This is a genomic window from Ruminococcus sp. RTP21484sp1_RTP21277st1_D2_RTP21277_210401 (genome assembly GCF_040924225.1).
GTDB classification, from domain to species: Bacteria; Bacillota; Clostridia; order Lachnospirales; family Lachnospiraceae; genus Blautia_A; species Blautia_A faecis.
Map to the genome: position 1 here is coordinate 156,663 of NZ_JBCOMJ010000003.1, position 57,671 is coordinate 214,333.

The following is a 57,671-nucleotide window of genomic DNA, read 5'->3' on the forward strand; positions in this document are numbered from 1 at the left end:
TTTTAAATTAAAAAATCCACAAAAATATGCTAGAAAAATCTTAAACACAGTATATCAATATAATCATGAAAAATTTTTAAGCAACTTTGTTATTTGCAAATGAAACAAGAACTTTTGCAATAATGTTCGTTTTCCCCTTTATTTATATGGTTTTTTTTAATGTCGAATATCTTCCCATATATGGAGAGAGATGAATGGCATCCACAACCATTCGTACTGTTTAAAGTGGAAACAGTTTTTAGATGAAATTGGAGAGTTCCGAAATTAAGCTCCCGTGTCCAAGAGCCGAGACACGTATGTATACGGCCAGAAATTTCTGATTCATATATTGTAGAGGGATTGGATATATATTCGGTCCCTTTGCAATATGAATGTCGCAGGATAGAGAAGTTTGGTATCTCGTCAGATTCATGCTCTGAAGATCGGCAGTTCAAATCTGTCTCCTGCAATTATTATCCTCTCTTACGAGGAAATTTAGAACGAAAGGTGTGTATTGTTATTAAAACAATTACAAAAGAGGGTATCCAGTCCCTTATTGATAAAAAAATCTTAAAGCCATACTCAGGAGGGTATATGAATTCCAGAGGGTACCATGTGGGGTATTATAAAACCTGTGGAAATAAGAGGTACATTGAAGATTGGTACGCTGATAAGGCGGAAAAATTAAAATAACTTGAAAGGCTGAAAGGCTTATGGCTAAAAAGAAAAAAGGTGATGGTATCACTTTTGCTGGCATGTCCTCAAATGAAGTCACAGGATCATGCTACCATATTCAATTTGCCGGTAAACAAATTCTATTAGAATGTGGATTATATCAGGCATCTTCTAATGATTATCTTGATTCTTATAAAATTAATTCCAAGAAATTCCCATTTAAACCAAGCGAAATATCATATATTTTCGTAGAACATTGTCACATTGACCATATTGGACTGCTTCCACGTCTTATAAAAGAAGGTTTTAAGGGTAAAATAATCCTCACAGATAAAGCAGCACGAATTGCCGAAGCATTATTAAGAAACTGTGCATTTATTGTAGCAGATGAAGCACGTATATTATCCAAAAGATATAATCGTGATTACTCTCCACTTTATACAATGGATGATGTAGAAAGAACATTGGGTTTCTTTTATGTTTATGATCAATACAATACAGTTTTTAGATTAGATGATAACGTAAGTTTCCAATGGTTCAAAAATTCTCATTGTCTTGGTGCTGCACAATTACAGCTTATTCTTAAAGACGAGCAACGATGTAAGAAAATCTTATACACTTCTGATATTGGAGCAATAAATCCAGTAAATCATTATCTTTCTCAAACAGAAATTCCGGATTGTTTCAACGACTATACAATTATGGAATCAACTTATGGTTCAAAACAAAGAACCAGTAAAAAGACACGTAAATTTGATAAAGAACATTTAAAAACTGCTGTTGAGACTGTGTTTGAAAGAAATGGTAGTGTTATTATTCCATGCTTCTCATTTTCACGTACACAGGAAATTCTTACTGTTTTATATGAGATTTTTGGTAGTGATACTAAATTTAAAGCACCAGTAGTTGTAGATTCTATGCTCAGTTGTGAAATTTCTAATATTTATTCTGAAATTCTATCTGGAGATAATTTAAAGCTTTGGAATAAAGTAACAGAATGGGAAAATGTACGATTTATCTCTGATAAAGCAGAATCAGATACTTGTGTAGCTGATGATCAGCCTAAGATTGTAATTTCAAGCAGCGGTTTTTGTACTAACGGTAGAATTTTAAAATACCTGGAAAAATATATTGCCGATGAAAACAGTATGATTTGTTTATGTGGTTATTGTGGTGATAATCCAAGTTATCTGGCATATAGAATCAAGAATTATAAAGACTTCAAACAATTAAAAATTAACCATACTGTGGTTGAAAATAAAGCAGACTGTATTTCACTCTATACTTTTTCAAGTCATGCAAATCATGATGATTTAGTTAAGTTTGGATCAAGTCTAAAAACTGAAAAATTAATATTGGTCCACGGCTCTGAGGAATCAAAGTTAGAGCTTAAGGAAGATTTACAAAAATCAATCTCAAAAAATGACAAGAGTTATAAAGTATTATGTAGCTCTAAAGATATGTTTTTGAGATTATAAAAATAAAAGACTAAAAGGAAAGCAGGTAATGCTTATGAATGAAAAAAAGGATAAAAAGAAATTGGAAATGGCATATTTAGATATTGCTATTCCGCAGAATGCTGAAAATTTACAGTTACCAGATCCATCACTTCTACAGTTTTATAAAAACTATGAGAATAGAATTATTTGGATTGATGATGAAATTACTTCAATGACGCTTGAATATGCAAAAATGATTATGCAGTGGAATTTTGAAGATAAGAAAAATAATATCCCTGTTGATCAGCGTACTCCTATTAAAGTGATTTTCTTCAGTCCAGGTGGTGAATTAGAAGTAAACAACTGTCTTGTAGACACGATTCAGCTTAGTACAACAAAAGTTATTGGAATTAATGTTGGCGTTGCTGCATCAAGTGGATGTTTTATTTATCTCTCTTGTCACGAAAGATACACATTCCCAACAGCAGAATTCCTTGTTCACAAAGGTGGTGGATCATTCGCAGGTAATTATAATGAAGTAGTTGCTGCAATTATGAATTATCAGCGTCAGATTGAGGAATTAGGTAATTTTGTATTATCACGAACAAAAATTCCAGAAGATGTATTTTATGAAAATTTTGATAACGATTGGTACTTATCTGCAAGTGAAGCTATTAAATATGGTGTCGCAGAGAAAGTAATTAAAAGTTTGGATGAAATTATTTAAAAAAATTTTATGATTAAAAGGAGAAAATAAAAAATGGCTAAATCTTGTTTAAGCTTCAAACGTAATACAACCGATAAATTATCTATTAAAGGAACACTTTCTGATGATTGTTCCACAATTACATATACAGATGAAAATGGTGATGAAAAAGAAATATTTGTTGTAGATCTTCTCAACGCTATGAAAAATCAGTATATTGAGATGACTACTCAGATTAAAACTGAGGAAGAGTTAGATGTAATTCCTGCAGAGGATGCAGATAACGCAGAGTAGGTGATCGCCTATGGATTTCGAAAAAAGAATAAGTGATTATGGAATGACACCTGAACAATACGAGGCTTCGTTTGCTGAAATAACTGCAAAAGTACAGGGAAACTCAGATAAAGATTGGACTGAAATTATTGATCAATATTCTATTCCACTATCTCGCAATACTCTTCGGAACGCTTGTAGCAATGTGTATGGCAGCGTATTCGTAAAAGAATATTTTGATGAAAAAAGAAGAAAAGAAATGGAAGTAAATAGTGAACCAATTACAGATGAACCGGCTCCTCTCTCACTTCCAAGATATAAAGAACAGACAGACGTAAACAAAGATGGCTCTTTTACAAGTGATCGACTTATTGAGATTAATGAGGAAAACTTGAAAAATCCTGAATTTTTACTTAACGCACATGGTTATGATCCACTTGAATGGGAACTTGTCTCTGCAAGAAACTCTATTTGGAATCAAGGTGGAAAATCTGGTGTTAAAAATCTGTATGCAAGCAAAATCAATGTAAAACCTAGAACTGAAATTTCTCAGATTGAAATTGAAGAGTTTTACGAAGATTTAGTTAGAAATTATAATCCGAAAAATAGAGATTATTTTACAGAACCTAAAGTTGATGATGGAGTTTTATATGAAATCCCAATTATGGATTTGCATTATGGTAAGTTCGCATCAGGAAGCCTTACAAACGGAGCATATGATTATATTATAGCTGAAAAATGCTTTAATACGATTATAACCGAGGCTATTGAGGATATTAAATCAAGAAAAGTCGCAAAAATTCTTATGCCAATCGGCAACGACCTTCTCCATTTTGATAATGTACAAGGAACAACAACTCGTGGTACAGCACAGGACACAAATATGAGACATCAGGAGATGTTTAAAGGATGCGTTGAAATGCTTATTGATGGCATTACTGCATTATCTAAATTTGCTCCTGTTGAACTTATGTATGTCCCAGGAAACCATGATTTTTTAAGCTCTTGGCACGTAGTTATGACATTATTGGCTTATTTTCATGAAGATCCAAATGTGTTTGTTGATGTAGACATGCATCCAAGAAAATATTTTGAATGGGGCAATTCTCTTATTATGTACGCTCATGGAGATAAAGAAGGTAAACGTGTAGACAAAGTAATGCAGGTTGAAGCCAGAGAGGCATTTGGAAGAACAAAATACCATGAAGCACATCTCGCACACCTTCATTCGGAACAGGCAATTAAAGAACTTGGTGGTTTAATCATTCGTAATCTCCCATCTGTTACAGGCGAGGATAACTGGAGTCACGAATCCGGATTTGTTGGTGCTGTAAGAAAATGCATTTGTTTCATTTGGGACAAAGAAAAAGGTCTTAAAGGAACTACTAATATTGTTATTGACTGATGAAAATCAGTTCGAACATAGACAACTGAATAACATGCCGAGCGTGGCGGACCCACGTATAAATAAAAACAATAAAATTATAAAAATTTAAATGATCAAAGGAGTAACAAAATTATGACTAAAACTGAACTTATTAAAGCAACAGCAACTAAAGCAGAGAAGACAATTAAGGAGACTGGTGATATCGTAGCAGCTCTTCAGGAAGTTATCATGGAGACACTGAAAGCTGGTGAGGATATTAGAGTACCTGGATTTGGAAGCCTTGAGGTTAAGGATGTAGCTGGAAGAAAAGGCCGCAATCCGCTCACTGGGGAAGACCTGATGATTAAACCTCATAAAACTGTTAAGGCAAAACTGGCAAAAGCTGTAAAGGATGCTGCTAGATAAATAGAATTTTTCATTTTTTGATAAACCACAGGGCTGTGATAGTCCTGTGGGAATATAAACATTGTTTTCTTACGCGAGGTGATTAACCCTCTGTTTTGATATTTTTATCATAGCACTCTTTCATATTGGGATGGCTATTGCCGTAGTCATCTCACGTAAGGAAACAAGGTAAATGTTGCGGCAAACAACAAAATATATTTAGCATATAAATAGTGCAGAAAGAGTGAATATATGATTAAAAATGAATTAGTTTCTATTGAAAATGGACAAGTATTAACAACAAGTCGTGAAATTGCAGAACATTTTAATAAAGCTCATAAAGATGTTCTTGAATCAATACGAAATCTCACAGCGGAAAATTCCGCCGTGAAAAATATGTTTATTTATTCAGAATATAAGAATTCAAGAGGACGAACTTATACCGAATATCTCATTAATCGTGATGGTTTTTCTCTTCTGGCGATGGGGTTTACTGGGAAAGATGCTCTTGAATGGAAATTAAAATATATTGAAGCATTTAATGAAATGGAAAAACAGTTATCATCTCATTCTGAGCCAAAACTTCCAGTAAATTACAAAGAAGCTCTAGTGCAGCTTCTTGTAGAAGTTGAAAAGAATGAAGAACTTGAAAAAGAAAATGCAGTTTTAAAACCAAAAGCTACATATTATGATGATGTTCTTAAGAAAAATGGATTAATTAATACAAGTATTATTGCAAAAGATCTTGGATTACATGCAGCTAAATTAAATGAAATTATGCATGTGAATCGTATTTTATTTAAGAATGGTAATTGGTATCCTTATGAAGAATATAAATGGCTGATTACAGATGGATATGCAGATTATGAAAGTTATAAAGAAGAAAAATATAAACCGGTATTAAAATGGACTGAAAAAGGTCGCAAATGGATTATTGATAATTATAAAGATTGGATTGAAAAATACAATTCAGTTTCTAAAAAATAATAAAAAACTATTCCACAGGGCTGTAATAGTCCTGTGGTAAATATAAAATCGTTATTTTATGTGTGGTGATGGCTGATGCTGTCATCTTACATAAGATAATGAAGATATTTGATAAAGGAAGTGATTAAGGATGGCTAAAAGAGGCCGTGTTTATAACAAATTTTATACTGATGAATTATGGGAACAGGTCAACAAAGAAAATAAGCGTATTCTTGAAGACTTTCTATCTGAGTATAAACAACGAAAAAAAAGCAAAGGAACTATTAATGGGTATCGAAGTGATTTAAAAATTATACTAATTTATGTTCTTAAAAAATTAGATAATAGATGCATTCTTGAATTAAACAAAAAGGATTTTCGTAATTTAAGCTTATATTTTTCAGATGATTGTCAAATGTCTGCAGCTAGAGTTAATAGGCTTAAAAGCGCAGTAAACAGTATGCTTACATTTTGTGAAGAAGACGATGATTACGATTACGAAATTAACTATGCAAAGAAAGTAGCCGGTCTTCCGAAAGAACGTGTACGAGATAATGAAGATGATTTCTTCTTTACATTTGATGAATTTATTAAGGTTAGAGATATTCTTGTAGAAAAAGAAAAATGGCAATTGGCTGTTTTATGGTCCATTGGATTTGATTCTGCAGGAAGAAAAAATGAATTATTTCAGATTCAAAAGCATGGATTATTAAATGGTAATAAGACAAATGTTGTTGTTGGAAAACGTGGAAAGAAATTTCCATTAGTTTATCTGGATGACACAAAAGAAATCATTCGAAAATATTTGGAATGGCGTGGTGATGATGATATTGATTCACTTTGGATTAAAGGTCAAGGTAATCATAAAGAAGCAGTCAATGATCCGAATATTTTATATGATAGAATCGTTTCAATTTCTAAGATTCTTTCCGAAGTTCGTGGAGAAGAATGTAATATATTCCCACATAGTATGCGACATGCTAGATTAGAATGTTTGGCTCAAGGTACTGATACTAGATTAGTGGATGAAAATGGAAATATTAGAAAGTACTCTCTTGAGCAAATTCAAATATTTGCGCATCACAGTGACGTGAGTACAACCCAGGGGTACTTAAAGGATCATTCGGAAGATACTATTAATGAAATGTTTGGAATAACCGAATAGGTTATTTAGAAGTACATATTGGAGGTAAGTAATGTTCAATGGACAGCAAAGCCCTATTATGATTATAACAGGCAAAAAAGCAAAAGAAATGTATGAAAGATCACAGACTCCTATGGCAGATCATACGAAAGAAATTCGAGAAGCAAGAGAACGTCTGAGAAAAGCCGGAATGTTTAAGTAACTTCTCTTCTACTATATTTGTTCTGTGGTGGAACATTTTATTCCCAAGACGCTTGTGATATCAGGTAGGCAAGAAGAGTCCGAAAAGAGGGGATTTGTTCTGGAAGTCTGCACCAGTACCTGATAAATAACAAACGTAGTCTGAAAAAACAAAAAGGCAGTTACAAAAGTAACCACCTTAATGTCGATGAGATAGCCTTTTATTGACTATCGTCATCTGTTTCGCTTGCAAAGTTCACAGCAATTTCTGCATTGACCTTATCGGCACTAACAGAAACTGTAAGGCTTTGCGGATTATGATTAATGATTATCCACAGTGCAGCGATTGTAATTATAGTAAAACAAAGAAGTCGGATCGCTAACTTTGCAAGCTTAAGCTTGTTTCGCTCGTCTCTCATATTTCACCTCCTCCCTGGCTATAAAGTAGCCAACTAGTTCAGAGGGAAATATGTGAGCAGAACGCCCAGAATCATATAGACTTCTGATTTGAATGCACCGATCCTTTCCGGTCTTATCTTAAATGCCAGGTGCTGTGTCAATAAGTTACAGTGTATCGGAGTAGTTGAAGTACTCTTCTACACTTTTCTATTATGATTCATGGGTATTAAATAAACAAGTCAGAACTTATGTTTTATTGCCAAGAATAGAAATATTCTGTTACGCAGATAAGGAGCGTCTGCCATCGGAGAATGACATAGTTGACAAGTGCCTCAAAGTTATTCGCGCGTAGCCGATGTAAAATAATCCGTGATTCATCATACAGTGTTAGGACTGGAACCTTCCGACTGAGCGGAAGCAAATAATACCCTTCCTGATTTAGTCAGGATAGCTGGCGGACAGCGAAATAACTACGCATTACGCAAATACGATTCGCAATGTGCGGAAAAGAAACATTGCAATCTGGCAGGTATAGCTTAATTGGTAAAGCGTCATATTCAAATACTTATTATAATACAAATGAAGATTCCAGGTTCGAGTCCTGGTACACTGCCCTACAACTCAATTTTAATGAGTATAAAATTTTATTTGGATGGATAGCGAAGTGGTCAAACGCTCCTGACTGTAAATCAGGCGGTTCTGCCTTCGAAGGTTCGAATCCTTCTCCATCCACTAAATAGGACTACTGTCCTATTCTATTATTCTTCTCTTTTCTTTGTATTTTTCATTTTCATGATTATTTCTCCAAGCTGGGCTTCGGTCCAGCGTCTTGGGATGTAGCTCAGTTTGGTAGAGCGCCTGATTTGGGTTCAGGAGGTCCAGGGTTCAAGTCCCTGTATTCCAACTTTCCTATATACGACATAGTATTCCACAGGAGGCATGGTGTAGATTTTGCATACCTGTGACAGGAAAAAATAATGAACAAAAACAGTTAGAGGTTTTTACTTGAAATGGTGTTTACACCAAGTCTTGTTTTGTATGGCAAGTGCATTGAAGCTATCTGGATTGGTCCAGATCTGAAACAATTGTGAACCATGGATAACATGATTGTGAGTAGGTAATAAGAGAAATAGATGGTCGTACTATCCGCTTGCATTTAATAGAGGTAATTTTAGAAGAAACACCGTCAGGTACCTAGAATTGAGTAAGAAAAGAAAATCTTTATCAGAGAGATTCGATCCAGACTCAGGTGACAAATTTATTTCTTCCTATCGGTTAGGAAGACTGCGCCAGTGTTCATGAACAAACTCCCACCTAAAAAGACGGAAGCGCCAATATGCTCTGACGTGTACAGGCTTTAAAATTGTCGGTACAAATGCCATGTAGTTCACCTGCCTCTCGTGTTTATATTTCAAAACTGGAGAAACTGACGGTGCTTTGATGTGTATACCTACTAATGTAGATATAAATATTAGTTTATCACAGATTTATTGTTTTTGTAAATGAGTTTTTGTCTACTTGGTCTAAATGGTTATGACGGACGGACATTTTGTGCCATCAGATACAGGTTCAAAGCCTGTAGTAGATATTTAATAGGTAGGGATCTTATAACTGATCATTATAAGAAAAAGGTGGATACTCGCACCATTGCCCTATCTTTTTACGGTAAAGCTAGCGTTAAGTGCTAGTAGCCATGCATTTGGCATAAAAGCACCCACATTTCTGTGGATGCTTTTATTTGTTATATTGAATACTTAGAAAGCACTCTCTTCGATTTGAAGATGAATGCATAATTTATTTTTATGAACAAAAGGAGGCGACTGTTATAGCTGCTGTAAAAAAAATAGTTGCTCCAGCAAAAATGACAGTCTCTCAGGCACGAATAAAATTAAATGAATCGCAAGCCGAAATAGAAAGACTGACATCTGAAATTGAGGAGCTGAAAACAAATTATTTTACTTGTTGTTTATGTGGAAAATTACAACCTAGAGAAAAATTTTATAAAAGTACAGACCCACTAAATAAAAGTGGCGTAACTCCAATTTGTAAAAAGTGTGCACAAGATTTGGCAATCAAATATGATGATGATGGGAATAAATATTCTACAAAAAAAGACACACGTCTTGCAATGTTTTACCTAAATAAGCCATTTTTAAATTCATTATGGGATTCAAGTGTTCAGGAATCAGCAAATGAAAATTCTGGAAAAAAACGCGGAACACCATATGATTCATATATAAAAAACGTAAGTATGATCAATTATCAATGTCAAACATATATGTCTTCTGACTTTGATGATATACGAATAGAAAAAGAAACAGAAACTATATCAACTGATTTAACACCAAATTTAAATGATGAAGTTCTTGAATCTTTTGTACAGAATAAAAAAGATGTTGTTCGATTACTTGGTTATGACCCATTTGCAAAAGAAGCATATGCGGATCAGCCTTATTTATATTCAAGCTTAATAGGTTACCTTGATGCAAGTGAGGATGCAAACGAAGATAGATTAAAAACCTCTTCTTCTATCGAAATTGTAAAAAGTTTTAATCATATAGAAAAAATAAATGATGTTATTACAACTCTTATGTCTGATATAGAAAATATGGAAAAAAATATTTCTACTATAAAAAATCTTGAAGACACAAAAAACAAAATAACAAGTTCTGTTCTTAATCTTGCAAAAGATAATGGCATTAGTTTAAAACACTCTGTCAATTCTTCTAAGGGTGAAAATACTTGGACTGGAAAAGTTCGTAAATTAAAAGAAATGAACCTGGAAGAAATTGAAACTAATCTATATGATGTTGAATATTCGAAGGGATTACAGCAAGTTGCGGAAATTAGTGACGCTGCAATTATAAAACAGATTAGGCTTGACGAAAATGATTATAATGACATGATTGTTCAACAAAGAGATCTTATTAATAAATATAAGAAGAAGTCTGATGATAATGAAGAAAAGGCAAGACTCTTGTTAAAAGAAAATTGTGCAATAAAGGATTTTCTTAAAGATAAGGGTATTGAATTGGATGGTGATAAATTATGAAAACAAAATCAGGAATTATATTACCAGACAATTATCAGTTTTATGTTAAACCTACTGAATTAGAAATTTCGCAAAGAAAACTTGAGGGATATCAAAAACTTGCAAAAATAAGACAATGGGGAATTAAATATCCGACCAGGTTTATGTCTGAATTTATAGGTGTAGAACTTTTGGATTCACAAGAGTATACATTTATGATGAGCTGGATTACTCCGTTTGTTTTATGGCTTGAAAGTAGAAGTGCCGGAAAGACAACAAAACTTGCTTTATTTGCTATGGTAAGGGGATTGTTAGCAGATTTACCATACAGAATCTATATATGTTCTGGAACAGCTGACCAATCGCAAGAAACTTTTCGCAAGATAGAAGATATTGCATTAAAAAATATAGGTTCTATGACTGGTTTAACAGATGTTTTTAAAAATGAAGTAGAAATTGGACAGGCAAATTCAAATGGATTCATTCACAACCCAATGGGGTTTACATATAAACTCTATAATGGAAGTTTTGTAAAAACTTTAAATAGTAATATAAACGCAAAAAGAGGTAAAAGATGTGAAGCAGTCTATTTTGATGAGGGAGGTTGGCTTTCAGAAGAAGAATTTAATGTAATTGGCGCATTTACAGCTCAAGATGCGAACTTTAAATTAGGTGGTAATTTAAATGTATCTACTATTCCTAAAGAGTTTCCGCATCAACTACTATACGCTTCTTCCGCATCTTCTGTAGATACTGCTTTTTATCAAAAATATAGAGATTTTTCTAAAAAAATGTTATTAGGAGATCCGAGATATTTTGTTGCAGACCTTAATTGTGATATTGTTATTAACTCTACCTTTCATGGAAAAAAATACCCAGCTTCATTATTGAATAGAGAAACTATTGATAATGAAATTCGAAATAATCCTGAAAAAGCCAACAGAGAATATTATAACCAGTTTACGCAAGATGCTGGCGCAAATCAAATTATTAAAAGGGCTTTGATTGTTCGTAATTCATATAATCGCCCACCAGTTCTTTATAATGATACAAACATTAGAAAATTCGTCCTCGCATATGATCCAGCTCGCTCAACCGACTTATCAGTTATTGGTATTGGAGAGTTATTATACGATGAAGAAAATGGCTACACAATGGATATTGTTAATGTTGTATCTTTTGCAGACTTGGGGCTAAGAAAAAGAACTCCAATGATGACACAAGAACAAATTAAAGAAATTCATAAAATACTTCTTGACTATAATGGTGATGCTTTAGATTATGACAATATTGAGCTTTTTATGGCGGATGCAGGTTCAGGTGGTGGTGGTAATTCTTGGGTTCGAGATAGTCTTATTGAAGACTGGAAAGATAAATCCGGAAAAATTCATCGTGGATTGATTGATAAAGAATATACAAACGGTGACGTTTATTCTAAAAGATATCCAGATGCTGTACCAAAACTAAAATTGATTGAACCAGCGAAATACAAATCGGAAATGTATGAAGCTTTGATTAAAATGGTCGAGGCAGATAAGATACATTTTACTGAAAAATATGATAACAAAGGTTATCTTAATATTCTTGAAGTTGATAACGAACTTATGCAAAAATCAGAAGCTATGATTCGAAAAGAATTGGATAAGTTAGATTTAGATGTAAACGAATATGAAGAAATGCTTGAAGAAAGATTGTCTGAAATTGAGTCTGCAAAAACTAAAATTCGAAAACTATCTATTGACGAAGAAGCTGCATTAGTTCAAATTGATGTTATGAAAGAAGAAATCGTTAATATTTGCCGTATTAAACGTGATGGTGGAAAAGACGGATTTAGACTACCAGCTCATAAAGATGCAGACACAGGTGTTTCAGAGGCTACTATGCATGATGATCATGCGTATGTACTGGCAATGCTAGGCTGGTTTTTATCTGAAAAACGGCTTGAACATATAAAAAATAAAAAACGTAAAAAAAACATTACTAACCTCGCTGATCGCCTACCAATTCGTACAGCGAAGCGTCATTCTTATTTCGATTAATAATCAATCTATTATTCCAATCTATTCCAATACCCACTACTCTCCCACTTCTTACTTCTTAAAATAAATTCCAACCAATTCAAATTAAAAACAATAAATAGAAAGGCAGGTGTACCAATGGGTAGACCCAAAGGTAGTAAAAATAAGCCAAAGGTGCAGGACGGTACACCTATTTCAAATAAAACCGTTAATACAGCTGCCTCAACTTCTACTTCGAAGTCAAAGGTAGCTCCTAAAACAACTAAAACAGTCAATACAAAATCAACCACAACCAAAACTCCAACAAAGAAACTGGATAAAGTTGATAAATTACTATTAAACAAATCAGCCACTGTTCCAACTATTGATACACCAAAAGGGAAGAAAACTGTAGCTGAAATGTCAACAACACTTACAAAGCATGAACGTGTGCTTGAAATGGCAAAAACTACAAAGGCTATGATAGACGCATTGCAACTTACTGATTTGTCTAAAACTGAATCGCGTACTTTCCAGACTTACTCCAGGGAGACACTTCGTACTTATATGAAATCACCAAAATCATATGAGTCTCAGCTTCGTAATTTAAGTCGGTATCTGTACAGACTTTGCTATGAGTACAGACGTATTTGCTTACACTATGCGACTATGATTTGTGGAGATGCGTTCAATATTATCCCATTGGACGATCCTACACAGGAAATGACTTCAGAGGAACGTACTAATACTTGGTATGAAACTATGATTCGTTGGCAACGTATGGATTTTGCCAGTGAACTTGTAAAACTACTTCTTGTAGCTTGGCGTGAAGACTCTGTGTACGCATATGTTTATGATGATTCTGATCAGGAAGGTGGAACTTGTTTCTATCAGATTCTTGATGGAGATTATTGTAGAGTATCTTCTGTTGAAGCAGGTGTATTCAGATTTGCATTTGACTTTTCTTATTTCAGATCACATGAAGCATATCTTGAATATTGGGATTCTGAATTCAAATCTAAATATGAAGCATATCAGAAAGATTCTACATTAAGATGGCAGGAACTTGAACCTGAAAGACAAGTTTGTTTTAAGGTAAATAGTGATGATCCGACTATGGATTACAGTCCACTAGCGAGTTTATTTCAGACGATCATAAATAATATTGATCTGTTAGAGATTCAGGCCGTCAAGGACGAACTTAGTGCTTATAAACTTCTTGTAGCTAGACTAAAACCATTAAGTGGTACTTCTGATCCGGACGATTTTGAGATTGATCCGGATACCGCATTAAAATATTATAACAAACTTGCAGCTAATGTTCCGCCATGTGTTAATGTTGTGCTCTCTCCTATGGAAATTGACACAATTGAATTCAAAGATCTGAATAATACAGATGATACAGATATGGTTTCCAATTCAATATCTAATATTTTCAAACATATTGGTGGTGTAATTCTTGACTCAGATAAATCTGGAACAACAATTTATGAAGCACAGATTATTGCAGATATGAAATATGGTCAAAGTACATTATTACCTCAAGTGCAGAGATATCTAAATTTATATTTTAACTATGTTGTTGGAACTGGACATGGATACTTTAAGTACATAGATGGTGTTTGTCCTTATACAAGAAAAGCAAAACGTAAAGAACTTATTGAATCTGCCCAGAATGGATTACCAAGAATGTCAGTTGGTGTCCTTGATGGAAATACACTTCTTGAGCAAATGTCTATGCTTAAGCTTGAGCGTGATTTAGGACTTGTTGATTTGATGAGCAATCCACTTAGTACAAGTTATACGCAATCTGGTGATACTTCTACTACAGATACCGATCCTATTAATGGCGGTGCCCCAAGTAAAGATTCTGATGATCTAACCGACTCTGGTAGTAAATCAAAAGAACGTGGAAATGAGTGATAAATAATGAAAGATAAAAAATTTATTTTTACATATGATAAAGAAGTTCGTGAGCAGTTGATCACTCTAGGTTATATAGAGGTTCAGACACCTGCTCATTTTTATATGTTTGTAAATAATACTAAGATGAATTTTGCAGAAAATGACATTGATATGTCTAAAGTAAAATTCACAAATATTATGTGTGTTTAGTCCTCTTTTCTAAGGGCTATTATATAGAAATTTTTGGAAAGGAGGTAAATACCAAATATGCGAAACAAAACGCTACTCACCATTGATGATTTAGTCAAATTTTGTGAAGAGCAGAAATTTGCAAAATTCAGTTCAAATGAAACAGGATATAAACTTGCGGTAAAAGTTCCTACTACTTTTGAGTCAGAAGACTCTGTTGATGAAAATCATCGTGGTATGAAAAAAGTTAAAATTAAAATTTTCCATACTGGAGTAAATCGAAATAAATCTCGTGTTTCTAAAGAAGCTGCAGAACGTGCAATGAAAACAATCCCAGACAGACCGGTACTCGCAGCTATTCATCAGCTTGACGATGGTTCCTGGGATTTCGAAGGTCACGAAATGAAAACTGTCAGAAACGAAGAAACTGGTGAAGATGAAACAGTATATATTGAATCTCAAGTTGGATCATTCTCTTCTGAACCAGCATTTTGGGAACATGATGATAAATTAGATAAAGACTTTGTATGTGCTTATGCTTATATTGCTGAAGACTACACTCGCACTACTTCTATACTTGAAGAAAAAAACGGTACTAAAAATAGTTGTGAGCTTGTCATTGAAGAATTATCTTATGATGCAAAAGAAAAAGTTCTTGATTTAGATGATTTTTATTTAAATGCAAGCACCTTCTTGGGGTCTCGTGATGATGGTACTGAAATAGGAGAAGGAATGGAAGGTTCCAGAGCAGATATTGTTGATTTTAGTGAAGCACATAATTCAGTTTTGATTGATTTACAGACTAGACTTTCTAACGTTGAGTCTAAGTTAGAAAAGGTTTGTTTCAATAATAATACACAAATTAATCAGAAAGGAGGAAATGATCTGGTGAAATTTGAAGAATTACTTAAGAAATATAATGTAACAGCTGATGATATTACCTTTGATTATGAGGGGTTATCTGATGAAGAGCTGGAACAGAAATTTGCAGAAACATTTGATGATGACGGTGGCGCAGCTTCTGATGATGGAGCCGGTGATGCAGGTACAACTGATGGTAACTCTGATCCAGAACCTACTTCTGATGAAAATGCAGACGAAGGCAATGGTGAATCTGATCCTGTAGAAGAACCAGTAAATGAAGAGGGAGCTGGCGAAACTCAGGAAGAAAATCCGGTATCTGAAGAATCCGAAGATGAGCCTGTTGCAACATCCGATGATTCTAAAGAAAATCCAGTTGAGGAAGAGGCTTGTGGAGCAGATAATAAAAAGAAAAGGAAATACTCTATCACTACTGGTGAGAAATCTGCCAACTTCGAAGTTTCTCTCGATGAGAAAATTTGGGCACTATCTGATCTAGTAAATGCTCAGTATGGAGAGTCAGATAACTGCTGGTACTCTGTAAAGGTTTATGAAAACTATCTTATTATGTATGATTATTGGACATGCATTGCTTATAAGCAGACATATTCTCAGGATGGAGATAACTTCTCTCTCACCGGTGATCGTGTAGAAGTATATGCTACATATCTTACCAAAGAGGAATTAGATGAAGTTGAAGCGATGAGAAGCAATTATGCATCTCTTGTTGAATACAAAGAAAATGCAGAGTTTGCAAAACTTCATACACAGAGAGAAGAAATTCTTAATGCTGAGAAATACAACGATCTAAGAGATACAGATGAGTTCAAAGCTCTTGTTGAGAACATGGACCAATACAGTCTTGTTGATCTTGAAAAAGAGGCAAAAGTTATTTTTGCTGACTTTATCACATCTAATGCAGGTACTTTTTCTGCACACACTTCTGAAACAAAATCCAAGAAGAAATTTAACGGTGGAATGACATTCGGTGTTGGTTCTGAAAAACCAGAAGCGGATAATGAAAATTCACCTTATGGAGATTATTTTAAATCTCTTAAAAAATAATTTAGAAGTAAATTATAACAACTGAATATAGAAAAATTTTATAGTTGAACGAGGTATTTATTTATGAGTGATGTATTTTATTGCTATTCTCCTACTCTTAGAAAGGAACTTATGGAGAATGCACATCAAAGATATATTGCACGATCAGTCAATCCATCTACCAATAGGGAATTTTGGATGTTCTTATACACAGATGAGTTGATTGATTATCTTAACAAGCGTCCTAAAACGGAACATAAGTATGTTAAGAATAGGAAGAATCCTAAGTTCGAAAATATTGAGAATACTTCTTGTAAAAATACAGAAGTAAAAAAATAAAAAGAACTTTTAGGGTTCTTTTTTAATTGAAAGTGAGGTTTATTTATGGGTATTACATTAACTAATGAAGAATTTCAAGAAAAGTTTTATAATAAATTTGATAAAAACGAGTATACACTAATTTCTCAATATACTGGTGGATCTAATTTTATAAGAATTAGACACAAATGCGGATATGAATTTGAGAAAAAGCCTAAAAATATAATTACACCAAGAGAACATCTTAATTGTCCAAAATGTTTTGGAAAATTATATACTAAGGTAATTCCTGGAATAAATGATATGGCAACAACAAATCCAGAACTAATACCATTACTAAAAAATCCAGATGATGCTTATAAGTATAAAACTAATACAAATAAGAAAATATATTTTATATGCCCTGTTTGCGGTAATGAACTATATAAAACAGGGAATGAAGTATATATGCATGGATTACAATGTAAATATTGTAGTGATGGATTTAGTTACGCCGAAAAATTCATGAAATCTATATTAAGCCAACTTGGAATTAACTATATACATCAATATAATCCTGGTTGGGCACGACCATATAGATATGATTTTTATTTTGAATTAGATGATAAAAAATATATTATCGAAATGGATGGTGGAATTGGACATGGGAATTTTACTCGTGATGGTAAACAAGATGTTGTTGGAAAACAAATTGATGACAAGAAAGATGCACTTGCAAAATCACATAATATAAATGTAGTTCGAGTTGATTGTAATTATATTGATATAGAAAATAGGTATGATTATATAAAAGAACATATTTTAATTTCTGAATTATCTCAAGTCTTAGATTTATCAAAAATAAACTTTTCTTTATGCCATATCGTTGCAGAAAAATCAATATTTATTTCAGTTTGTGATTTAGTTAATCAAGGAATGCAAAGTTTTGTAGAAATAGCTGAGAAGCTTGAAATATCAAATACTACTGTAAGTAGATATTTAAAAACTGCTTGTGAATCTGGATATCTTGATATAGATTATAACGATCTCAAACAACAATCCCTTGATATTGGATACCAAAAGAACAAACAACGAAACGAGAACCGTCCAAACGGATTTAATCGAACACCTGTTAAATGTATTGAAACAGGTGAAATATTTAATTCTATGAATGCAGCGGATAAAAAATATGGCGGATGTGTAAGTAGTTATTTATCTGGACGAATTAAATATACTGGTCATTTAGATGACGGAACAGTTCTTCATTGGGAACGAATTTAAAATCATTCAGAACCTTCTATAACGAGGGTTCTTTTTTATTGCCTAAAAATATTAAAGGAGGAAACCGAAATGGCATCTAATTTCGAAAAATATTTATACGACAAACATGGCGTATTTCATGCCACATTAATGCACGCAACTGATATTCCAAGTGCATTTTACACAATGGTTAATGAAGATGCAGAGATGGAAAATGGTTCTGTATCTGTTCTGAAGCCAGAGAATTACGTAGAGGACGATGTATTTAAAGTAGAGGCACCAAAGATTACAGATAAAATCGTAATCCTTGCTAACGATGTAAAAATCTACGAAGAGTACACAAAGAGAATGCAGGAAGAGTCCCAGTATTTTATTGGTCAGGGAGAAAGAATTCGTGCATTTGAAACATTCGAAACAGACAGACTTAGCCTTTCTAAAGAAGCTTTCAAGGATGAAACAGAGGTTGAAGTTGGCAAATATGTTGTTGTTGATGGAACTGGTTTCAAATTAACAACTGTTGCTGAAGACCCAAACAAAACAGCTGTAACACATGGTTTTGTTGGCTATATCTACAAGCAGTGGCCAAACGGTGAATATGCAGTATTCGTTAAGAGAAATGCTGCAGTTGAAGCCTAATAGAAAGGAGGAAATATCATAATGAGAAAATTATTATTTGCTGAATATACTGATTTAAATCAGGCAAAATTTAAAGATGCAAAAGATATTAGAACTTTTACAAAAATTTGTATTGATACATATAATGGTACACTTCAGAACCAGTCTGTAGCAGATGCCAATACTGTAATTAGAACAAAATTTAGAGAAATTGCAGGACTTTCCGAGGACGCAACTGATAATCAGATTAAACGTGCATTAGGAAGAACTGCAGTAAGAGAAGCATTATTCGAGATTATTGAGGACACAATTGATGATACATTGGTAACAGGTTGGTCAGCAGATCCATTCTTCAGAAAATATGTTGATTTTAAGAATACAACAATCGGAGAGAAAAACAGTTTCTATATTAAAGATGATTGCATCCTTACTGTAGCAAAACTTTCTGGTGGACATCATGCAATTGAACGTCAGAGACTTGGTGCTGGACAGACTCGTACAGTTAGTACAAGCTACTTTGGATTAGGCGTATACATGAGTCTTCTTAGATTTATGCAAGGCGTTGAAGATTGGAATGAACTGATTAACAAAATTACAGAGGCATTTGATCGTTATGTAAATACAATGCTTCATGATGCCGTTATGTCTGCATCTCAGCAGCTCCCAGTTCCTACAAAATGGAATATCAAAGGTGAAGCTAAAGCTGAAAATAGAGCAAAACTGAAAAGACTTATCTCTGACGTGCAGCTTGCTACCGGTTCTAAGGCAGTAATTATGGGTACTGAAGTAGCTCTTGGAGAACTTCAGAACTTTGGTAATGTACAGTGGATTTCTAATGAAGCAAAATCTGATATTTATAGAATGGGTCGTCTTGGATCATTCGAGGGAACAGAGATTGTAGAGATTCCACAGGCATTTGCTTACAATGATGTTGAGCACTATCTGGAAGATGATAAGAAACTTCTGGTTATGCCTAATAATATTGATAAGTTCGTTAAGTTCGTTTATGAAGGTTCTGATGCAACATTTGAAAGAAACGAAATGGGCGAGACTGGCGATGAGACAAAAGATTACCGTATTAGAACTTGTATGGGTCTTGAGACAATGACTAATGTACGTTTTGGTACATGGACTCTTGAGGCGTAATTTCGTCTAATATAAAAATATTTAGGAGTGTGGTTGATTACTACACTCCTATTTTTATGAATGAAAGGAAAAATAACTATGAAAGTTTTTGAGCTTGCAAAAGAAATTGGTGTACCAAGTTCAGATGTTGTAGCGCTATTAAAGGAAAACGAAGTTCCTGTGAAAAATCATATGACTCCACTTTCTGATGAAGCAATTGAAATGGTAAGAGCCAATTATATTACGGTTCCGGACGAACCTGAAAAAGTAGAGGTAAAAGAACCTAAAAAAGTAGTAAAAACAGACGCAGATTACAGACCAGAGGAAATGATTCCATGTAGGTCACTTTTTGCTGGTGTGCTCTTGTTTACAGGTGATCATACACACATGACATATGCGTTTAATGGTGCTGGTGATAGACGAAATATTGAATATCAGGATTTAAAAGCCGCAATGCTTCAGCATAAAGGTTCTATATTTGATCCAGATATTATTATTGAGGATGAAAATCTTATAAATGACGAGCACTGGTTTGAAGTAAAGGAAGTTTATGAAAATATGTTTAACGAAAAAGATATTGAGAAAGTAATGAACCTTCCATATCGTGACTTTGAAAAAGCATTTATTCAGCTTCCAATTACAGCTAAAAATAGAATTATCACTACTTATGCTACACAGATGGAAAACGGTACATTTGAACAGTGGAACAAAGCGAAAATCATTGACAAAGTTTGTGGTACTCGTTTTGATCTGAAAATGTAATTAATAAGATCGGAGGTGCTATATGACCTACGATGAGATATTTAACAGATTTTATAATCTAATGGATGATCCAAACTTTTATAAATTACCACAGGATTTTGCGTATGATCGTATGCGTTCATGGTTACATGACGCTGCATCAAAGCCATATATTAGGAAGAAATTTTCTCAGCTAAAATTAGATGATAGATTGTTGGAGTTAACTTACTCTCTTAATAATCCATCAGATCAGGAGTCAGATGATGATTTTGTTATAAATATCTTCGCTCAATATATGGTGATTGGTTGGTTAAAACCACAGGTTGATAATGCGATTAATACAGCAAGGATTATTGGTAGTAAGGAAGAAAAGAACATCCAATCTAACTATAAGACGAATATAGAACGACTCGAATCTTTAGAGCGTAATCTTCGAAAATTTATCCGTGATGATGGATATATAAATAACAGTTATATCTCCGGAGGTGAAACGTCATGACGAAACACCGTTACGGAAAATTCAGTGATATGCAAATGTCGGAAATTAAGAAGACATTACGAGGTTCTATTTTTTTCTTATTACAATGTGCAGATCCTAATACTTCAAGTAAATACCCAGGTAAAGACGTAAATGAAATATTTCAGAATATTCAGTATGATTTAGATGGATTGAACAGCTTACTCTTCTACCCTGTCGAGTTAGTTCCTGTGATTGAATTATTGGAAGCTGCCAGAGTTACATACAATAAGCCGGATTCTAAATTTGAGGATTATAGAAAACTCATTTTGGATGCCGGTGTTGCAGTGCTTAAAATAAAGGAGGATTGATTATGCCTACCTTTAGAGAAATGCAACAATTATACGCGAATATTGGAACAGTTGGTCAGCAGATTAAAAAACAATCTGATGATGCTATGGAAGCAACATGGGATAATTCTATCGCATCAAGGGTTTGTTATATCTATGATTATTATCATGATGACTCTCCTACTTTGAATAGAAATATTACCTATGGACCACATACAACCAAAACTCGCATTGATGCAAAATTTATTGTCAAATCTTATAGCTCACTGGATAAAGACCAGGTTGAGTATTATCTACAATTTAAACCAAGCCAGAAAACACAATTCGAACCGACTGATGAACTCTATTATTTTGAGACAGATTACAGACGAAAATACTCGAATGACGATTTTGTAGGATTATATTGTGATTTGCCTGATGATCAAGGTATTTATCATAGATGGCTTATCTGTACAAAAGAAATAGCAAATCAGTTTGTCAAATATAATATTCTTCCATGTGATTATTGGTTTCATTTTATTGTAAAGAAAAACGGTAAACGGTATAAACGGAAAATTTGGGGAGTGACGAGGACACAATCCTCGTACAACTCAGGATCTGTTACATGGTCCTTCCTTTTAGAAATAAGGGGGAATCTATCCTTTGAATTGCTGGAAATTCCTAAAGACAATTAAACTACAACGCAAGTATGAAATATAACTAATCGTGAATGTGGCGAAAGCAGAAAAAATTAATTGTATGAGAACGAGGTTAAATCCCCTGTTCTCTTTTTTAATGGGAAATCAGCAGCGAAGCCTCGAATAGAGGAACGTTCAACGACTAAGTTACCTAAGTAGGTACTGTGGAGGACATCCGAAAGGATGAAGATATAGTCTGAACTTCTTTTGAAAGAAAGAGAAAACCGAAAGGTCTTATTTGAATTAACGAATCAAATAAGTAACACATTTGTATGGACTGATAAGTAATTGTCCACTGCATTTGGAAACTGTGCAGTGAAATTCTTCTAATTGCTGGAAACTCTTTAGAGATTTGTAAACTACAACGCAAGAATGAAATATAGCTAATCGTGAATGTTAAAAATTACAAATATTAGACAATCAGCAGCCAAAACTCGAACAGAGTAAGGTTCATCGACTATTATGTAGGACAAGTGTCCGAAATGGAGAACACCTAAACCGTAAGGCATGGTGAAGATATAGTCAGCACTTCATATGAAAATATGAGAAAAGCATTCGTGCTCTTTTGCAGCTTAACGAACTGTAAAAGTAACATAAGGTATTACTCTACTTCCACTGAGAGCCAGTTTAAGGCAATCGTTCCGTTGAATCCAATTACTGAAGACATTTACTATGTAGAAGAAGACAATAAAAATATGCGTATAATTATTTCTGCACCTGTAGAAAAACCAAATGTATTCCAGGTAAGTAAAGTTGAAACAGCTCCACTATTTGGACTGAAGAGACTTACTTTTGCACAGGATAAATTTGATCCTTATACAGATGGTAGAGATGATGTTGAAATTGCCAAAGGCGACATTTTTGCTATGTATGCAGATTTGTTTGATAATGAAGTACCTACTGATACTCCATTCCATACAGATACTGAGATAAAAATGGATACTATTCATTGTGATTTATCATGCAATGCTAATAAGATTAAGATTGGCGGTAGTTATAAGTTAATTACTGCAAAATTCTTTAATATACAGGGAAGTGAAATTACAGATGAATTTATTCCATATTTAGCAAAAAGCAGCTGGTCATGTTATGTAAAAAATAACAGACATGAAGATCCAGATGAAATCGAAGTCACGGATAATACTGATTTAATCACCTGGTTAGAGCAAAAAGAAAGCAACAAAATTAAAATTAAAATAGCAGACAATAAAGAGTATTTAACGAAAATTCTTGTAATTAAATGCTCTATAAATAAAGATGGAAGAAATATTGTTGGAGAGATTCAACTTCAAATTTCATCCGTATTATAAAGGAGGCTCATAAATGGATAAGCTTCAAACAAAGCAGGAACTTCTTGCAAAGCTTACAGCATTAACGAGCGTTCCTGATGATAATAATATTTATCTAAAAGAAAAGGTTAAAAAAGCCTTACTAAAATCTCCAGAACTCTTGTATGCATTTCATAATTTAGACTTAGAAAATACTGAACTTTTTAATCCAGACGGAACTATTAACTACACAGGTGATTGGTCTATGTATTATGGAGAAGAGGGGAATATCCACCCTCACTTTTATTTACCTAATACACAAGATAAAGTTCGGCACCATCTTTGTTTTAAAACTGAATTCACAGACATTCCAAAGTACAACCAAATCATGTGTTATATGAATGTTACTTTTTTAGTAATGGTAGATGTACGTGATGCAATTGATCCACTTACAGGAATTACACGGCATGATCTTATTGGCTCAATTCTTCGTGAAAGATTTAATTGGTCTAATATTTTTGGTGCACATTGCTATATTGTAAGTGATAAGGAATCTTTTACAGATTCAAATTATATTATTCGCACTATTGTTCTTGAGCAGGAAACCACAAATAATATCACCGGTATTCGAAATGGAAAGCGACAGGTTATTAATAAACAGCCATGGACAAGTTAGAGTTTGATGAATCAATCTTTAAATATGATGAGTGCAAACTTCTATTTAGAGAACCATATAGACTGAACAGTTATATAACGATTTCGCAACCGACTATGCAGGATATTATTAATTTTGGTGAACAGGAATATTATCAGATGATTGGACTGCTATGTGGTACACCATCTGATTTTAAAGTAATGCTTTGGGATAATGGGCAAGATTGGAATAAGATTAGTGAATTTGATTTTTTCTGTGTTTTTGCTACAAGCTTAACGCCAGACAAAACAGGAATTTTATTTGGAGATTTAGATTTTAGTAAATTCCGCTTAGCTACAAAAAATGAGACAGGCGAAACAGTTCTTTATAATGAAGAACTTGATTTTGCAATTGATTCTTTTATTTATCATCATATGATTTCTTATGTAAGACGTATTAATGGTATGACTTATACAGGGACTAAGATTATAAAAGGAGCAACTGCAAAGAAATTGGTCATTGAAAGAGACCGAAACAGAATGAAAGCTCAGGCAAATAAGCCGTATGAATCTCAATTAGTTAATTTGATTTCTGCCATGCTTGTTTATCCTGGCTTCAAATATAGTAAAGATCAGTTAAAAGAATGTGGAATATATGAATTTATGGATGCTGTTAAGCGTTCACAAATCTACACTTCTACTATTGCTCTTACACAAGGAGCTTATAGTGGATTTATGGATACAAAAAATATTAAGCAAGAATCATTTAACTGGTTACGTAGCACAGACCAAACTTAGGTCTGTTTTTTTTATGCAAAAATTTTAAAGGAGGATACACACATGTTTAATCTTGATGGTGTAATTTGGGACTCAGCCCTTCATGCTGTCGCTGATAATAAAGACACTGGAGAAGTTTATTACAGACTTCCGGACATCAGTGATGTTTCTATCGACATTTCTGCAGATACAAAAGACTCTGTTGATAAGGATGGTGCTCTTATTAAGAGATCTTATACTGCTAAAGCTGCAGCCGTTACTCTGACAAATACTCACCTTGTACTTGGCGCTTATGCAGGTACAACTGGATCTAAAAAGATCATGGTTGACACTGTAGGTGAAATGGAAGCTCCAAAAATGCTTCTTGTAGATCCAAGTAAAGCAGAGTTCGATCTTCCAGATGAGCCTGTTACTGGTACTGTTAGTGTAACACCAATTTATAAAGATGGTGGTACCGGTAAATCCTTTACTCTGTCTGATGGTGAGGCTGACGAGAATACAAAATTCCAGTTGGCAGCAAAGAAGATTACTTTCCCAACTAAAGTAAAGGACAATGCAGAAATCGTACAGCTGCTTATTAAATATGAGTACAAGTGTAAAGACACTGTTATTATTGAGAATCATGCAAATAAATTCCCTAAAACAGTTCGACTTACAATTGTTGGATTATATTGTGACCCATGTGAAAAGGACGTTCTGCGCCTTGGTTACATTGTCTTCCCAAGCTTCCAGCCAAGTCCAGAGACCACAATTGCTATGAAGAATGATTCTACATTTGATTATAAGGGTGATGCTCAGTCTGACTACTGTGCTAGAAAGAAACGTCTGTTCTATATGGTATTCCCAAAAGATGATGTACAGGCAGACGAAGACTGATATTTTCTTAATCCCATGGGCTAATAGGTCCATGGGATTTATTGAAAGAAAGGAGATACCATGTCTAAAAAAAGAAAATGTTTGATGTGTGAGACTGAATATGAATACTGTCCATATTGTTGGGAATATGAACGTCAGCCAAAATGGAGAACTCTTTTTGATAGAGCTGAGTGCCAGGATGTTTACTACATTATTAGTGATTGGCTTGGTAAACGACTTACTCAGAAAGAAGCTAGAGAAAAACTTCTTGCAATGAATATTAAAAATATTCCGTTCAATTCATCTGTACAGGGAAATATTGATAAAATCATGCAGATCTCTGATGAAGAATTAAAAACAGTTCATGACGAAATTGATGATTCTGATGAGGTAATGGATGAAATCAAAAATATCGAACCAGTTCTTAAAAATGACAAAGTTTTTGAGAAATCTGATGAGAAAAAGAAACAGGCAGTAAAGATTAAACCGGCTTCTACAGTAAAACCAGTAGTTAATAAAGCTACTAATAAATAATTTGAAGAGTGATTAAGGAGGTAAGAAAAATATGACCTATTCGCATTGTTCGCGTTTTAAAATCATTCTTACCTCATTTTTTCGCTTTTCTATATGACCAAAAGGACAAATGCTTATGCGCGAATATAACGAAGTAATGAATAAATATTATGATCCTGAAAAATGTGTATTCTTTGAAAATGCTCTTCAGAGTAATGCTTATATTTTTCGCGGTAATGCAGAACTACAGGCAGTCTTAGATTCAAAAAGAAATCCAGGACGCTTTGTATTCGCATTCCTTATCAGTGATCATAAGAGACTTAGAGAAAAATGGAAAAATCACGAATTATAGGTGATACATTATGAAATATTTAACAGAAAAAGAATTTGAAAAAGAAATGACGCAGATCAAACAGCAAAAGCGTCAATATGAAATGAAAAAAGAACTTAGAGAAGCAAAACGCAGATTTCCTAAGTTTAAGAAACCAAGAACAAGTAAGATGGTGTTATGGACTGTGATTGCCATTTGTATACAGATCTTATGGTTTACAGAACATATGGCAACTATTACAGGTGACACAAGTTTTATGTATGCACTTGTCGCTATTCCTGCCTCATTAATTCCAACTGTTTTAAGTTATATGAAAAATAGTCGTGTGGAACATCAAATGGGACAGTTTGAAAATCCGATAGAGACTCCATATGTAACTTTAGACTTAAATAATGAAGAAGAAAATAAAGCATCCGGTTAAAGAGGTGAGATGAATGAATACAAATATTTTTATTATGTTATTTGCAATTTATAGTATTGCAACAGGACTTGTAGTTGAGACAATTAAAAAATTACTTGATGAAGCAAATAGAAAATATGCTTCCAATTTACTTGCTTTTATTGTTGCAATTGTTATCGGAACTGTAGGAACACTTGTATATTACCAGTTATATGGTATTGCTTTTGATGTAAACAATATTATTTGTGCAGTGCTACTTGGAATTTTAAGCGGCGTTGGTGCAATGGTTGGTTTTGATAAAGTAAAACAGTTTATTGGACAGATTAAATAATACAGATGGCAGAAAAATTATACCTAACCTCTCCTATGCCACCTTCAGTTAATCACTACACTTCTGTGCGTACCATAATGAAAAATGGCAGACCACTTTCAATGGTATATGAGACCAAAGAAGCCAAGGATTATAAAAAGGCATTCAAGAAAATAATCGAGGATGAAGTAAAAAAACAGAACTGGACCAGAGAGGTAAATGATACACAGCATTTTTTTATAGATGCTGTTTTTTATTTTGACAGAATTGATAAAGATTGTGCAAACTATGAAAAATGCTTAGATGATACAATCACAGAAACACAGCTAATATGGAAGGATGATAATGTAGCACTCTTCCGCCCTCAGAGAATTTTTTATGATAAGGACAATCCAAGGATTGAGCTTACAATTTATCCTGTTGAATATATTGGGATCTTTAATAGTGACGATGATAAGGTAAAATTTGAAGACAAATGCAAAACATGTAAACGCTATGCAAGAAATTGCAGTTTATTAAGAAAGGCTATTGAAGGAAGGGTTCAACCGGAAATCAAGGATTATGTATGTGAAAAATACTCTGAAATGAAAAATTAAATATTGGAAAAATTATTATGTACTCTTATGAGATTAGTGAACTATTAACAAGAAGTAACTATAGAATTCCATCGGATGTTTATTGGAAAATATGTGAATCACCACAGGTATGCAGAGTTAAATATAATCCATATGGTGATTGTATAGAAATTTGGACATCCGATGGAAACTATTGGAAAGTTACTGTTTATGAGTAAAAGGAAAAATTGTTTGAAAAGGAGTAATTAACTATGAAAGATATTACCGTACAGGAATTTATTAATACATATAATAAGAAGGAATCAGATCAGGAGAAACAGGATTATATTAAATCAATGGTAAAAATTGAGTATATGCCGATTAATACAAAAATGACTCTTGCTGAAAAAATTGTTGAAAACGCATATTGGAAAGATGTTGAGAAAAAGGATATTATAAGCGTCAGCTCTCCAGTTAGACATGTGCTTCATGTGTACACGATTATTAACAACTATACATATATTCATATGGACAATAAGACTATGGCTGAAGATTATGATTATCTTAACAGAGACGGACTTGTTGTAGAACTTATTAAAGCAATTGGTAATGATGTCACAGAATTTACAGCTATTGAGGAAATGACTGCACAGGATTTTATGACTAATCATTATGGAACACAAGCATTTATTCAGAATCAGATTACCAGAATAAATGATGTGTTGAAACAGGTTGGTACTTCTCTCGCACCAGTATTTGCTGAAGCGATGAAAGATATTAGTAAGGAAGATATTATAAAGCTTGTTAAAGCGATTTCTTCAAAATAAAATATGAACATTTAGTTAAGCTCCATGGCTGTCAAAGGTCATGGAGCTTTTTACAGTTTGAATAGGAGTTAAAATATGATTTCATTAAAAATTAACGCCTCTGATCTCAATAAGGCGGCTAGAAAATTTAGAAAATTAGCTGATAGTATTGAGACTGCAGAAAAGAAAACAAATGAAGAAATACCTAAAAAGGCTGCTCCTGAGATTGAAAGTGCAAGCAGGTTCGCAGTTGAAGATTGGTATATGTCATTCAATCCTGAATACTATGAAAGAACTGAATCTCTATTAAATGTATATGATGTAAAGCCATTATCAGGGGAAATTAATGTTAATTTAAGCTCTGATGAATTAGGTGGACATAGAGTAGGTAATGACTACATTTATGAGTATATATTTAAACAAGGTTATCACGGTGGAGCCATTGATGGTCCTGAACATCCAGCTCCTGGAACTCCATATTGGAGAACAGGATTTAATTTTTCAGAATGGGGAAGACCTGCTCCAAAAACAACTTCTGCTTATATGCTTATGCAGAAATACATTAGTGAAAAGAAAGATCCAATTAAGGAACTTACGTGGAGTACGTTTATTGGATATCTAAAATGGTAAGAAAGGAAGTGAATTTATATGCCTAATGAAGATTTTAGTATAAAAACTGGTATAGAGGTTGATGATAGTAAAGTCAGCCAATTAAAAAGTATTGCTTATGAGCTTGAAAAAACAGCGAAAGCTTTACAGAAAATTAGTAACGTAAAATTTAATGGTGATATTTTCTCTGGGTTGACAAATGCAGGAAAAAATATTCAAAACGTCACTAAAGAGATTGATAAATTACAGAAGTCTGCCAATGGTGCTGGAAAGCCATTAACTAATATTGGTAAAGGCGCAGAAAGTATTGTTTCAGGAAACTCAAAGCAGTTTACATTATTAGATTTAACTTCTATTGATGTAATTAAATCAAGTATGAGTGAAATTGCTGCTTCTGCTCAAAATCTTAAAGAAGCATTAGGATCAGAAGTTACTTCCGGATTAATGACTCAGATTGATGCTATGTTGGCAAAAAAAGATGAGTTGCAGAATCTTGCGAATATTTTGAAAAGCAATAAGGAAGATTTAAATAAGGCTGCATTAGAAAAAACTTCAAAATATGTAACTGATAAGAGTTTTACTGGAGATTTAAAATATTTAATCAATACAGAAGCTGAAAATAAGGTATTATCTGAATATCGTTCAACTACTGAAGAGTATAAAAAGCTTAAAGAAGAACGACTTTCCGTTTTAAGTAGAACTGGTGGAAAAACAGGAAACAACACTGCAGAAAAAAACTTAGAACAGAAATTAAAAGATACTCAAAAAGTTGTAAGTCAAAATATCAGTAAATATGGAGAAAAAATAAAAAAAGCATTTACTGATATGGATAGTCTAAAAAATGCGAAATCAAATATCTCTGGAATGAATGACATGTTTAATTCTGGATATCAAGATATTACAAAATGGGCATCAGCAGTCGCATCTGGATCAATGAGTATTGAAACATTTCAAAATAAAGTTGGTAAACTCCAAACTTCTTTAAATAATGTATACAAAGTTATTAATAATCCAAATGAAGGTACTGCAGAAGTAGAGTTACAGAATTTTCTCAGAGAAATGTCTGGATTAGATAATCTTGATTTTGGAAAAACTAATATAAAAAACGGTTTAGCAACGTTATCAGGATCATTTAAAGATGCTTCAGGTAATGTACAGACTTTAACAGCACAACTTAATTTAGCATCCGGAGCTATGTCAAGAGTTTCCACTTCTTCAGCACCAGTAGCAAGTGGAATAGATAAATTTTTTAGTGGATGGAAAACCAAAATGACAAACCTTGCTCAATATGTTACATCCTTTCAAGCGATGAATAAGATATGGGAAACATTTAAGCAAGGTTTAGAAGTAGTTAAAGAGTTTGATACTGCTCTTACAGAAATGCGAAAAGTATCAGATGAACCGATCAATAATTTAAAAAACTTTCAGAAAGAAAGTTTTGATATTGCAAATAATTTAGGTACTACTGCTCTCCAAATTCAGAACAGTACTGCCGATTTTTTAAGGCTCGGAGAAACCTTCTCGGATGCCAAGGAGTCAGCAGCTAATGCCAATAAATTATTAAATGTATCAGAATTTGACAATATCGAAGATGCAACATCTGCTCTTATCTCAATGAAATCAGCGTTCAAGGAGGTAGCAGAGTCAGATTTGGTGGACAAGGTTAATCAGGTAGGTGAAATGATTATGCCTAAACACATGGTAACATGTGGGGAATTATTATATTCCCTGTAAGTAGCTATAACGGTTAATAGCTTATGGGAAAGCCAAGACCGTGGTAACGATTATACAAAATATTTTATATGCAAATTAGACTGAAAGGATAATAATTAATGAAAGAATTTTCTTTACCAAAAGAACAAATTATCTTAGGTGGATTATTAGGTGATTCTTCTTTTAATCTGAAAAGAAAAACAATTGCATTTTCTCAATGCGAAAAACAATTGGAATATGTACAATGGAAATATTCTTTTTTTGATACAAAAGCAGAAATTCATAGTGTTTATAATGCAAGAGATGGAAAAAATTATTTAAGATATTATTTTGTTATTAGTAAAAAATATATTGGTAATAATTTAATTAATTTTATTGAAGATAATTTATATTCAGATAAAGGCGTTAAAACAATTTCATTAGAATATTTAAATCAACTTTCTCCACTAGGACTTGCGGTCTGGTGGATGGATGATGGTAATATTTCTTTAACGAAAGATGGCGGAAATAGATATGGAAAGTTAAGTACTCATTGTTTTAGCTATGATGAACATATTATAATGAAAAATTATTTTAAGCAAAAGTGGAATATAGATGTTTCAATAAGACCAGAAAAAGGACATTTCTTTTTAAGAATAAATATTAACAGTTTAAAGAAATTTATCAAATTAGTATACCCATACATAACTCAAATTCAATCCATGATTTATAAAGTAGATTTAAAATATAAATATTTAGGAAGAGTTGGAGAAGATTTTATAGATACATATAAGTATATCGAAAGAAAAAAAATTGCATAGTATTATTATTTTGTTGTATTGGCACCGTAGAGACCGTAACATTCTATTTGGACAACAAATAGGGTTTCGCTACTCTCCTATTTTATAGGATGAAGATCCAGTCCGAACAGCCGAAAGGCTCTTTTACATTTCTTAGTGTAATCGTCACGTTATAATCCCAATTTATATAAAGCGTGAGACGTAGGTAGAAATGCCTATGCGCCATACATTTTTTGTGTGGTCAGTAGAGCTTGTCTCGAAAGTAACAGTTTGAATAATTTTTCCATCTCCACCGATGGTTTAGCATCAGCATTACAAAGATCAGCTTCTGCTCTAAAAACAGCAGGAAATGACATTGACGAAAGTATTGGATTAATCACTGCCGGTAACCAAATCGCTCAAGATCCAGAGTCAGTCGGAGCAGCAATGCGTACAATTGCTCTTCGTTTAACTGGAACAAGTGTTGCGGTACAACAGTTGAATGATATAGGTGAGGAAACGGAAGGTGTTATCACTACTGTTTCTAAACTTCGTGATACAATTATGAGCGCAACGAAAGTTGCATCAAACGGTTTCAAAGGCATAGATATTCTTGATGAAAACGGTAATTACAAATCCACTGCTGAGATTTTACAAGAAATTGCTGATATTTATACCGAAATCGAAGAAACAGATAAAAAAACATCAAGTAATAATATAAACCTTTTGCTTGAGACAATTGCAGGTAAGAACCGCGCAAACATAGCAAGTAGTATATTGCAGTCTCCAGATGTACTTAGAGAAGCAATTGAGTCTTCTAAAACAGCCGATGGATCGGCAGAAAAAGAAAACCAGGCTTATCTTGACAGTATTGAAGCGAAGCTGCTTTTATTAAAAAATCAATTACAGGAATTAGCAACAGTAACAATCAACTCTGATATTTTTAAAAAAGTTATTGTTGATGTAACAAAATTCTTAAAACTTGTAACTCAACTTTCAGAAAATATTGGTACACTTGGTACTATATTATCTGGAGTTGGAATTACTAAATTTGTAAAGAGTATATCTTAACCTAAAAACACAGGTAATGCTTACATATAGCAGAGGATAGCGCAGACAAGGATGTATAAAAATGGTAATACTACAAGTCTGTGAGCATATGACTCTTAAAATAAAATATGAGGGGTAAATGCTGGGAAACTGGTAAAACTAATCAAACTCTATATGAGTTGCGAAAGCAGAAATAATTGATTAGCTGGTATATGGGAATAAATACGCCTAAGTACCAGGTCTATATAGACAGATAGGATATCATCAGCAGGACGGAATAAAATATTCAATCCTCAGAGACTACCCACCCTCTAAGTTATTATCGCCTTAGAATAATAGCTTATAATGTATAGTCCACATGTAAACAAAGTGAGAACTTATCTCTCACTATAATTATGGTAAACGTACATATCAACGTTGGTAAGAGATATAAAAAATAGTACCGACACATTTCTATATCGGTACAATAATGCAAAGGATTAATTTGATTATGGAAATAAAATTATTTGATCACATTTTTTTAATAAGTAATTATGAAGTTATAGACTACTACAATAATGAAGAGGTAAATAAATTACATAGCCAAATATTACTTTCACCTCAAGATATAAAGGAGTATTTTGAATGGCTCTTTATAAAAGGTAAACATTATTTTTGCGGTCATCCAGGAGGATTATTGTGATCTTAAAACAACTGTATTAATATTTGTATTTACATTATTATTTACTTTTGCTCTATCATTTATTATTATTTTCATATCATTAATAATGTTAGAAAAATCTTTTTGAGTATCTACAAATAAATCAAAGTCATAATCACCTATAGCCATATAATTTATCGGTAGTAATTTACTAATACGACATTGATGTTTTTCAGTACCTATAAGATATATTTGTGGTATTTTACACTTATTAAATCCTACAATAAGTAAATGAATTCCATCATTTGATGCATGATTTTCTTCATAATCTTTCACTTCTTTATATACGCATTCTACATCATTTGTGTCTAATAATATTGATTTAATTTCTAAATATATTTTTAGGCAATCAAAATCATTTTTACTACCAGCATAAGCAATAACAACTTTATCACTAATTTGATAAATCTTATTCTCGTTTTCAGTAACTATATTACTGTTTTTATCCACGATTCTGGAATCACCGCACACAATGATATCATTATCTTTAGATATTGCAGCAATAACTAGACTCATGTTATACCTCCAATTTTATATTTTAAATATGTTAAAAAATCATTTAAATATTCCATTGGCAATATCGGTAATAAATTTAGGATCAGTAACAGCTACTTTAGCAACTTCTACACATACTGCTGAGATCATATTTATAGAAGAAATACCTACAGATTTTAATTTAGCTTTACTCTTCCTCCATATAGAGTCAGGTCTAATTGATTCTGCTAATTTATGTCCTTCGAATGTAACATCATAAATTTTACAGTTTTCATATTTATAGTTATCATCTATAGAATACGATCCTTCTAAGAATCTTCCGTCAAATAAGTTTTTCACACAATATTGTACATCCTCTTCAGTGTATTTGCCTGAAAAGTGATCCTTTATATCTTTTAACATAATCCGCTTGAAATCTCCATTAAGCTTCATATTATCTTGTTCTTCAATATATAAGAGTACATCTCTAAAACAATCATAGTTTAATATCATATTCAATCCTCCATAGAAAGGTCGTGAAAATATGTTGTGGTCAATTTCTGAAACAGAAAATATTGCAACAAAAATTATTAAATTGTTATACGAAAATAATTGTACTGATGAAGGTGATATTGAAACCACATTTACATTAGTACGAAATCATTTTAAAAATTTGTCCGTTGACGACATTATTAAATTCGAAACAACTGATAAGATGCCGGAAATTGACGTTCATGGTAATCTTACTCAAATTATAAAACAAGTTTCAAATAAAATAGCTGATGAGTTTTTGGAAGAATATGGTATTAAATAAATTACCCTCTCGGTTCCCAAGTATGTCCACATTTTGCGCATCTATTAACAGCTTTATTGGAACCTAAGAAACCAGTTAAAAAGGAATAACCTCTCTGCCCTGTGGTAATTTGTGTTGAACCACAGCGAGGGCACTTTATAGGCTCGTTTGCTTTTTTCTCTTCTAATTCAATATTTTTCTTATATTCTTCTACAAGTTGATTTGCTATAGTGTCTGGTGTATTACTTGGGTCTTTATATACTTTTGTCTCACATCTTAAGTCTTTTAATATACCATTTATATAATCAACATTGTCTTTGGAAAGCCCAAACATTAATGTTTGCGGTAATTTATTTAAAAAGCTTCTTCCCTCATATTGATATACATTTTTTAATTTACAAATAAAAACTTCTAGTTTTTCATAGTCGTTAAATCCAGCTGATAAAATATCAATATTATAATAAATATTTTCATTTTTTGATGGTTGCATGTTATTTAAAGGAAAACCACAATGTATACAGGCAGGTGCTTTATCAGACACCTCTTTACCACATTCAGGACATTTTATAAGTGCCATAATAGAATATACCTCCAAATATAAGTATTTATATAGAATTTTACCATATTTTGTATAAATTGTCTATGTCTGCTATTTCAAATTTGGATGGTAGTGGTTTAATTGGAATTGAGAAATTACAAAAAGCATTTATATCTATAATGCCAAATTTCTCTAATATGATAGGAAATCTTTTTACAGCATTTAATCAAAGCGCTTCTGGTGCAGAATTAGCTAAAACTGCAATTTCTGGATTATGGGGTATTATTTCAGCACATCCAATTGGTGCTGCTATTGCTGCTGTAACTGGATTAGTGTTGGTATTTAATTACTTAGATCAAGCTGCAGAGAGAGCCAACGAAAGAATGGAAGAATCATTTAACGATTATAATGACTCCAAAGATGAGTTGGACGATATAAATTCACAATTAAATGATACCAAGAAATCTATAAACGATTTAAATTCCAAGGGAAACCTTACGTTTATAGAAAAAAGTCAATTGGCAGATCTTCAGAAAGCTACTTCTGAATTACAGATTCAGGCTGATTTAAAAGATAAAGAGGTTACTAGAAAAGCTAAAGAAGCTGCGGTAGATGCAGTAGATGCATATGAAAAGAATTTTTCTGACAAAGTGACGCAAGAAGATGTTGACAAATATGCCGATCAATATAACAATCTTGGTTTAACTGATAATGAGGATAATCTTACTTCATTAATTGCAGGTATACAGCAATATGAAAAAATCAGGAAATCGTTATTAGTTCAAAATAATACTGAAGATGCAGCCTATTATCAGCAGGAAATTGACACTGCAAAAGATAATGCTTGGGAACGTGTTGAGTTATTAGAGGATTATAAATCCAAGCTTGAAGCACTTCCGCAGGATATTTTAACAGACGATCAAAAACAAGTATTATCAGAGATTACTGACTCAATTACTTATGCTTATCAAGAGTTAGATCCTAACAAATGGAAATCTATGCAAATTGATAATCTTTTTAATAAAACAGCATTTTCTGGTGTAAAAGATGAATTAATTAATATTGCAAAAGAAACCGATAACGTAGGAATAACAACACAGGATTTAATTAATAAATATCCTATTCTTGCAAAGACAGCAGAACAAATGGGATTGTCTGTAGAGGATATCATAGAAGAAATAAATTCTGATGCAAATATTGTTGACATTGATAAAGTCAAAAAAGGTCTTTATAGAAGTTTTGTTCCACAAATTGAAGGTGCTTCTGAACAACTTAGAGATAAATTAAAAAATGATTGGAATACTTTTACAAAAGACTTTACAGATAATGATTTTAAAATTCTTTATAACATATCACAGGAAAATGATACATCAACTTGGGATATAAAAAGTTGGAAAGAAGCTTATAAATCTGCCGTAAGTGGCGTTCAAGATAATGTAGAAAAAGTCACTCTCGAATCAGTTCTTTCAGATACGTCCGATGGAAGCCTGTCATCAATGATTGATTCTTATCAGTCAAATATATCTACTCTCTCAGATACGCTAAGTACATTAAAGACAGGCGAATTCAAAGATTCGGATCTTACTGACCTTATTCAGCAATTCCCAGAACTTGCAGATAGCACTGATGATTTACAAAAGGCTATTGCAAATTTACAAGCAGATCAGCTAACATCAGTTTTAAGTCAGATTGATGACGCTATGGCTGATGCATCTGATGATGAAATTGCAAAAGCCAATGCTTTGAAGCAAGCATTAATTGATAACGCAGATTTTTCTGACATTGATCCAAGTAAAATTTCTTCTAAAATCATTAAAGCATATAGTGATAATAATGAGATGGAAGGTGCAGGATCAAAAGCTGCAGATCTTTTCTCACAAGCATTTGAAGATGAACTTCAGACAGGTCTTGGTCGTGATACTTTATATAAAGTGTTACAGGATGAAGATACAGCATTATCTTCTACTGAAAATATTCGAGAGAAATATTTTGAAAAACTTCCGGATGCCTCTACTTTAATAAAAGATGAAGATTTCCAAACGGCAATTAGTAAATACAAGAGTGATTATCAGGAACTTCTTGACGTACAAGATGACCTGAAAAACAATACATTTGATCCAAGTGTTTATAATTCGTTATTCTCAGAATTTCCTGAATTAGCAACAGCTTCTATGGATCAACTTCCTGATCTTGTACAAACAAAAATGCAGGATGTTGCAACAACGCTCCAAGATACAATTGGTGATGCGATTACTACATATAAACTTGCAGGAAAAGATGATCAGGCAAAAATCCTACAAGGATATCTTAACTCTATTCAAGAAACCATGGATGAATTTAGTCTTCCAAATATTTCTAATGAAGCATCTAATACTCAATCAGATATTGAAAAACTAAATTCTGCGTTCAAATCTCTTAAAGAAGATACATTTACCGATTCTGATATTGCATCTCTTAAAGATGAATTTTCTGATTTAATTGGTATTACAGACGACTTTGATAAAGCCGTTTCTAATTTGGCAGTTAAGAAGTTTACTCAGTCTATGAACAAAATAAACGAAGCCATCGCTTCAGAGACTGATGGAACAAAAAAGAAATTACTTGAAGAGAAAAAGGATCTGTTAATGGAGTCAACAGAACTTCCAGATGTTGATGTTGACACATTTAGAAAACAGCTAATTTCCCAGTTGTCATCTCAGATGAATACAAGAGATACAGCTGATTATGTAAACAATTTCTTTAAGAATTTTGGAACGCAAATCAATAATGGATATAGTAGAAATATCTTATCTAAAGTAATTGCCGATTCTTCAATTCTAAGCCAAGGATATGAAGCAATTGCACAAAGTTACGCTTCTAATATTGGTTCTGCTAAAGACATCATCCAAAATACCGACATCCAATCCCAGCTCACAGATTATCAGGATAAATATCAGTCACTCTATCAAGCTCAAAAAGATCTAAAGAACGGTCTTATGACTGGTTCTACAAGAAAGACATTCCTGGATAAATTCCCAGATCTTGCAAAATATGCAGGAAATACAGAAGACCTCTCTTCTGCTATTGATGATCTGATGGATTCTATGGACAGTGATGTAACTAACCAGTTTACAGATGCTATTAAAGCTCTTCAGGATGCCGGACAGTATGCAGATGCAAGTGCATTACAATCTTATGTTGAAGCTGTTTTAGATGGTGCCCATGATATCGAGGGTGCTTATCAAAAAATCGCAGGTCTTAAAATCCCTACACCTCAGTATGCAGAACTTAAAGAAGCTCTTGAATCTTCAAACGAGGGCGATCTTTATAACGAACTTCTTTCTCAGTATAAAACTGCAAAAGAGGCATGGGAAAAAGGTGAAGTTGGTACAGATGACTTTAAGTCTTTTGCTTCTATTATTTCTCCTACAGGTGTATCTGATGCAGTAAACTTTGGCGAAAACCAGGCAATGTTTGAGCGTTACTTCCAAGACACATCAACAGGTGTTGAAAATTTCCTAGAAGACTTACAGAAATTAGATTTGGCATCTAATGAAAGTGGTCATTGGACCAGTACATTAGGTAATAATCTGGATGAAATGCGAGACGCTGCACAGAGACTTAATATGGGCTTTGAACCATTTATGATGATGTTGGGTCGTCTCGAAGATTATGGTGCTACTACTGACTTCTTCACTACGGAAGAGGATGGGCAACAGCATTTATCTGATCTCTATCAGCAGATTGCAGAAAAGAAACAAAAACTTGCAGAAATTAAAGCAGATCCGGATTTAGCTGGAGATCAGTCTGCTATTGATTCTCTCAATAAAGATTTAGATGAACTTTATGCGAGAGTAGAAAATACAAAAACTGGAATTGAAGAGCTTCCGGATAAAGCAACTTATTATGAAGCAAAGAATCTCGAACAGGCTAAATCAGTTATCACTCAGATGCAGGATGAAATTAATCAAGCAGCTGCAGAAGGAAATGATGAATTAGTCAAAATTCTTGAAAAAACTCGTGATCAATATTTAAAAGAAAATGGATATATTCTTAAAGAACAGCCACAAGGTCAAACTCAGCAAGGGACTATTGAAAATCCGTTAGCAAGAGAATTCACAAATCCAACTAAATTTGGTGATTATGAGACAGTCATCAAGAAGATTCAGAATGCGACAGATGAACAAACATCTTCTCTTGAGGAAAATCTTAAAGTATTAAGCCAATATTCTGAATCTCAGCTCAGTGGAATAAATTTATCCGATGGACAGTATGATGCCGGTTTTGAGGATGCTGAACAAGCACTTGACAACCTTTCTAGCACATTTGGTCTTACAAAAGATCAAGCGGTACAGTTAGCAGCTGTTCTTTCTGATATGGGGCTGATCAAAGCAACTCCTAAAGTTGACTTAACTACAGTTCAGGATCAGATTGATAATGCAAAAGATGAGTTACAGGATAGTAATATTACTGTTGATTTAAATTTTGATATTTCTACTTCTAGTAAAGAAGAACTTCAAAAAAAGAGTCAAGAAATTCAGGGAGAGTTAAATAACAATACATCTCTTTCTGATTCTCAGAGAGTATCTTTACAGGGAGTAAAAGATTCTGTTGATAACCAGGTTGTTACGCTTACAGTACAGGAAAAAGTTGAAAAAGATGGTGATGTAGACGAGCTTCTTGCAATGGATGATCAAACACTTGCCACAACACTTGACCTTGATGTTAATAATGCTGACCAATTATCAACAGCTAGGGATGAGCTACAATATATTAAAGACAATCAAGATGCTCAGATTGATATGACTGTTAAACTGGATGAGACACAGTTTAATCAGTTATTAGGTGACGGTGAGAACGCTTCTATTGATGTTACAGCAAACAATGAAGAAGCAAAAGAAAAGATAGATGAAGCTAAGAACTATGCAGAAAGTCAGAAACCTCAAATGAAAATTGATGGCAACAATGATCCTGCTATCAATAAAGGTACTTCTGCTACTCAGATGATCAACAACATGACTGGAATTATTAAGGTTAATGCTGACACATCTGGTATGGCAAGTGCTATTAATTCTGAATTGTCAAAGCCTCATACTATCAATATTTCCGCAAATGTTTCTACGCATGTTAGTGGTGGAACAGGTAAGTCTACAGGAACTATGATTCGTGTCGCTCATGCCGATGGAACTGCTTATAATGTTATCAATTATACTCCTGCTCATGCAAGCGGAAATGTAACACTTTCACATGATGAAACTGCTTTAGTTAACGAAGAAGGCATTGGCGCTGAATCAATTGTGCGTGATGGTAAATGGATGATTATTCCTGGTGGTGCACATTTTGAAAATCTAAAAAAAGGCGACTTAATCTTCAATAAAAAGCAGACATCCGAGCTTATCAATTCAGGACATGTTACATCTGGAGGTGGACATGCCAGAGCTTATGCAAATGGTACTATTGGTGCTTATGCAGGAGGTAATTCTGGTGTTTATTTAAACTGGGATAAAAATCGTACTCAAGTTGGCAATCAGTCAACCTCATCTTCCTCCAATTCCACAACTACCGATAAAAATACAACTTCTGTTAAGAAAAATACAGACACCGTAAATGACAATACCGAAAAGGTAAAGAAATCTACTAAGGTATATAACTGGGTAGAAACTCGTATTAAACATTGGTCTGATCAGGTTCAAAAAATCGCTGATAAAATCACTGATTATATTAAGAAGTCACTTAAAACATCTTTGCTCAAACAGCAAATTCGTAAGATGAACTATGAGATTGGGTCTAATCAGAAAGGTGCAAAAACCTATATGAAAAAGGCTAACTCTATAGCAAATGAGTACACTTATTATAATAGCGATGGAGAAGAGATTAAAACCAATGTACCAAAGAAATATCAGAAACTTGTACAAAAAGGTGCTTACCGTATTGAAGATATGGACACTTCAACAGATCAGGGTAAGGCTCTGGCAGAGGCTATCGATCAGTATAAGACATATTACGACAAGGCACAGGATTGTAAACAAGCTGTTGTTGATCTGAAAAAAGAGCAAATGGAATTGTTTGAGCAATGGGCTAATATGCCAACTGAAACAGCAGAGCAGAAATTGGAACGTTTACAAAACGGATTTAATGGATTGAATGCAACTCAGTCAAGGTTATCTGCTGTTCAGACAGGTGGATCAACACAAAAAGCTATAGCAGACGCTGCTACTGCAAGTTACGAATCAGCACAGGTAGTTACAGAAAAAGCACAATCAAATCTTGACACAGCAACTGCGAAAGCAGATAAGGCAACTACAGCTGTAAATAGAAAGAAAAAAGCACTTCTTAAATCAAAAGGTCTTACGAATGAGCAGAAAAAAGCTATTAAATCCGGAAAGACTATTGATACCAGTAAGATTACTAACAAGACTACGAAGAAACGTGCCGAAGAGTATAATTCTGCAGTTAAAAATAAAAAGAAAGCAGATTCTAAAAAGAAAACGGCTCAAACTAAATTTAACACTGCAAATAAGAATTCTTCATCTCTTAAGACAGATGCCGAAGCAGCAATCGTCGGATATCAAGAAGGAAACGAACTTTCCTATATGGATTCCTTAACTGATCAGAATGTGACACAGACAAAGCAAGCTGCAAATATTAACAACAAGGCTTGGGAGGAAACTAAGAAAAATCTTAACGCCCAGGAGAAAGCCAAGAAACAAGCAGACGATAAGGTTAGTAAAAAAGCTAAAGCTATTAAGAAAAAGTTTGGTAGTAAGCTGAGTGATAATCAGAAAAAGAAATTAGCAGCAGGTAAAGAAATAAATGTCGATAAGATAAAAGACAAGTCTCTTAAAAAGGCTCTTACAGCATATAATAAATATGTTACTACTGCAGCCGAAACAGAACAGAAATTAAATATTGTCACAGATGCAGAATCAACAGCGGCAGCTAATGCAGCGGAATCACAGACAGAAGCAGCTAAAGCCACAGTCGAAGCTATTCAAAGTAAATTTGATAATGCGAAGACGTATTATGAAGGATTGTTAGGATATCAGGAAAAGTATAATGAAATGGAAGAAGCAAACATTGATTTATACAATGCTCATGGAAATTATGAGCGTTCTTCTGATTATGAGATTAAGATCTCAAATACTGAAAGTCTGAGAAATATCGCACAGGATAAAGTTGATGAACTTGAGAAAAGACTCCAAGAAGGTGTTGACAATGGCACAATTGTAGAAGGATCTCAGGAATGGATTAATATGAAATCCGAGATTATAGAAGCAAAAAAAGCTGTAACCGATTACGACACAAGTATTGAAAATCTGAAACAGCAACAAATTGGTGTTTATTATGAAGAACAGTTTGATCGTGCAATAGAGAAAATTGATCAGTTCAAGGACCGTCTTGATACACTGAACGAAATTATCTCTGATGATATGAAAGTTGATAAGAATACTGGACTACTTACAGAATTGGGAGCTACTTCTGTAATGTTGAATAGAAATCAGTTTTCTGCAAATCAGAAAGAAATACAAAAGCTTCTTGAAAAAGAAAATGATGTGAAAAAACGATACGCTAATGGCGAAGATATGTCTTCTGAATTTGGCGAAAAGACTTATGATGAATATATAAAAGACATTCAGTCTAAATATAATTCTTTAATTTCATCAAATAGTTCTCTTCAAAATGATATGCTCTCTCTTGTCAAAAATCAGGCTCAAGCAGAACTTGATGCTCTTAATAAAGTAATATCTAAGCGTAAGGAAGCCCTTTCCGCAAAGAAAGACTATTACGATTACGATAAAACTTTAAAGGATAAGACTAAAGACATTCAGATCCTTGAACGTCAAGCGGCAGCTCTCCAGGGTTCAACAAACGCTGAAGATAAAGCACGTTTGGCAAAGATCCAGGAACAGTTATCAGATGCAAGAGAAGATCTTTCTGATACTATGACAGACCATGCTTTCAGTATGCAAAGTGATGCGCTTGATAAATTATCCTCAGATATGAGCGATGATTTTGACAAATGGTCTAACGACATAAGCTCCAACGTAGAAAAAATGAGTAAAGCTATTAATGAAGCAGTTTCAAATTCTGCTCTTAGCAATGCACAGGTCCTTAATAACCTTTCTACTATTCTGAAAAATGTTGGGTTAACAGACGAACAAGTTAGCTCTACATTATCAGGACTTACTGGTTATGCTTCCGGAACTGATTATGTGCCTAAGTCTGGAATGTACCGTGTAAACGAAAATGGTATGGAATCCGTACTATCAAGGAAATACGGTACTCTCACATTCTTAAATCAGGGAGATAAAGTATTTACAGCAGACTTCACAAAGAGACTTATTGATAATGCATGTATTGCCACACAGAGTAGTCAACCACAATTTGGCGAGATGTATAAGGAACTTATGAATGCGATTACTAACACAAACAATCAATCTTATGAGCATAGTACAGTTTACAATATTGTTGTAAATGAAGCTACTGATGCAAACGCAGTAGGTGATATTGTCGTCAAGAAGATCGATGCATACGAAAAGAAGCGTGTAAGAGATTTTAAGAGTCTCAGATAAACACAGGAGGGCATAGTGTCACAGCTATGCTCTCTTTTATTAATTTTAAACAGAGGTGTAACTATGAATAAAGATCCAAAACTACAAGAAATATTAGCGCACCAATTATATCTAATGAACGTTAAGGATAAAGGATATAACGATCTTGTAAAAAAAATTATACAAAATCAGATAAAAAATACGGATGAATATCTTACTGCTTACGCAAAATACAAAAAGAAGACCGGTGAATTTGTATGAAATATTTTAATAATAAAAAACCAACTGGAATTCCATATCAGCGATTGATGCTAGTATATAATTCAAATGTTCAATACCATCCAATTTTAAATAATCAAACGTTTGAAGAGTTTAAAAAGAAAAACAGAATTATTTTAAATACTGTCGTTCAAAGAATCCCAAGAACTTTTGCGCACTCTTCATATATTGTTTTGCAAGAATCAACTCTATTTCCAACATCATACAGCTTAATACAATCGTTAAGATGGTACACTATTTTTCGTATTTCAAGAGTATACTGGTCTGCATAACGCAATAATTTTTCACAATTATTTTTAGAATCCAATACCATTACTCCAAAAAAATTCACAGCAAAGCTTTTTGTATCATATTGTGATATTTCTATATTTGGATTCTTTTTCTGCTTAATTAATGGAAACCATGTATTAAACTGTGTATGATCTGGCGTAACATTATACTTATATGTATTGATTAATTCTTGATTCACATCATAATCTAAAATAATATTTTTTAGTGATGCAATTAAATCAAGATTCTCTTCAGATATGTCTTCTGGTATTTCTGATATTGTCATACCGTCTTCACTTTGTAAGATATGAAGTAATTCATGTGCTAATACATCATTTGTATTCTCTGTATCTTTTCTTAGAAAAATTATATATTTCCCATCGATTTTTTGACAGTATGAAGTTTCTTCTTCAGTATATATAAAATCAATCTCGCAGTTAGTGTGTAATTTTACATGCGTATAGATTTTATCAACTTCTTTGTTTATATCAAGATTAAAAGTACCCCCAATTATTATTTTGTTCATCTTCTCTCCAATCCTTCAAACAAATCTATATATAAAATCCATTATGATTCAAATAACAATTTTTGTCAATAATAGTCTGAATAGAAAGTAGGTGATTAATATGGCTATATTTGGTTCTAGTTTTACATATAACGAAAAGTCTTCGGACGATTACGGAGTTATTCTTTGTGCTACAGAGGCAGTCGATTCAATTCCAATGGGACTTACAAGGGAAGGTTTAAAGGGAGAAATTACAAGTAGACGACCTGTAGCCAATTGGTATAATACGAAATATTCAGATGTACTTACATTTGATGTGACAATTACAAAACCAGAAAATCGTGCATTTTCAAGGGAAGAAGTGAGAGATATTAACGCTTGGTTGACTGGACCACGTACACCTACTCTTCTATTTTTTGAGGATGAAGCATTTGACCCAATCAATTTTTATGGTGTGTTTACAGATGTAAACAATGTGTACGGAAGTGGTATTTTAATGCTTAAATATACGTTTACATCGAATTCACCTTATGGATGGAGCAATGAATTTCAATACATATATAATAACTTGGAAGACAAAAAGTTGTCTGTTGAACAAGGAAGTGTTACAGGTAGTGGCAAGGATCTGGTTGTTGCAGTCCAGAATAATGGATACTTTAGTATAGAAAATAGTACAGACGAATTAAATGATTTTGTTTATCCTTTGATTGCTATAAATGCATATCCTGGACATAAAGTTTCAATAGAAAACATTTCTGAAATATCTACTAATCTTCTATCTCATAAACTAGAGATTACAATTCCAGATAAAGTTGATTTTTCAACAATGCTTTACATAGATTCAAAATACCATAAGATTTATTACATAAATAATAATACAAAAGAAAAGGTTCCGCTCACGTTATCAGATCTTGGTTTCTCGTCAGAAAATCTCACAAATATAGATAATGGTTCTTTAGGTCTTTACTGGCCTCGTTTAATTCCAGGAAATAATAAATTTGATATAGCAGGTGAATGTAATGTTGCTATGACATTCAGATGCCCAAGAAAGGTAGGTGCTTATTAATGACTTTTAATTATGACTACTTTGGGCTTACTGAACCGGCACGAATTTATTTGTGTAAAACAGATAATACAATAATTTGTGAATTGAATGGTATTGATCTGCCAACTGTATCTTATACACGGCAGTTAAATAATTTTGACACGATACAATTTGATGTACACAAGTATATAAACGGAGAAGAATCAAACGGATATGATCTGCTTGATGAAGCAATGTATATTTTGGTAGATGGTGTTGGTTATTTTAGAATGCAATATCCACAGGTATCAAATGATGGATTTGATGAATATAAAACGGTAACAGCTCAATCATGTGAATGTGAGCTTGCATTAAAAACACTAAAGAATTTTAAGATCAATACAGGAGAGACAGACAGCCGTGAATATCTAATTGATGGTAATGTAAAAGAAACCGATGAAGGTGTTAAAGTAGCAGTTAAAAACATTATTTTATATGATGAACTGTACAAAGATTTTTCATTACTTGATATTGCAATTGAAAAGGTTTTTGGATGGAAAATTGGTTGGGTTGACCAGGCAATAAGAGTAACAGAGGTTATAGAGACTAAAGTAAACGATGATGGAACTGTCACTACTACTTCACAAATGGCTAATTCTAAGCGGTCATTTGATATAGATTCAAAAAACGTATATGCATTTCTTACGCAGGATGTATCGAAGAAATTCGAATGTATTTTTGACTTTAATATCATGACTAGGACGATTAATGTATATAGTGTAAAAGATTACGGTAAGGATTCAAATGTATTTATCTCTTATCGTAATTTGATTCAGACGTTGAATTATGCACCAGCTCAAGAAGATAATATTATGACAAGATTTGAAGTACGTGGTGGAGATGACCTTACAATTGATACAGTCAATTTTGGTTCTTCTACTATTGAGAATCTTTCTTATTATCTTAGTACAAAACATGTAAGTCAAGGGTTAATTGACAGATATAATCAATGGTTATCTAAGCTTGACGAAGCACGTAAAAAATATATGTATTACAATCGTCAGTACAGCTTATATATGGAAAAGCGTGATGAAATCAATCTTAGAGTTCCGAATGATGGGTTGAATAATAATTGGAAACAATTTACCGTAAAAGACCTTAGAACTATTAAAAAGAAGTATACTACATATATGGATGCACTGAAAGATGTAAATCTTGGCTACTGGGATGAAAAAAACCAGAAGTGGCTTAATAAAGGTGCGGAGCAAGATTATATTGCATATCAGGGTATTCTTGAAATTATCGACAAAACCATTGAATATAAAAATAATACAGATCCTACACAGGATGATAAAAAGTCCAATGAAGTAGATGATTTGATTGAAGAATGGAATACAAATTGGGATCTGTTTGGTCTTCAAGAGTTAAAAACAAAAGAGAAAACATATCTGAATAATATTGATGCTTTAAAAGCTTATAAAAAGGCATGGAAAGATTTAAGTGAAGATGAAAAAGGTCACTTAACAGAGTCCAATTATAATATTTCTCATAATAAGTATTTGAAGTATTGGGAATACGAATACGGAAAAGATGAAAATGGGAACTTATATGCGGAACCAGAAAAAGGTGGATGCTCTGGTGCCATTAAGCAAAGACAAGGCGAATATGATGATATTCAGAATTTAATGAATGGTTTTTCAAAAAATATGTCCGAAGTTGCAACAATTAACAATAAAGAAAAATGCGGCATATTTACAAAGGAAGATCTTGAAACATTAAATAAACTGTACAATGAGACAGATTATGTAAATGATAATATTATCACCATTTCTACAAACACTGCAGCAGAGATAATCAATACTCAATACGAATTATTCCAAGATGCAACAACAGAGCTTTCTAAGGTGTGTCAGCCACAATTATCATTCACTCTTACAATGGATAACATTTTTGCTATTCCTGGATTTAAAGAATGGCAAGGAAATTTTGATATAGGTAATTTTATCCATCTCTCATTCGATAAAGATGATCAGTATTTTTTAAAACTTCGTATCTCATCTCTCACTTTTAATCCATGCGTTATTGAAAATAATTTTCAAATTGAATTCACAAACATGATTAGTTATAACGGTGGTCGTGATGACTTTGCTGTTTTACTTGATAATACAGTAAGCACAGCTAAAGACCAAATTACAGGATCTGTAAAAAGCAAATTAGATACATCCGGAATTGAAGTTTCAGATGCACTTATTAAGGCAATGGTGAGTTCAACCAGATTTTCAAATGCGGTATCTAACGGTGTGTTTGATACAATAAATGCTAATACAGGTGCTTTCGGACAGGTTATATCAAAAATGGTTAATGCTAGAGATATGATGGCAAACAGTGGTCTTTTTGAAACAATTAATGTTGATGCGACCACATCTAAACTCGTTCTTGCACTTGATATTAATGCGACACGTATATCTGCAGGTACTCTTTCTGTAGATAGACTTATCATTCGTGGTGAAAAGAATTCTATCATGTATTCGTTTAATGAAAGTCTTGGAGCTGTTGAATCAAAGAACATTCCACCAGAAGATTATGATAAGTATTACATGGGTGGTAAAAATATTCAGGCACATACTATTACTGCCGATCAGATTCTTGCAAATTCATTAACTGCATCTGAAATTACTACTGATGACTTACGTGGTATAAATGGATGGATTAATCTTCATTCCGGTACTTTTACTTTCTATGGCAAATCAGAAAAGGTAATTATTGATGATATAAATAAGGATAAAAAACTCCTTGATAATTACATATCTTCGTGGGAATCTCCAAGAGGAACTAGCGGTGATGATTTAAGATATAAAGAATCTATGAGTTTTTCACCTATCGGATTAAACCAGGAAAAGTTGAAAAGTAAGATTGAAGAGTTAAAACCGTATACTACTGATTCAAGTGAAGTTTTAACTACATTACAGAAAAGTACGTTAATAAGATTCCTTGGAGAATTGGACAACTATATCATTTGGCTAAATGTAAATGACAAAATTTACAAAGAAAATAAATCTGCAAGTACATTAAATCAGATGACTCGAACAGATCTTGAAAAAGAGTTTGGAATCAATACTCTATCTGATGCAGAACGTACAACAAAGTATAATCTTATTAAAAATTATGTAGGTATTAAAGAAGCGTCAGAAGAAGACAATTCCGCAGGACTTATGGCGTGGAACGGACAGACTCTTACTGTTCGTGGAGACATTATTGCTAATAGTCTTACACTTGGTAAAAATGTAAATATTAGCAGTGAAAACATTTCTGATTTAAAAAATTATGTTACAACCAGTGGGCTTGATGGAAAATTAAAAGATTACACAACTACTTCCGATATGCAAAATGAAGGACTTGCTTTTATTGTCAAGAAAAATGGTTCTATTGGACAGTTTGATGGAACTATTAATCCAGATGATACGAAAGGTTATTTTTCTGTAAATACAGATGGGTTAATGATTGCACAAAATGCAGTAGTTTATGGAACTATTTATGCAAAAGCAGGAAAATTTACTGGAGATATCATAGCAAATTCATTAACTCTTGGTGACGGAGTGGATATTTCTACCGATAAAATAAGCGGTCTTGGAGAATATGCAAAATCATCAGATCTTAATGGATATGTAAGAACAGTAGATCTTGGACCGTATGCAAAAACAGAATCCTTGTCTGTATATTTTGAAAAAGATAAAGATTATGGAACCATTGTTGATGGTCAAACTGGAATAAAAGTATCTACAAATGGGCTTCTTCAAGCAAGTAATGCAATAATTTACGGAACAATATATGCAAGCTCTGGATGGTTTAAAGGAGAATTAAAGGCAGCCACCGGAACCTTTTCAGGAGAGTTAAAGGCAGCTACCGGAAGTTTTAGTGGAAATATTACTGCATCAACAGGAAGTATTGGTCCGTGGAATATAAATTCTGATGCTATTTATAAGGGAAGTGGATATAACATAGGCGGCCCTGGTAATGCATATTTTGGTAATTCTGGATTAAGTATATCTGATAAATTTATTGTTGATAGTGAAGGTAATATGACCGCAACTGATGCTACTATATCAGGAACAATCACCGCATCGTCTGGAAAGATTGGGCTTTTCAATATTAGTAATGATGGTTCTATTTACAATAAACCATACGGCACAGCAGGAAGTGGCTCTGATAGTTGTGGTCTTAGTGTAACTTCTGGAAAATATGCATTCTGGGCTGGAAGTGGAGCATTTTATGTAAATCAAGATGGTAGTATGCATTGCTCAAACGCAGATATTTTAGGTGGCATAACATCAAAGGGAAACAACACCATAACAGAATTAAGGAATGGACAATTATCTATGAAGTATGATTATGGAATAAGTGACGTAGAACCATTGCCAAAACTTTTAATGGGCCTCGATGGAAATAATGAACCATATTTGTATTTTTATTCTGTCGCCCCATATACAAGCGTTTCTATATCTGGTGGTATTATAAGAGGGACATTAAATGGAAATGTTACTGGAGATGTTAGTGGTAATGTTAATGGATACATAATTAATTCAGAGTCAACAAGTTATCGACCTGCAATTTGTACATCAACAGATGATGGTGGAAAATATTATGTATCAATTATCAGAACTAACGTAGACAATAAAATTACAATTCGTGGAAAATGGGATTATCAAAAATTTGAGACAAGAACATTTCAACTTACAACATCTGATAGGAGATTAAAAAGAAATATAAAAAACACCAATATCGACAATGCATTAAGCCAAATCTTAAAAATAAATCATAGAGAATTTATATGGAAAGAATCAAATAATTATATAGATTTAGGATATATTGCTCAAGAATTAGAAGATATAAACCCTAACATGGTAATAAAACCATCTGAAAGCAATGAACCATATGGTGTAAATACATTCTATATGGAAAGTCTTATTACAAAATCAATCCAAGAAATGTATGCTGAATTAAAAGCAGAGAACAAGCAATTAAAGCAACGAATTGAATATTTAGAGCAACAGATCAACTAAGAGCATTCTATAACAGGAATGCTCTTTTTATATTAAAAATTAAGATAAAAAGGAGAAAAACTACTATGAAAATCACAAACGCAGCTATTTACGATATTATTGAGGCAACTAAGAAATTCAGTAACGCTAAAGGCAAAACAGCATTCGTACTCTTCCGTGTACTTCGTAAACTTCAAGACGAAATCAAAGACTGTGATGATCAGAAAAATAAATTAATTCAGGAGTACGGTAAAGAGGTAGAAGGTGGAATAGCTATTCCTAACGATGACAAAGAAGCTTATGAGAAATTTATGGCTAAATTCACTCCTATCCTTCTGTATCAAATTGATGTAGATATTCCACAGCTTACCGAGGAAGAATTTGATTCTCTCTATGAGGTTGATGCACCTAACGCGACAATGAATGATTATGCTATTATTGACGCTTTTCTTGTAAAGAAACCGGAACCAGAAAAGAAAGAAGAAAAAGCAGATACAGAACCTGATGAAACAAAAGAAGCTGTAGCTGAATAAATTAAGGAGGCACATATGCGAAGTGTACTTGATATCACTTGCTATGAGTCTGATGGTATTACTAGAATAAATCATCTTACACAATGGGATAAAGGACAGACCATATGTTTTGAAACATTTGGTCTGACTTCTCCACCTGTGGTCCACTGGTGCAATAGAATGAGTGAAGAAGCACTTCAAGTTAAATCATCTTTAAAAAATAATAAATTTTATGTAGATGTCCCAAACTCATTGCTTCAAGAGCCATACCCTCTTATTGGATATATTTATATATCTGAATCAAATAGCACTTCTGAAACAGTCGCACAGATTCGTATTCCACTAAAACAAAGACAAAAACCATCAGATTATTATTATATAAATAATGTAGATTTTGTAGTCAGTTATCAGGTTGGTTCTTTTGAATTTACAACTGGATCTACAGCTGGCGCAAAAACTTATACTTTAACATTCCCAAATAAATTCAAATCTATTCCAGTCGTATTCGCGACAACTAATCAAACAGATCCACAAAACTATGCCGTTTCAATAACAAATAAAAGTCAAACTGGTGCCACTATTTGTATTTATAACAATGAAAATGGGGTTGATAAAAAACTGACGGTTAGTTGGATGGCTATTATTTCGTAAATTATATATTTGTTATTATTGTTAGAAAGGTGGTGTAAAATGTACACTCTTAGAATTACAGATGACAATAATGTTATTACTACAGTAAAAGAAAGTCTGATGGAGAAAAGTAATTGCGTGAACTCTATCCAGATTATTATTAATAAACTTTATAAAGAACAAATTAATATGACAGATACTACTGCTTATATGAAATATGTTCTTCCGGTTACAAAGAAAATTAAGATGACTCAGCTCATTGCAGATACAACAACTGATGAGAGTCATATTTTATATACTATTCCTGTAACAGCAAATATCTCTGCTGAACCAGGTGATATCGAGGTGTCATTTACTTTCTTAAAACTTGTTCATGATGAAGAATCTGATACTACCACTTCTTATGTTCGAAAAACTGAATCTGGACTTATCCACATTACAAAATTAGCACAGTTTGATAGTTATGAACCAAGTGAAATGTTAACTGAACTTGACCAGAGAATTCTTGCACTTATGGCAACTGCTGAAGATATTAAGAAACTTGGTCAGGCAACTTATGACAATATGCCAATCGACATGAAACTTGATTCAGAAGCAAAGAAACTGACTCTCGTAAACGCTAATGGAAATACAGGTGAAGGTATTGGGATTGCAGACCTTTCAGACTCTATTGCAAAAGAACTTACAGGTACAGATCCAGATGGCACTCAAGATGGTATTACACATATTGACAAAGTTACAGGCGTACAGAGCCTTGATGAATTATTAAAATAAAAGATGGAGGGAGAACATGTCATTTAAAGATTCAAAAGCACAAATATTGGCTAATTCAGCTTCCGATGATAGTGATATCTCTACCATGGAGGCTGATTTAGCCACTACTGCTGTTGTTGACGATGGATATGTATTATGCACAGATGGACGATATGTTATCTATGATGAATACTATGATAATTCATATTCAACAGTGGATAAATTAAAAAATGTAACAGTAGACTCTTCACAAATAAATATTGTGCAGGAAACAAATAGTCAGTATATTCCATTCCGTATTCCAAGATACTGGGACGGTATCGATTTGATGAAGATGCTAATTCAAATTAGATACGAAAATGTATCAACCAAAAAAGGACAAGTATCTACTGCTGTAAATGTTGCATCAAGTACAACAAACATTACATTTGGTTGGTTAGTTGATCAGAATGTTACTGCTATCGCCGGTGATGTCAGATTTGAAATTATGGCAACTGGCTCAAACGAGAAAGGGAATACATACGTTTGGAGAACAAGACCAAATGGTAGACTTACTGTCCTTGAGGGATTAAATTATGATGGTATTGTTGAGCCATCAGATGACTGGTATACAGGTTTTGTAACAACCATAATGGGACATGTTGATGAAGCTAAGAAATATGCTGATCAGGCAAAAGCCTCTGCAGAATCCGTAGATGTTAATACTATTAAGGCGGACGTAAAAAAATCTGTAACAGTAGATGTGAACGCAAATCTTGCAGAAAATTATTATAACAAAACAGAGATTGATACTAAGGTTAAAACACTCAATGATGCAATCAGTAATATTGATAGCTTAAAAAATCTTAAGGTCGAATATGATAACACAACTGGAAGACTTGTATTTAAAGATGGTACTGTTATTCTGACAACTATCACAATTAACAGTTTATCAAACTTAAATGTTACTTATGCCGTTGAAGGCGGTAAGGGTAAGCTTACTTTTAAAAATGGCGAAACAGAAATTCAGTCTGTGGAACTTAGCTCTATTGAACCGTCTGCACAGTGGACAGCTGCTCTAAAAGAGGAAATTAATACAGGAGTTGATACAAAAATCAGTCCTGTATCAGAAAAGGTAAACGCTGTGGAATCTTCAGTAACTGACCTTTCTAAAAAGGTTGAAACAAATACTTCTGATATTACAGCGTTAAAAACAAAGACAACAGAACTTGAAAAAGCCGATGAAGTAATTCGTTCTACTGCTTCTGAGGCAAAAAATACAGCGGATATTTTAAAGCAGAATATTGCCGACTATGATTCGCAGTTTAACACGATCAACGGTGACATTACCAATATTCAGTCTGATATTGATGAAATTAAAAAGAATCCAGCTGCATCTGAGTATGATGTAGATTATGTTGGTAGTACATTTAGTTGGATGAAAAATGGAGAAGTTCTTAAAACATTTACAATCCAAAGCGGAGGTGGTGGCGGATCTGATACTTCAACTATCACGATTGAACGTGTAACCCCTGCAGATGCAATCTTCTTACTTGGAGATAAAGCAGAAATCGAATACACATTTAGCTCTGTTGATAATACTGGCGATACAACTGGTGATGGTACAGCAATTTGGAAAGTTGGAAATACAATTGTATCAACAACCACTGCTTCTCAGGGAACAAATAAGGTTGATTTAACAGAGTATTTATCAGTAGGCTCTAATCAGATTAGAGTTAGTATCACGGATAGCTTTGGAACAATGTCATATAAAACTTGGACTGTTACTATTGTAGAATTTAAGCTTGAAAGTACATTTGATGATACACTGATTTACACTGATACAGACGTAGTATTTAGATATACACCTTATGGTAATGTAAATAAGACCATTCATTTTATCTTGGATGGACAGGAATTAGAATCCGTAACAACACAGGCTTCCGGTCGTATTATATCATACAATATTCCAAAACAGGAACATGGTGCTCATTTCCTTAAAGTATATATGACAGCAACAGTAAATAATAAAGATATTACTTCTTCTACTATTTACAAGGATATTGTGTGTGTTGATCCGGCAAACAGAACTCCTATTATCGGATGCTCACAGCAAGAATTTACTGCAAAACAATATCAGGCTACAAGTATTAAATATGTTGTTTATGACCCAGCTCATAATCCTGCTACCGTTAAGTTGTCTATTGATGGAAAAACAGTTTCTACATTAACTGTAGATAGAACCGCACAAATTTGGAGTTTCAAGTCTTCTGAAATTGGTCAGAAAAATCTTACTATCTCATGTCAGAAAATCACAAAAATTCTTACCGCACATATTGAAAAACTTGATATAGATGTAAATCCAATTACTGCAAATCTTGCGTTCGACTTTAATCCAGTTGGTTTATCTAATGGTGATGAAAATAGACTTTGGAGTGATAAAAATCATCCAGAAGTTGCTTTAACTGTATCAGATAATTTTGACTGGACGAATGGTGGTTATCAGATTGACGATGAAGGAAATCAGTATTTCTGCGTAAAAGCAGGTACTACTGCTTCTATTAGTTATAATCTGTTTGCCAAAGACCCAAAACAAACTGGTGCTGAATTTAAGATTATTTTCAAAACTAAAAATGTAAGAAATGCTTCTGCCACTTTCTTGTCATGTCTCGATGGATTGGCAGATTCTAACATTGGACTTGAAATGAAAGTACATGAGGCAAACATTTATACTTCTACAGACGATCTTTATTTCCCATATTCCGAAGAAGATATTATTGAGTATGAATATAATATTAACTCAATTGATACCAAGAATACAACAGCAACATCTATTATCATGACGTATGAAGATGGTGTTGGTGGAAGACCTATTATTTATGATAATTCACATAGATTACATCAGTACACTCCTGCTCCAATTTCTATTGGATCTCCAGATTGTGATGTATTAATTTATAGGATGAAAGCCTATAGTGCAGCATTAACTGATTCTGATGTTTTATCTAACTTTATTGCAGACGCTAGAGATTCTGATGATATGATTGATAGATATAATCGAAATCAGATTTATAACGAAAACAATGCTCTTACACCGGATTCGGTTGCAAAAGCATGTCCAGACTTAAGAGTTATTAAGATTGAAGCACCACATTTTACAAATGATAAGAAGGATTTTGTGCTAAATACTTCCATGGAATGTGTTTATGTAAATGGCGATCCAAAATTTGATAACTGGAAATTTACTAACGCCTGTCACGCTGGACAGGGCACTACCTCTAATGAATATGGTTTTGCAGCAAGAAACATTGATGTTATTTGCTGTTTTGATGGAATTCATAAGGTAAATAGTAAAATTGATCTTGATCCAAATTATAAAACAAAACTTGTTCTTGGCGATGGAACCGAATATACAGAGGGTGATGGTAAGATATCTCTTACTCGAAACTCCGTTCCTAATAACTGGCTGAATTTTAAAGTAAATGTGGCTTCTTCTGAAATGGCAAATAACGCACTTCTTCAGAAAAGATATAATGATTATCTGCCATATTCTACTCCTGCATCTCGTAGGGATAAAAAGATTAAAAACTCAATGGAGTTTGTAAACTGTATTATTTTTGTAAAAGAGAGTGATCCGGATATTTCTACTCATAGAGAGTTTAATGATACAGAATGGCACTTCTACTCTCTTGCCAATATGGGTGATTCAAAAAAAACTGATGTAGCAAGAGCTTATGATCCAGATGATATGAACGAATGCTGTATTGAAATTAGCGATAATACACTTCCAAACTCTGTATTCCAAACCGGTGTAACAAATTCAGATGGTTCAATGAAATATCCTATTTCTAAAGATGAATGGAAAGCTGGTAATACAGCATACGACAATCTTTATAATAACTGGGATGGATCATTTGAATTTAGATATGACTGTTGTGGAGATTCAAAGGATGGTTCTGCGATTTCTAGTGATGAAGCAAAAGAAAAGATTCGTAAACAAAATAAACAAAATTGGAGAGACTTCTATGAATTTGTAATTACATCTTCTAATGAAGATTTTGTAGCTCATTTAGGCGATTGGTGCATTGTCAATTCGGTGTTGTATTTATACCTCTTCACACTTAGATATACAATGATTGACAATCGTTCAAAAAATGTATTCCCACATTGGGCAAAACATTATATTAGCAATGAAGAAGCTTCTACCCTTGGTGATAAAGCTAAGTATTACACTATAGATGATACGGCAGCTGCCATCCACAATGGATATAGATATGACTTGTGGGATTACGACAACGACACAGGACTTGGAATTAATAACAGCGGTGAGCTTACTATGTCTTACGGTAAAGAAGATACCGATTACAAAACAGATGGTGATCCAAGCTCTGGATACATCTTTAACGCTGCAGAATCTGTATTATGGTGTAGAATTCGTGATTTAATGCCGAAGCAACTTGCATCCTTATATCAGTCTGTAGATTCAAACTGTTGGAGTGATACTCATCTCATTAATGAGTTCGATGCTTGGCAGAATCAATTTCCAGAGGAATTATGGAGACTTCATTACGAAAGATTATATATTCGTACATATCAAGGTGTTATCTTTCCAGGAAAAACTGAAGTAACAAAGTCAGACAGATTCCTTAAAGAAATGATGAACGGACGTAAAAAATATCAGCGTAGACAGTGGGAACGTGATCAACATGCGTATATGGGAACAAAATTCCTTCACACTGATATTAAGTCTGACCAGATTATGTTCCGTTGTAATACTCCTAAAACAGCTGTTGTAAAACCAGATTATACATTAAGAATTGTTCCATACTCAGACATGTATATTTCTGTACTTTACGGTAATTCACCGGAAACAACTCAGATTCGTGCAAAAGCTGGACAGGAATATGAAATTACAACTAACTTAATTAATATGGATGATACTGCTATCCTTATTTATTGTGCGTCAAGGATTCAGGCATTGAATGA

Annotated in this window: 51 protein-coding genes and 3 tRNA genes (2 of these 54 cut by a window edge); 49 read left to right on the forward strand and 5 right to left on the reverse strand. The window is 33.3% G+C overall.

Annotated features, from left to right (window positions below):
- The 10 genes from AB5706_RS03555 to AB5706_RS03600 form a co-directional block, all read left to right on the forward strand.
- Nucleotides 1-103 carry the 3' portion of a hypothetical protein gene (locus AB5706_RS03555; protein WP_195590036.1) on the forward strand. 2,681 nt of this gene lie to the left of the window's left edge, so the window shows 103 of its 2,784 coding nt (coding positions 2,682-2,784); the start codon falls outside the window, past its left edge; its stop codon occupies nucleotides 101-103.
- 272 nt (nucleotides 104-375) lie between these two features.
- Nucleotides 376-449 (forward strand) — tRNA-Met (locus AB5706_RS03560).
- Between the two features lie 243 nt (nucleotides 450-692).
- Entirely contained in the window at nucleotides 693-2,132 is a 1,440-nt protein-coding gene (locus AB5706_RS03565; protein ID WP_195590034.1) for an MBL fold metallo-hydrolase, read from the forward strand.
- Nucleotides 2,133-2,166: 34 nt separating this feature from the next.
- Nucleotides 2,167-2,820, forward strand: a complete 654-nt coding sequence (locus AB5706_RS03570) for an ATP-dependent Clp protease proteolytic subunit (protein WP_202187778.1) — start codon at nucleotides 2,167-2,169, stop codon at nucleotides 2,818-2,820.
- A gap of 33 nt (nucleotides 2,821-2,853) precedes the next feature.
- Nucleotides 2,854-3,093 (forward strand): hypothetical protein, encoded by a 240-nt coding sequence (locus AB5706_RS03575; RefSeq protein WP_368365862.1) that lies wholly within the window; start codon nucleotides 2,854-2,856, stop codon nucleotides 3,091-3,093.
- A 10-nt stretch (nucleotides 3,094-3,103) separates the two neighbouring features.
- Nucleotides 3,104-4,477 carry a hypothetical protein gene (locus tag AB5706_RS03580; RefSeq protein WP_368365863.1) on the forward strand — a complete coding sequence of 458 codons (1,374 nt, stop codon included), beginning with the start codon at nucleotides 3,104-3,106 and terminating at the stop codon, nucleotides 4,475-4,477.
- A gap of 114 nt (nucleotides 4,478-4,591) precedes the next feature.
- Entirely contained in the window at nucleotides 4,592-4,864 is a 273-nt protein-coding gene (locus tag AB5706_RS03585) for an HU family DNA-binding protein (RefSeq protein ID WP_173769247.1), read from the forward strand.
- A 231-nt stretch (nucleotides 4,865-5,095) separates the two neighbouring features.
- Nucleotides 5,096-5,830: a phage regulatory protein/antirepressor Ant gene (locus AB5706_RS03590; RefSeq protein ID WP_243271361.1), complete on the forward strand. Its 735-nt coding sequence runs from the start codon at nucleotides 5,096-5,098 to the stop codon at nucleotides 5,828-5,830.
- 130 nt (nucleotides 5,831-5,960) lie between these two features.
- A complete protein-coding gene (locus AB5706_RS03595) occupies nucleotides 5,961-6,974 on the forward strand; it encodes a tyrosine-type recombinase/integrase (RefSeq protein WP_368365864.1) in 1,014 nt (337 codons plus the stop codon).
- Between the two features lie 31 nt (nucleotides 6,975-7,005).
- A complete protein-coding gene (locus AB5706_RS03600) occupies nucleotides 7,006-7,155 on the forward strand; it encodes a hypothetical protein (RefSeq protein WP_368365865.1) in 150 nt (49 codons plus the stop codon).
- Between the two features lie 199 nt (nucleotides 7,156-7,354).
- Here AB5706_RS03600 and AB5706_RS03605 read toward each other — a convergent pair whose 3' ends face one another.
- Nucleotides 7,355-7,552, reverse strand: a complete 198-nt coding sequence (locus AB5706_RS03605) for a hypothetical protein (protein ID WP_368365866.1) — start codon at nucleotides 7,550-7,552, stop codon at nucleotides 7,355-7,357.
- Between the two features lie 630 nt (nucleotides 7,553-8,182).
- Between AB5706_RS03605 and AB5706_RS03610 the strand changes: the two genes are divergently transcribed.
- From AB5706_RS03610 to AB5706_RS03755, 30 genes are all read left to right on the forward strand, one after another.
- Nucleotides 8,183-8,264, forward strand: a tRNA-Tyr gene (locus AB5706_RS03610).
- 98 nt (nucleotides 8,265-8,362) lie between these two features.
- A tRNA-Pro gene (locus tag AB5706_RS03615) sits at nucleotides 8,363-8,436 on the forward strand.
- Nucleotides 8,437-9,393: 957 nt separating this feature from the next.
- Entirely contained in the window at nucleotides 9,394-10,584 is a 1,191-nt protein-coding gene (locus AB5706_RS03620) for a hypothetical protein (RefSeq protein WP_195590008.1), read from the forward strand.
- Nucleotides 10,581-12,602, forward strand: a complete 2,022-nt coding sequence (locus AB5706_RS03625) for a hypothetical protein (protein WP_368365867.1) — start codon at nucleotides 10,581-10,583, stop codon at nucleotides 12,600-12,602. Before AB5706_RS03620 ends, AB5706_RS03625 begins: the two co-directional genes overlap by 4 nt.
- A gap of 117 nt (nucleotides 12,603-12,719) precedes the next feature.
- Nucleotides 12,720-14,483: a hypothetical protein gene (locus tag AB5706_RS03630; protein WP_368365868.1), complete on the forward strand. Its 1,764-nt coding sequence runs from the start codon at nucleotides 12,720-12,722 to the stop codon at nucleotides 14,481-14,483.
- Between the two features lie 6 nt (nucleotides 14,484-14,489).
- Nucleotides 14,490-14,675, forward strand: a complete 186-nt coding sequence (locus AB5706_RS03635) for a hypothetical protein (protein ID WP_368365869.1) — start codon at nucleotides 14,490-14,492, stop codon at nucleotides 14,673-14,675.
- 57 nt (nucleotides 14,676-14,732) lie between these two features.
- Nucleotides 14,733-16,580 carry a hypothetical protein gene (locus AB5706_RS03640; RefSeq protein WP_368365870.1) on the forward strand — a complete coding sequence of 616 codons (1,848 nt, stop codon included), beginning with the start codon at nucleotides 14,733-14,735 and terminating at the stop codon, nucleotides 16,578-16,580.
- 63 nt (nucleotides 16,581-16,643) lie between these two features.
- A complete protein-coding gene (locus AB5706_RS03645; RefSeq protein WP_118583614.1) occupies nucleotides 16,644-16,898 on the forward strand; it encodes a hypothetical protein in 255 nt (84 codons plus the stop codon).
- A 45-nt stretch (nucleotides 16,899-16,943) separates the two neighbouring features.
- Nucleotides 16,944-18,137, forward strand: a complete 1,194-nt coding sequence (locus tag AB5706_RS03650; RefSeq protein WP_368365871.1) for a winged helix-turn-helix transcriptional regulator — start codon at nucleotides 16,944-16,946, stop codon at nucleotides 18,135-18,137.
- Nucleotides 18,138-18,206: 69 nt separating this feature from the next.
- Nucleotides 18,207-18,752, forward strand: coding sequence for a hypothetical protein (locus AB5706_RS03655; RefSeq protein WP_368365872.1), 546 nt, complete (start codon nucleotides 18,207-18,209; stop codon nucleotides 18,750-18,752).
- Nucleotides 18,753-18,773: 21 nt separating this feature from the next.
- Nucleotides 18,774-19,877, forward strand: coding sequence for a hypothetical protein (locus AB5706_RS03660; protein ID WP_368365873.1), 1,104 nt, complete (start codon nucleotides 18,774-18,776; stop codon nucleotides 19,875-19,877).
- 78 nt (nucleotides 19,878-19,955) lie between these two features.
- Nucleotides 19,956-20,618 (forward strand): translation initiation factor IF-2 N-terminal domain-containing protein, encoded by a 663-nt coding sequence (locus AB5706_RS03665; protein WP_313718213.1) that lies wholly within the window; start codon nucleotides 19,956-19,958, stop codon nucleotides 20,616-20,618.
- A gap of 22 nt (nucleotides 20,619-20,640) precedes the next feature.
- Nucleotides 20,641-21,096 (forward strand): hypothetical protein, encoded by a 456-nt coding sequence (locus AB5706_RS03670; RefSeq protein ID WP_313718212.1) that lies wholly within the window; start codon nucleotides 20,641-20,643, stop codon nucleotides 21,094-21,096.
- Entirely contained in the window at nucleotides 21,093-21,425 is a 333-nt protein-coding gene (locus tag AB5706_RS03675) for a hypothetical protein (protein ID WP_313718211.1), read from the forward strand. The genes AB5706_RS03670 and AB5706_RS03675 overlap by 4 nt, the downstream gene beginning before the upstream one ends.
- Nucleotides 21,426-21,427: 2 nt before the next feature.
- Nucleotides 21,428-22,078, forward strand: a complete 651-nt coding sequence (locus AB5706_RS03680) for a hypothetical protein (protein ID WP_368365874.1) — start codon at nucleotides 21,428-21,430, stop codon at nucleotides 22,076-22,078.
- Nucleotides 22,079-22,725: 647 nt separating this feature from the next.
- On the forward strand, nucleotides 22,726-23,391 hold the full coding sequence (locus tag AB5706_RS03685; protein ID WP_368365875.1) for a hypothetical protein: 666 nt from the start codon (nucleotides 22,726-22,728) through the stop codon (nucleotides 23,389-23,391).
- A 13-nt stretch (nucleotides 23,392-23,404) separates the two neighbouring features.
- Complete coding sequence (locus AB5706_RS03690) at nucleotides 23,405-24,025, forward strand: hypothetical protein (RefSeq protein ID WP_368365876.1); 621 nt, start codon at nucleotides 23,405-23,407, stop codon at nucleotides 24,023-24,025.
- Nucleotides 24,013-24,780: a hypothetical protein gene (locus AB5706_RS03695; protein ID WP_313718206.1), complete on the forward strand. Its 768-nt coding sequence runs from the start codon at nucleotides 24,013-24,015 to the stop codon at nucleotides 24,778-24,780. Before AB5706_RS03690 ends, AB5706_RS03695 begins: the two co-directional genes overlap by 13 nt.
- Nucleotides 24,781-24,822: 42 nt before the next feature.
- Nucleotides 24,823-25,635, forward strand: coding sequence for a hypothetical protein (locus AB5706_RS03700; protein ID WP_368365877.1), 813 nt, complete (start codon nucleotides 24,823-24,825; stop codon nucleotides 25,633-25,635).
- A 60-nt stretch (nucleotides 25,636-25,695) separates the two neighbouring features.
- On the forward strand, nucleotides 25,696-26,148 hold the full coding sequence (locus AB5706_RS03705) for a hypothetical protein (protein WP_368365878.1): 453 nt from the start codon (nucleotides 25,696-25,698) through the stop codon (nucleotides 26,146-26,148).
- Between the two features lie 115 nt (nucleotides 26,149-26,263).
- The gene (locus AB5706_RS03710) at nucleotides 26,264-26,479 is read left to right on the forward strand and encodes a hypothetical protein (protein WP_118583590.1); all 216 of its coding nucleotides are present in this window, start codon (nucleotides 26,264-26,266) and stop codon (nucleotides 26,477-26,479) included.
- A gap of 10 nt (nucleotides 26,480-26,489) precedes the next feature.
- Nucleotides 26,490-26,879 carry a hypothetical protein gene (locus tag AB5706_RS03715; RefSeq protein ID WP_173769269.1) on the forward strand — a complete coding sequence of 130 codons (390 nt, stop codon included), beginning with the start codon at nucleotides 26,490-26,492 and terminating at the stop codon, nucleotides 26,877-26,879.
- 13 nt (nucleotides 26,880-26,892) lie between these two features.
- Nucleotides 26,893-27,189: a hypothetical protein gene (locus AB5706_RS03720; protein ID WP_173769270.1), complete on the forward strand. Its 297-nt coding sequence runs from the start codon at nucleotides 26,893-26,895 to the stop codon at nucleotides 27,187-27,189.
- A 5-nt stretch (nucleotides 27,190-27,194) separates the two neighbouring features.
- Nucleotides 27,195-27,764, forward strand: coding sequence for a RusA family crossover junction endodeoxyribonuclease (locus AB5706_RS03725; protein ID WP_368365879.1), 570 nt, complete (start codon nucleotides 27,195-27,197; stop codon nucleotides 27,762-27,764).
- Between the two features lie 230 nt (nucleotides 27,765-27,994).
- Nucleotides 27,995-28,549 (forward strand): hypothetical protein, encoded by a 555-nt coding sequence (locus tag AB5706_RS03730; protein WP_368365880.1) that lies wholly within the window; start codon nucleotides 27,995-27,997, stop codon nucleotides 28,547-28,549.
- Nucleotides 28,550-28,624: 75 nt separating this feature from the next.
- On the forward strand, nucleotides 28,625-29,158 hold the full coding sequence (locus AB5706_RS03735) for a hypothetical protein (RefSeq protein WP_195589975.1): 534 nt from the start codon (nucleotides 28,625-28,627) through the stop codon (nucleotides 29,156-29,158).
- An 18-nt stretch (nucleotides 29,159-29,176) separates the two neighbouring features.
- Entirely contained in the window at nucleotides 29,177-30,871 is a 1,695-nt protein-coding gene (locus AB5706_RS03740) for a hypothetical protein (protein WP_368365881.1), read from the forward strand.
- A gap of 98 nt (nucleotides 30,872-30,969) precedes the next feature.
- Nucleotides 30,970-31,650 (forward strand): hypothetical protein, encoded by a 681-nt coding sequence (locus tag AB5706_RS03745; protein WP_368365882.1) that lies wholly within the window; start codon nucleotides 30,970-30,972, stop codon nucleotides 31,648-31,650.
- Nucleotides 31,651-31,899: 249 nt separating this feature from the next.
- Complete coding sequence (locus AB5706_RS03750; protein WP_368365883.1) at nucleotides 31,900-32,679, forward strand: phage tail tape measure protein; 780 nt, start codon at nucleotides 31,900-31,902, stop codon at nucleotides 32,677-32,679.
- 469 nt (nucleotides 32,680-33,148) lie between these two features.
- The gene (locus AB5706_RS03755; protein WP_368365884.1) at nucleotides 33,149-33,340 is read left to right on the forward strand and encodes a hypothetical protein; all 192 of its coding nucleotides are present in this window, start codon (nucleotides 33,149-33,151) and stop codon (nucleotides 33,338-33,340) included.
- Here the strand turns inward: AB5706_RS03755 and AB5706_RS03760 are convergent.
- Both AB5706_RS03760 and AB5706_RS03765 read right to left on the reverse strand, forming a co-directional pair.
- Nucleotides 33,332-33,874, reverse strand: a complete 543-nt coding sequence (locus AB5706_RS03760; RefSeq protein WP_368365885.1) for an Ntn hydrolase family protein — start codon at nucleotides 33,872-33,874, stop codon at nucleotides 33,332-33,334. The two genes, AB5706_RS03755 and AB5706_RS03760, sit on opposite strands and share 9 nt — an antisense overlap.
- A gap of 39 nt (nucleotides 33,875-33,913) precedes the next feature.
- On the reverse strand, nucleotides 33,914-34,345 hold the full coding sequence (locus AB5706_RS03765; RefSeq protein WP_368365886.1) for a DUF2513 domain-containing protein: 432 nt from the start codon (nucleotides 34,343-34,345) through the stop codon (nucleotides 33,914-33,916).
- A gap of 31 nt (nucleotides 34,346-34,376) precedes the next feature.
- Between AB5706_RS03765 and AB5706_RS03770 the strand changes: the two genes are divergently transcribed.
- Entirely contained in the window at nucleotides 34,377-34,646 is a 270-nt protein-coding gene (locus tag AB5706_RS03770; RefSeq protein WP_368365887.1) for a hypothetical protein, read from the forward strand.
- Nucleotide 34,647: 1 nt separating this feature from the next.
- Here AB5706_RS03770 and AB5706_RS03775 read toward each other — a convergent pair whose 3' ends face one another.
- On the reverse strand, nucleotides 34,648-35,202 hold the full coding sequence (locus AB5706_RS03775) for a zinc ribbon domain-containing protein (RefSeq protein ID WP_368365888.1): 555 nt from the start codon (nucleotides 35,200-35,202) through the stop codon (nucleotides 34,648-34,650).
- 65 nt (nucleotides 35,203-35,267) lie between these two features.
- On the opposite strand from AB5706_RS03775, the gene AB5706_RS03780 reads away from it, so the two are divergent.
- Together AB5706_RS03780 and AB5706_RS03785 are read left to right on the forward strand one after the other, a co-directional pair.
- Nucleotides 35,268-43,715: a hypothetical protein gene (locus AB5706_RS03780; RefSeq protein WP_368365889.1), complete on the forward strand. Its 8,448-nt coding sequence runs from the start codon at nucleotides 35,268-35,270 to the stop codon at nucleotides 43,713-43,715.
- 63 nt (nucleotides 43,716-43,778) lie between these two features.
- The gene (locus AB5706_RS03785) at nucleotides 43,779-43,955 is read left to right on the forward strand and encodes a hypothetical protein (protein WP_313718196.1); all 177 of its coding nucleotides are present in this window, start codon (nucleotides 43,779-43,781) and stop codon (nucleotides 43,953-43,955) included.
- A 148-nt stretch (nucleotides 43,956-44,103) separates the two neighbouring features.
- Here the strand turns inward: AB5706_RS03785 and AB5706_RS03790 are convergent, their stop codons facing one another.
- Nucleotides 44,104-44,769 (reverse strand): hypothetical protein, encoded by a 666-nt coding sequence (locus AB5706_RS03790; protein WP_368365890.1) that lies wholly within the window; start codon nucleotides 44,767-44,769, stop codon nucleotides 44,104-44,106.
- A gap of 100 nt (nucleotides 44,770-44,869) precedes the next feature.
- Here AB5706_RS03790 and AB5706_RS03795 point away from each other — a divergent pair, with 100 nt between their 5' ends.
- The 6 genes from AB5706_RS03795 to AB5706_RS03820 form a co-directional block, all read left to right on the forward strand.
- Nucleotides 44,870-45,814 (forward strand): phage tail domain-containing protein, encoded by a 945-nt coding sequence (locus AB5706_RS03795; RefSeq protein WP_368365891.1) that lies wholly within the window; start codon nucleotides 44,870-44,872, stop codon nucleotides 45,812-45,814.
- Entirely contained in the window at nucleotides 45,814-50,832 is a 5,019-nt protein-coding gene (locus AB5706_RS03800; protein ID WP_368365892.1) for a tail fiber domain-containing protein, read from the forward strand. The genes AB5706_RS03795 and AB5706_RS03800 overlap by 1 nt, the downstream gene beginning before the upstream one ends.
- A 65-nt stretch (nucleotides 50,833-50,897) precedes the next feature.
- Nucleotides 50,898-51,344, forward strand: a complete 447-nt coding sequence (locus tag AB5706_RS03805; protein ID WP_195589937.1) for a hypothetical protein — start codon at nucleotides 50,898-50,900, stop codon at nucleotides 51,342-51,344.
- A gap of 15 nt (nucleotides 51,345-51,359) precedes the next feature.
- Complete coding sequence (locus tag AB5706_RS03810) at nucleotides 51,360-51,974, forward strand: H-type lectin domain-containing protein (protein WP_368365893.1); 615 nt, start codon at nucleotides 51,360-51,362, stop codon at nucleotides 51,972-51,974.
- 39 nt (nucleotides 51,975-52,013) lie between these two features.
- On the forward strand, nucleotides 52,014-52,727 hold the full coding sequence (locus tag AB5706_RS03815; protein WP_368365894.1) for a hypothetical protein: 714 nt from the start codon (nucleotides 52,014-52,016) through the stop codon (nucleotides 52,725-52,727).
- Nucleotides 52,728-52,743: 16 nt separating this feature from the next.
- Nucleotides 52,744-57,671, forward strand: the 5' portion of a protein-coding gene (locus AB5706_RS03820) for a DUF6273 domain-containing protein (protein WP_368365895.1). The gene runs 2,344 nt beyond the window's last position; 4,928 of the gene's 7,272 nt are visible here — the first part of the coding sequence; its start codon is at nucleotides 52,744-52,746; its stop codon lies beyond the right edge, outside the window.

Coding starts and splice junctions, on each gene's coding strand:
- AB5706_RS03565 (WP_195590034.1), top strand. CDS start 693: ATGGCTAAAAAGAAAAAAGGTGATGGTATCACTTTTGCTGGCATGTCC.
- AB5706_RS03570 (WP_202187778.1), top strand. CDS start 2,167: ATGAATGAAAAAAAGGATAAAAAGAAATTGGAAATGGCATATTTAGAT.
- AB5706_RS03575 (WP_368365862.1), top strand. CDS start 2,854: ATGGCTAAATCTTGTTTAAGCTTCAAACGTAATACAACCGATAAATTA.
- AB5706_RS03580 (WP_368365863.1), top strand. CDS start 3,104: ATGGATTTCGAAAAAAGAATAAGTGATTATGGAATGACACCTGAACAA.
- AB5706_RS03585 (WP_173769247.1), top strand. CDS start 4,592: ATGACTAAAACTGAACTTATTAAAGCAACAGCAACTAAAGCAGAGAAG.
- AB5706_RS03590 (WP_243271361.1), top strand. CDS start 5,096: ATGATTAAAAATGAATTAGTTTCTATTGAAAATGGACAAGTATTAACA.
- AB5706_RS03595 (WP_368365864.1), top strand. CDS start 5,961: ATGGCTAAAAGAGGCCGTGTTTATAACAAATTTTATACTGATGAATTA.
- AB5706_RS03600 (WP_368365865.1), top strand. CDS start 7,006: ATGTTCAATGGACAGCAAAGCCCTATTATGATTATAACAGGCAAAAAA.
- AB5706_RS03605 (WP_368365866.1), bottom strand. CDS start 7,552: ATGAGAGACGAGCGAAACAAGCTTAAGCTTGCAAAGTTAGCGATCCGA.
- AB5706_RS03620 (WP_195590008.1), top strand. CDS start 9,394: ATGACAGTCTCTCAGGCACGAATAAAATTAAATGAATCGCAAGCCGAA.
- AB5706_RS03625 (WP_368365867.1), top strand. CDS start 10,581: ATGAAAACAAAATCAGGAATTATATTACCAGACAATTATCAGTTTTAT.
- AB5706_RS03630 (WP_368365868.1), top strand. CDS start 12,720: ATGGGTAGACCCAAAGGTAGTAAAAATAAGCCAAAGGTGCAGGACGGT.
- AB5706_RS03635 (WP_368365869.1), top strand. CDS start 14,490: ATGAAAGATAAAAAATTTATTTTTACATATGATAAAGAAGTTCGTGAG.
- AB5706_RS03640 (WP_368365870.1), top strand. CDS start 14,733: ATGCGAAACAAAACGCTACTCACCATTGATGATTTAGTCAAATTTTGT.
- AB5706_RS03645 (WP_118583614.1), top strand. CDS start 16,644: ATGAGTGATGTATTTTATTGCTATTCTCCTACTCTTAGAAAGGAACTT.
- AB5706_RS03650 (WP_368365871.1), top strand. CDS start 16,944: ATGGGTATTACATTAACTAATGAAGAATTTCAAGAAAAGTTTTATAAT.
- AB5706_RS03655 (WP_368365872.1), top strand. CDS start 18,207: ATGGCATCTAATTTCGAAAAATATTTATACGACAAACATGGCGTATTT.
- AB5706_RS03660 (WP_368365873.1), top strand. CDS start 18,774: ATGAGAAAATTATTATTTGCTGAATATACTGATTTAAATCAGGCAAAA.
- AB5706_RS03665 (WP_313718213.1), top strand. CDS start 19,956: ATGAAAGTTTTTGAGCTTGCAAAAGAAATTGGTGTACCAAGTTCAGAT.
- AB5706_RS03670 (WP_313718212.1), top strand. CDS start 20,641: ATGACCTACGATGAGATATTTAACAGATTTTATAATCTAATGGATGAT.
- AB5706_RS03675 (WP_313718211.1), top strand. CDS start 21,093: ATGACGAAACACCGTTACGGAAAATTCAGTGATATGCAAATGTCGGAA.
- AB5706_RS03680 (WP_368365874.1), top strand. CDS start 21,428: ATGCCTACCTTTAGAGAAATGCAACAATTATACGCGAATATTGGAACA.
- AB5706_RS03690 (WP_368365876.1), top strand. CDS start 23,405: ATGGATAAGCTTCAAACAAAGCAGGAACTTCTTGCAAAGCTTACAGCA.
- AB5706_RS03695 (WP_313718206.1), top strand. CDS start 24,013: ATGGACAAGTTAGAGTTTGATGAATCAATCTTTAAATATGATGAGTGC.
- AB5706_RS03700 (WP_368365877.1), top strand. CDS start 24,823: ATGTTTAATCTTGATGGTGTAATTTGGGACTCAGCCCTTCATGCTGTC.
- AB5706_RS03705 (WP_368365878.1), top strand. CDS start 25,696: ATGTCTAAAAAAAGAAAATGTTTGATGTGTGAGACTGAATATGAATAC.
- AB5706_RS03710 (WP_118583590.1), top strand. CDS start 26,264: ATGCGCGAATATAACGAAGTAATGAATAAATATTATGATCCTGAAAAA.
- AB5706_RS03715 (WP_173769269.1), top strand. CDS start 26,490: ATGAAATATTTAACAGAAAAAGAATTTGAAAAAGAAATGACGCAGATC.
- AB5706_RS03720 (WP_173769270.1), top strand. CDS start 26,893: ATGAATACAAATATTTTTATTATGTTATTTGCAATTTATAGTATTGCA.
- AB5706_RS03725 (WP_368365879.1), top strand. CDS start 27,195: ATGGCAGAAAAATTATACCTAACCTCTCCTATGCCACCTTCAGTTAAT.
- AB5706_RS03730 (WP_368365880.1), top strand. CDS start 27,995: ATGAAAGATATTACCGTACAGGAATTTATTAATACATATAATAAGAAG.
- AB5706_RS03735 (WP_195589975.1), top strand. CDS start 28,625: ATGATTTCATTAAAAATTAACGCCTCTGATCTCAATAAGGCGGCTAGA.
- AB5706_RS03740 (WP_368365881.1), top strand. CDS start 29,177: ATGCCTAATGAAGATTTTAGTATAAAAACTGGTATAGAGGTTGATGAT.
- AB5706_RS03745 (WP_368365882.1), top strand. CDS start 30,970: ATGAAAGAATTTTCTTTACCAAAAGAACAAATTATCTTAGGTGGATTA.
- AB5706_RS03755 (WP_368365884.1), top strand. CDS start 33,149: ATGGAAATAAAATTATTTGATCACATTTTTTTAATAAGTAATTATGAA.
- AB5706_RS03760 (WP_368365885.1), bottom strand. CDS start 33,874: ATGAGTCTAGTTATTGCTGCAATATCTAAAGATAATGATATCATTGTG.
- AB5706_RS03765 (WP_368365886.1), bottom strand. CDS start 34,345: ATGATATTAAACTATGATTGTTTTAGAGATGTACTCTTATATATTGAA.
- AB5706_RS03770 (WP_368365887.1), top strand. CDS start 34,377: ATGTTGTGGTCAATTTCTGAAACAGAAAATATTGCAACAAAAATTATT.
- AB5706_RS03775 (WP_368365888.1), bottom strand. CDS start 35,202: ATGGCACTTATAAAATGTCCTGAATGTGGTAAAGAGGTGTCTGATAAA.
- AB5706_RS03780 (WP_368365889.1), top strand. CDS start 35,268: ATGTCTGCTATTTCAAATTTGGATGGTAGTGGTTTAATTGGAATTGAG.
- AB5706_RS03785 (WP_313718196.1), top strand. CDS start 43,779: ATGAATAAAGATCCAAAACTACAAGAAATATTAGCGCACCAATTATAT.
- AB5706_RS03790 (WP_368365890.1), bottom strand. CDS start 44,769: ATGAACAAAATAATAATTGGGGGTACTTTTAATCTTGATATAAACAAA.
- AB5706_RS03795 (WP_368365891.1), top strand. CDS start 44,870: ATGGCTATATTTGGTTCTAGTTTTACATATAACGAAAAGTCTTCGGAC.
- AB5706_RS03800 (WP_368365892.1), top strand. CDS start 45,814: ATGACTTTTAATTATGACTACTTTGGGCTTACTGAACCGGCACGAATT.
- AB5706_RS03805 (WP_195589937.1), top strand. CDS start 50,898: ATGAAAATCACAAACGCAGCTATTTACGATATTATTGAGGCAACTAAG.
- AB5706_RS03810 (WP_368365893.1), top strand. CDS start 51,360: ATGCGAAGTGTACTTGATATCACTTGCTATGAGTCTGATGGTATTACT.
- AB5706_RS03815 (WP_368365894.1), top strand. CDS start 52,014: ATGTACACTCTTAGAATTACAGATGACAATAATGTTATTACTACAGTA.